General features: G+C 70.6%; 54 protein-coding genes, 3 tRNA genes and 1 pseudogene (2 of these 58 cut by a window edge). 34 read left to right on the top strand and 24 right to left on the bottom strand.

All coding sequences use genetic code 11. The features are described from left to right. Positions 1-1452, top strand: partial view of a multiple monosaccharide ABC transporter ATP-binding protein gene (gene mmsA, locus ACFWHU_RS29050; protein WP_385802240.1) — the 3' portion only. Its footprint begins 90 nt before the window's first position; 1452 of the gene's 1542 nt are visible here — the last part of the coding sequence; its start codon lies off the left edge, out of view; its stop codon occupies positions 1450-1452. Positions 1453-1457: 5 nt separating this feature from the next. After that, on the top strand, positions 1458-2702 hold the full coding sequence (gene mmsB / locus ACFWHU_RS29045) for a multiple monosaccharide ABC transporter permease (protein ID WP_385802242.1): 1245 nt from the start codon (positions 1458-1460) through the stop codon (positions 2700-2702). A gap of 37 nt (positions 2703-2739) precedes the next feature. Here the strand turns inward: mmsB and ACFWHU_RS29040 are convergent, their stop codons facing one another. From ACFWHU_RS29040 to ACFWHU_RS29025, 4 genes are all read right to left on the bottom strand, one after another. Further along, positions 2740-3057, bottom strand: a complete 318-nt coding sequence (locus tag ACFWHU_RS29040; RefSeq protein WP_385802244.1) for a DUF6510 family protein — start codon at positions 3055-3057, stop codon at positions 2740-2742. Between the two features lies 1 nt (position 3058). Beyond that, a complete protein-coding gene (locus tag ACFWHU_RS29035) occupies positions 3059-3823 on the bottom strand; it encodes a ferredoxin reductase (RefSeq protein ID WP_387228387.1) in 765 nt (254 codons plus the stop codon). Further along, the gene (locus ACFWHU_RS29030; protein WP_385802248.1) at positions 3793-4392 is read right to left on the bottom strand and encodes a sulfite oxidase-like oxidoreductase; all 600 of its coding nucleotides are present in this window, start codon (positions 4390-4392) and stop codon (positions 3793-3795) included. Before ACFWHU_RS29030 ends, ACFWHU_RS29035 begins: the two co-directional genes overlap by 31 nt. A 134-nt stretch (positions 4393-4526) precedes the next feature. Then, positions 4527-5147 (bottom strand): L-threonylcarbamoyladenylate synthase, encoded by a 621-nt coding sequence (locus ACFWHU_RS29025; RefSeq protein WP_385802249.1) that lies wholly within the window; start codon positions 5145-5147, stop codon positions 4527-4529. 154 nt (positions 5148-5301) lie between these two features. Between ACFWHU_RS29025 and ACFWHU_RS29020 the strand changes: the two genes are divergently transcribed. The 4 genes from ACFWHU_RS29020 to ACFWHU_RS29005 all read left to right on the top strand — a co-directional run bounded on the left by ACFWHU_RS29020 (position 5302) and on the right by ACFWHU_RS29005 (position 8903). Next, positions 5302-6447, top strand: a complete 1146-nt coding sequence (locus ACFWHU_RS29020; RefSeq protein ID WP_385802251.1) for a winged helix DNA-binding domain-containing protein — start codon at positions 5302-5304, stop codon at positions 6445-6447. A gap of 197 nt (positions 6448-6644) precedes the next feature. Continuing rightward, positions 6645-7385, top strand: a complete 741-nt coding sequence (locus ACFWHU_RS29015; RefSeq protein ID WP_385802283.1) for a chitinase — start codon at positions 6645-6647, stop codon at positions 7383-7385. Between the two features lie 144 nt (positions 7386-7529). Next, entirely contained in the window at positions 7530-8369 is an 840-nt protein-coding gene (locus ACFWHU_RS29010; RefSeq protein WP_387228384.1) for a serine hydrolase, read from the top strand. A gap of 99 nt (positions 8370-8468) precedes the next feature. Then, positions 8469-8903: a nuclear transport factor 2 family protein gene (locus ACFWHU_RS29005; protein ID WP_385802255.1), complete on the top strand. Its 435-nt coding sequence runs from the start codon at positions 8469-8471 to the stop codon at positions 8901-8903. Positions 8904-8922: 19 nt separating this feature from the next. Here ACFWHU_RS29005 and ACFWHU_RS29000 read toward each other — a convergent pair whose 3' ends face one another. The 5 genes from ACFWHU_RS29000 to fahA form a co-directional block, all read right to left on the bottom strand. After that, positions 8923-9201 carry a hypothetical protein gene (locus ACFWHU_RS29000; RefSeq protein ID WP_387228382.1) on the bottom strand — a complete coding sequence of 93 codons (279 nt, stop codon included), beginning with the start codon at positions 9199-9201 and terminating at the stop codon, positions 8923-8925. Between the two features lie 39 nt (positions 9202-9240). Continuing rightward, positions 9241-9597 carry a PRC-barrel domain-containing protein gene (locus ACFWHU_RS28995; protein ID WP_385802258.1) on the bottom strand — a complete coding sequence of 119 codons (357 nt, stop codon included), beginning with the start codon at positions 9595-9597 and terminating at the stop codon, positions 9241-9243. An 87-nt stretch (positions 9598-9684) separates the two neighbouring features. Then, positions 9685-10872 carry an ROK family protein gene (locus ACFWHU_RS28990; RefSeq protein ID WP_385802260.1) on the bottom strand — a complete coding sequence of 396 codons (1188 nt, stop codon included), beginning with the start codon at positions 10870-10872 and terminating at the stop codon, positions 9685-9687. A gap of 329 nt (positions 10873-11201) precedes the next feature. Beyond that, positions 11202-14480, bottom strand: a complete 3279-nt coding sequence (locus tag ACFWHU_RS28985) for a PQQ-dependent sugar dehydrogenase (protein WP_385802262.1) — start codon at positions 14478-14480, stop codon at positions 11202-11204. 318 nt (positions 14481-14798) lie between these two features. Next, the gene (fahA, locus tag ACFWHU_RS28980; protein WP_387228379.1) at positions 14799-16022 is read right to left on the bottom strand and encodes a fumarylacetoacetase; all 1224 of its coding nucleotides are present in this window, start codon (positions 16020-16022) and stop codon (positions 14799-14801) included. A gap of 318 nt (positions 16023-16340) precedes the next feature. On the opposite strand from fahA, the gene ACFWHU_RS28975 reads away from it, so the two are divergent. The 4 genes from ACFWHU_RS28975 to ACFWHU_RS28960 all read left to right on the top strand — a co-directional run bounded on the left by ACFWHU_RS28975 (position 16341) and on the right by ACFWHU_RS28960 (position 20932). Continuing rightward, positions 16341-17351 carry a polyprenyl synthetase family protein gene (locus tag ACFWHU_RS28975; RefSeq protein ID WP_359815083.1) on the top strand — a complete coding sequence of 337 codons (1011 nt, stop codon included), beginning with the start codon at positions 16341-16343 and terminating at the stop codon, positions 17349-17351. Positions 17352-17635: 284 nt separating this feature from the next. Continuing rightward, positions 17636-18895 (top strand): outer membrane lipoprotein carrier protein LolA, encoded by a 1260-nt coding sequence (locus tag ACFWHU_RS28970; RefSeq protein WP_385791713.1) that lies wholly within the window; start codon positions 17636-17638, stop codon positions 18893-18895. A gap of 140 nt (positions 18896-19035) precedes the next feature. Next, complete coding sequence (locus ACFWHU_RS28965) at positions 19036-19986, top strand: ATP-binding cassette domain-containing protein (RefSeq protein ID WP_385791711.1); 951 nt, start codon at positions 19036-19038, stop codon at positions 19984-19986. Further along, a complete protein-coding gene (locus tag ACFWHU_RS28960) occupies positions 19973-20932 on the top strand; it encodes an ABC transporter permease (protein WP_387228376.1) in 960 nt (319 codons plus the stop codon). The genes ACFWHU_RS28965 and ACFWHU_RS28960 overlap by 14 nt, the downstream gene beginning before the upstream one ends. A 33-nt stretch (positions 20933-20965) precedes the next feature. Here the strand turns inward: ACFWHU_RS28960 and ACFWHU_RS28955 are convergent. From ACFWHU_RS28955 to ACFWHU_RS28945, 3 genes and pseudogenes are all read right to left on the bottom strand, one after another. After that, positions 20966-21940, bottom strand: a pseudogene (locus ACFWHU_RS28955) (M28 family metallopeptidase); the annotation flags it as partial. A 154-nt stretch (positions 21941-22094) separates the two neighbouring features. Then, complete coding sequence (locus tag ACFWHU_RS28950) at positions 22095-22553, bottom strand: VOC family protein (protein ID WP_385791707.1); 459 nt, start codon at positions 22551-22553, stop codon at positions 22095-22097. A 98-nt stretch (positions 22554-22651) separates the two neighbouring features. Further along, entirely contained in the window at positions 22652-23176 is a 525-nt protein-coding gene (locus ACFWHU_RS28945; protein ID WP_387228374.1) for a winged helix-turn-helix transcriptional regulator, read from the bottom strand. Positions 23177-23299: 123 nt separating this feature from the next. On the opposite strand from ACFWHU_RS28945, the gene ACFWHU_RS28940 reads away from it, so the two are divergent. After that, positions 23300-24754 carry an MFS transporter gene (locus ACFWHU_RS28940; RefSeq protein WP_387228407.1) on the top strand — a complete coding sequence of 485 codons (1455 nt, stop codon included), beginning with the start codon at positions 23300-23302 and terminating at the stop codon, positions 24752-24754. On the opposite strand, the gene rarD is transcribed toward ACFWHU_RS28940, so the two are convergent. The 6 genes from rarD to ACFWHU_RS28910 form a co-directional block, all read right to left on the bottom strand. Then, on the bottom strand, positions 24691-25716 hold the full coding sequence (gene rarD / locus ACFWHU_RS28935) for an EamA family transporter RarD (protein WP_387228372.1): 1026 nt from the start codon (positions 25714-25716) through the stop codon (positions 24691-24693). The genes ACFWHU_RS28940 and rarD overlap by 64 nt on opposite strands. Positions 25717-25887: 171 nt before the next feature. After that, entirely contained in the window at positions 25888-26946 is a 1059-nt protein-coding gene (locus ACFWHU_RS28930; protein ID WP_385791701.1) for a 2-oxoacid:ferredoxin oxidoreductase subunit beta, read from the bottom strand. After that, positions 26939-28921 carry a 2-oxoacid:acceptor oxidoreductase subunit alpha gene (locus ACFWHU_RS28925; RefSeq protein ID WP_385791699.1) on the bottom strand — a complete coding sequence of 661 codons (1983 nt, stop codon included), beginning with the start codon at positions 28919-28921 and terminating at the stop codon, positions 26939-26941. Before ACFWHU_RS28925 ends, ACFWHU_RS28930 begins: the two co-directional genes overlap by 8 nt. A 295-nt stretch (positions 28922-29216) precedes the next feature. Beyond that, on the bottom strand, positions 29217-29888 hold the full coding sequence (locus ACFWHU_RS28920; protein ID WP_078075602.1) for a response regulator transcription factor: 672 nt from the start codon (positions 29886-29888) through the stop codon (positions 29217-29219). 190 nt (positions 29889-30078) lie between these two features. Further along, a complete protein-coding gene (locus tag ACFWHU_RS28915) occupies positions 30079-31395 on the bottom strand; it encodes a sensor histidine kinase (RefSeq protein ID WP_385791696.1) in 1317 nt (438 codons plus the stop codon). Between the two features lie 161 nt (positions 31396-31556). Beyond that, positions 31557-32765, bottom strand: a complete 1209-nt coding sequence (locus ACFWHU_RS28910) for a sensor histidine kinase (protein ID WP_385791695.1) — start codon at positions 32763-32765, stop codon at positions 31557-31559. A gap of 310 nt (positions 32766-33075) precedes the next feature. Here ACFWHU_RS28910 and ACFWHU_RS28905 point away from each other — a divergent pair, with 310 nt between their 5' ends. The 13 genes from ACFWHU_RS28905 (at position 33076) to ACFWHU_RS28845 (ending at position 44964) form a co-directional block, all read left to right on the top strand. After that, positions 33076-33477, top strand: coding sequence for an NADH-quinone oxidoreductase subunit A (locus ACFWHU_RS28905; RefSeq protein ID WP_023539403.1), 402 nt, complete (start codon positions 33076-33078; stop codon positions 33475-33477). Then, positions 33468-34115 carry an NADH-quinone oxidoreductase subunit B gene (locus ACFWHU_RS28900; RefSeq protein ID WP_385791693.1) on the top strand — a complete coding sequence of 216 codons (648 nt, stop codon included), beginning with the start codon at positions 33468-33470 and terminating at the stop codon, positions 34113-34115. Before ACFWHU_RS28905 ends, ACFWHU_RS28900 begins: the two co-directional genes overlap by 10 nt. Beyond that, the gene (locus ACFWHU_RS28895) at positions 34115-35275 is read left to right on the top strand and encodes an NADH-quinone oxidoreductase subunit C (protein ID WP_387228368.1); all 1161 of its coding nucleotides are present in this window, start codon (positions 34115-34117) and stop codon (positions 35273-35275) included. The genes ACFWHU_RS28900 and ACFWHU_RS28895 overlap by 1 nt, the downstream gene beginning before the upstream one ends. Then, positions 35272-36240, top strand: a complete 969-nt coding sequence (locus tag ACFWHU_RS28890) for an NADH-quinone oxidoreductase subunit H (RefSeq protein WP_387228366.1) — start codon at positions 35272-35274, stop codon at positions 36238-36240. Before ACFWHU_RS28895 ends, ACFWHU_RS28890 begins: the two co-directional genes overlap by 4 nt. Next, complete coding sequence (locus ACFWHU_RS28885) at positions 36241-36831, top strand: NuoI/complex I 23 kDa subunit family protein (protein WP_385791688.1); 591 nt, start codon at positions 36241-36243, stop codon at positions 36829-36831. Then, a complete protein-coding gene (locus ACFWHU_RS28880) occupies positions 36828-37388 on the top strand; it encodes an NADH-quinone oxidoreductase subunit J (RefSeq protein ID WP_387228363.1) in 561 nt (186 codons plus the stop codon). Before ACFWHU_RS28885 ends, ACFWHU_RS28880 begins: the two co-directional genes overlap by 4 nt. Then, positions 37388-37795 (top strand): NADH-quinone oxidoreductase subunit NuoK, encoded by a 408-nt coding sequence (nuoK, locus tag ACFWHU_RS28875; protein WP_385791684.1) that lies wholly within the window; start codon positions 37388-37390, stop codon positions 37793-37795. The genes ACFWHU_RS28880 and nuoK overlap by 1 nt, the downstream gene beginning before the upstream one ends. After that, the gene (locus tag ACFWHU_RS28870; protein ID WP_387228360.1) at positions 37792-39795 is read left to right on the top strand and encodes an NADH-quinone oxidoreductase subunit L; all 2004 of its coding nucleotides are present in this window, start codon (positions 37792-37794) and stop codon (positions 39793-39795) included. The genes nuoK and ACFWHU_RS28870 overlap by 4 nt, the downstream gene beginning before the upstream one ends. Positions 39796-39822: 27 nt before the next feature. Then, a complete protein-coding gene (locus ACFWHU_RS28865) occupies positions 39823-41403 on the top strand; it encodes a NuoM family protein (RefSeq protein ID WP_385791773.1) in 1581 nt (526 codons plus the stop codon). Continuing rightward, positions 41400-42995, top strand: coding sequence for an NADH-quinone oxidoreductase subunit N (locus tag ACFWHU_RS28860; RefSeq protein WP_387228358.1), 1596 nt, complete (start codon positions 41400-41402; stop codon positions 42993-42995). Before ACFWHU_RS28865 ends, ACFWHU_RS28860 begins: the two co-directional genes overlap by 4 nt. 188 nt (positions 42996-43183) lie before the next feature. Further along, positions 43184-44047, top strand: a complete 864-nt coding sequence (gene htpX / locus ACFWHU_RS28855) for a zinc metalloprotease HtpX (RefSeq protein ID WP_385791678.1) — start codon at positions 43184-43186, stop codon at positions 44045-44047. Beyond that, positions 44044-44436 (top strand): YccF domain-containing protein, encoded by a 393-nt coding sequence (locus tag ACFWHU_RS28850; protein WP_385791677.1) that lies wholly within the window; start codon positions 44044-44046, stop codon positions 44434-44436. Before htpX ends, ACFWHU_RS28850 begins: the two co-directional genes overlap by 4 nt. A 258-nt stretch (positions 44437-44694) precedes the next feature. Further along, on the top strand, positions 44695-44964 hold the full coding sequence (locus ACFWHU_RS28845) for a GlsB/YeaQ/YmgE family stress response membrane protein (RefSeq protein ID WP_385791676.1): 270 nt from the start codon (positions 44695-44697) through the stop codon (positions 44962-44964). Between the two features lie 42 nt (positions 44965-45006). Here the strand turns inward: ACFWHU_RS28845 and ACFWHU_RS28840 are convergent, their stop codons facing one another. Together ACFWHU_RS28840 and ACFWHU_RS28835 are read right to left on the bottom strand one after the other, a co-directional pair. Further along, positions 45007-45669, bottom strand: coding sequence for an alpha-ketoglutarate-dependent dioxygenase AlkB family protein (locus ACFWHU_RS28840; RefSeq protein ID WP_385791675.1), 663 nt, complete (start codon positions 45667-45669; stop codon positions 45007-45009). Between the two features lie 142 nt (positions 45670-45811). Next, the gene (locus tag ACFWHU_RS28835) at positions 45812-46300 is read right to left on the bottom strand and encodes a YajQ family cyclic di-GMP-binding protein (protein WP_355180748.1); all 489 of its coding nucleotides are present in this window, start codon (positions 46298-46300) and stop codon (positions 45812-45814) included. A gap of 226 nt (positions 46301-46526) precedes the next feature. Between ACFWHU_RS28835 and ACFWHU_RS28830 the strand changes: the two genes are divergently transcribed. After that, positions 46527-46608, top strand: a tRNA-Tyr gene (locus tag ACFWHU_RS28830). 59 nt (positions 46609-46667) lie between these two features. Here the strand turns inward: ACFWHU_RS28830 and ACFWHU_RS28825 are convergent. Continuing rightward, positions 46668-47327, bottom strand: coding sequence for an NAD(P)H-binding protein (locus tag ACFWHU_RS28825; RefSeq protein WP_387228355.1), 660 nt, complete (start codon positions 47325-47327; stop codon positions 46668-46670). Between the two features lie 95 nt (positions 47328-47422). Then, on the bottom strand, positions 47423-48667 hold the full coding sequence (locus ACFWHU_RS28820) for an amidohydrolase family protein (RefSeq protein ID WP_387228353.1): 1245 nt from the start codon (positions 48665-48667) through the stop codon (positions 47423-47425). Between the two features lie 327 nt (positions 48668-48994). Here ACFWHU_RS28820 and ACFWHU_RS28815 point away from each other — a divergent pair. From ACFWHU_RS28815 to ACFWHU_RS28780, 8 genes are all read left to right on the top strand, one after another. Next, a tRNA-Thr gene (locus ACFWHU_RS28815) sits at positions 48995-49067 on the top strand. Between the two features lie 47 nt (positions 49068-49114). Continuing rightward, a tRNA-Met gene (locus ACFWHU_RS28810) sits at positions 49115-49187 on the top strand. 89 nt (positions 49188-49276) lie between these two features. After that, entirely contained in the window at positions 49277-49441 is a 165-nt protein-coding gene (gene rpmG / locus ACFWHU_RS28805) for a 50S ribosomal protein L33 (RefSeq protein WP_003956487.1), read from the top strand. Between the two features lie 119 nt (positions 49442-49560). Continuing rightward, positions 49561-50013, top strand: a complete 453-nt coding sequence (locus ACFWHU_RS28800; RefSeq protein WP_385791669.1) for a MaoC family dehydratase N-terminal domain-containing protein — start codon at positions 49561-49563, stop codon at positions 50011-50013. Between the two features lie 5 nt (positions 50014-50018). Next, positions 50019-50447 carry a MaoC family dehydratase gene (locus ACFWHU_RS28795; protein WP_385791667.1) on the top strand — a complete coding sequence of 143 codons (429 nt, stop codon included), beginning with the start codon at positions 50019-50021 and terminating at the stop codon, positions 50445-50447. Positions 50448-50566: 119 nt separating this feature from the next. Continuing rightward, positions 50567-51190, top strand: a complete 624-nt coding sequence (locus ACFWHU_RS28790; protein WP_387228350.1) for a TetR/AcrR family transcriptional regulator — start codon at positions 50567-50569, stop codon at positions 51188-51190. A 91-nt stretch (positions 51191-51281) separates the two neighbouring features. Then, positions 51282-52760: a DHA2 family efflux MFS transporter permease subunit gene (locus ACFWHU_RS28785; RefSeq protein ID WP_387228348.1), complete on the top strand. Its 1479-nt coding sequence runs from the start codon at positions 51282-51284 to the stop codon at positions 52758-52760. Positions 52761-52827: 67 nt separating this feature from the next. Further along, positions 52828-53883: a UDP-N-acetylmuramate dehydrogenase gene (locus ACFWHU_RS28780; RefSeq protein WP_387228346.1), complete on the top strand. Its 1056-nt coding sequence runs from the start codon at positions 52828-52830 to the stop codon at positions 53881-53883. 34 nt (positions 53884-53917) lie between these two features. On the opposite strand, the gene ACFWHU_RS28775 is transcribed toward ACFWHU_RS28780, so the two are convergent. Beyond that, entirely contained in the window at positions 53918-54553 is a 636-nt protein-coding gene (locus ACFWHU_RS28775; RefSeq protein ID WP_387228343.1) for an NAD(P)-dependent oxidoreductase, read from the bottom strand. An 89-nt stretch (positions 54554-54642) separates the two neighbouring features. Between ACFWHU_RS28775 and ACFWHU_RS28770 the strand changes: the two genes are divergently transcribed. Next, positions 54643-55266: a TetR/AcrR family transcriptional regulator gene (locus ACFWHU_RS28770; protein ID WP_387228341.1), complete on the top strand. Its 624-nt coding sequence runs from the start codon at positions 54643-54645 to the stop codon at positions 55264-55266. Between the two features lie 16 nt (positions 55267-55282). Here the strand turns inward: ACFWHU_RS28770 and ACFWHU_RS28765 are convergent, their stop codons facing one another. Next, positions 55283-55568, bottom strand: partial view of an adenosine deaminase gene (locus ACFWHU_RS28765; protein ID WP_385791656.1) — the end only. Its footprint extends 767 nt past the window's final position; 286 of the gene's 1053 nt are visible here — the last part of the coding sequence; its start codon lies off the right edge, out of view — the gene reads right to left on this strand; it ends in the stop codon at positions 55283-55285.

Below are 55568 nucleotides of genomic sequence, written 5' to 3'. Positions count from 1 at the left end.
GGGGAGGTGCACGCCATCTGCGGCGAGAACGGCGCGGGCAAGTCCACGCTGATGAAAGTCCTCAGCGGGGTCCATCCGCACGGCAGTTACGGGGGCGAGATCCTCTTCCAGGGCTCCCCGTGCGCGTTCAAGGACATCGGCGCCAGCGAGGCGCGCGGCATCGTGATCATCCATCAGGAGCTGGCCCTGATCCCGTACTTGTCGATCGCGGAGAACATCTTCCTCGGCAACGAGCACGCGAGACACGGGATCATCAGCTGGAACGAGACGCTGAAGCACGCCGCCGCGCTGCTGAAGAGGGTGGGACTCGCCGAGCACCCACAGACCCGTGTCGCCGACATCGGCGTGGGCAAACAGCAGTTGGTGGAGATCGCGAAAGCACTCGCCAAGGAGGTGAAGCTGCTCATCCTCGACGAGCCGACCGCCGCGCTCAACGACGGGGACAGCGCCCAACTCCTGCTCCTCATAAGGGAATTGAAGGCACAGGGCATCACCTCCATCATCATCTCGCACAAGCTCAACGAGATCGCCGAGGTCGCCGACTCCGTCACCATCCTCCGTGACGGCCGCACCATCGAAACCCTGGACGTGCGTGCCGAGTCGACCACCGAGGACCGCATCATCCGCGGCATGGTGGGCCGCGACCTCGACCACCGCTTCCCCGAACGCACCCCGCACGACGGCGATCCCGAGGCGCGCCCCGCACTGGAGATCCGCGACTGGACCGTGCACCACCCGATCGACCAGCAGCGCAAGGTGGTCGACAACGTCTCGATCCATGTCCGCCGCGGCGAGATCGTCGGCATCGCCGGTCTGATGGGCGCCGGCCGCACCGAACTCGCCATGAGCGTCTTCGGACGCTCCTACGGCCGCAACATCAGCGGGACCGTCTTCAAGGACGGCCGGGAGATCGTCACGAAGACCGTGCCCCAGGCCGTGGAACACGGCATCGCGTACGTCACCGAGGACCGCAAGCAGTACGGGCTCAACCTCATCGACACCATCGGCCGCAACATCACCCTGAGCGCCCTGCCGAAGGTCGCGCGGCGCGGGATCGTGGACGAGCACGAGGAGACCCGCGTCGCCGAGTCCTACCGCACGAGCATGAACATCAAGGCACCGACGGTCTTCGAGCAGGCCGGCCGGCTCTCGGGCGGCAACCAGCAGAAGGTCGTCCTCAGCAAGTGGATCTTCGCCGGGCCCGATGTGCTCCTGCTCGACGAACCCACACGCGGGATCGACGTCGGCGCCAAGTACGAGATCTACACCGTCATCGACCGGCTCGCCGCACAGGGCAAGGCCGTCGTCTTCATCTCCTCCGAACTCCCGGAGCTGCTGGGGATGTGCGACCGCGTCTACACGATGGCCGCCGGCCGGCTCACCGGTGAGATCCAGCGCGCGGACGCCACCCAGGAAGTGCTGATGCGCCACATGACCAGGAACACGAGGTAGCAGACATGGGTCCGGCCACCACCGACCTCTCCAAGTCCCAGGGCGATCCGCCGAAGCCCGCCCGCCCGCGCTCCTCGGCGACCCGTGATCTGCTGCTGGACGCGGCGCGGCGCAACATGCGCCAGTACGGCATGCTCATCGCGCTCGCGCTGATCGTCGTGCTGTTCCAGATATGGACCGACGGCGTACTCCTCAAGCCCAACAACGTCACCAACCTGGTCCTCCAGAACAGCTACATCCTCGTGCTGGGCATCGGCATGATGATCGTCATCATCGCCGGCCACATCGACCTCTCCGTCGGCTCACTGGCCGCCTTCGTCTCGGCCGCCTGCGCCGTGATGATGGTCGAACACGACATCCCGTGGGTGCTCGCCCTCGTACTGGGCCTCGCCATCGGCGCGGTGGCCGGCGCCTGGCAGGGCTTCTGGATCGCGTACGTCGGCATCCCGTCGTTCATCGTCACCCTCGCAGGGATGCTGCTCTTCCGCGGCGGCACACAGATCTTCCTCGGCTCGCGCTCGCTCGGCCCGTTCCCCGAGGGCTTCCAGAAGATCTCCACCGGCTATCTCCCGGAGATCGGCCCGGTCACCAACTACCACAATCTGACACTCCTGTTGGGGCTGGCACTGCTCGCCTTCGCACTCATCCAGGAGGTCCGGGACCGCCGGCGGCAGAAGGAGTACGAGCTGGAGGTCCTGCCCCGCAATCTCTTCCTCACCAAGTGCGTGGCTCTCGCCGCGGCGGTCCTCGCCTTCACCATGACCCTCGCGAGCTACCGCGGCGTCCCGGTCGTCCTGCTGCTGCTCGCCGCGCTCCTCATCGGCTTCGGCTACGTCATGCGCAACGCGGTCGTCGGCCGCCATGTGTACGCGCTCGGCGGCAACCGCGCGGCGGCGAAACTCTCCGGCGTGAAGGACCGGCGCGTCACCTTCCTGGTCTTCGTCAACATGGGCGTGCTCGCCGCGCTGGCCGGAATCGTCTACGCGGCGCGCCTCAACGCGGGCGTCCCGCAGGCCGGCGTCAACTTCGAACTGGAGGCCATCGCGGCCGCGTTCATCGGCGGCGCGTCGATGAGCGGCGGTGTCGGCACGGTCTTCGGCGCGATCATCGGCGGACTCGTGCTCGGTGTCCTCAACAACGGCATGTCCCTGGTCGGCATCGGCACGGACTTCCAGCAGGTCATCAAGGGCCTGGTGCTGCTGGCCGCCGTGGGGTTCGACGTCTGGAACAAACGCAGGGTGGGTGCCTGACACAAGCGACTGACGTCAACTCCGGTCCGGGGCGGGGTCAGGACGGCGGGCCGAGGGGAATGGCGAGCGAGGACGCCCCCTGGAGATCGAGCCACGCCGTGTCCGGCCCCCGGACCAGCCGCAGCACCACCCGCCCGCAGTCCGGGCACCGGGCCACCAGACCCGGTGCCCGGTCGTAGACGCGCAGCCGGGCCATCGGACCCGTGGCGCCGCAACCGGCACAGCGGCCGACGGCGGCAGTCAGGTCGACCGCGAAGATCTCGGAGAGCGGGCCGCCCAGCGCGTTGCCGTCCGCGTACGTCTCGTCCCGCTCCTCCCTCTCGTATGCCTGATCGCGAGTCCCGTCGACGTTCATCTCAACCTCCACTGGGGCCGAAGCGTTCGGTCCTGATCCGGTCGGGGGAGTGGCCGAGGCCGATGAGCAGCGACGCGGCCGTCTCCACGAAGCCGGTCGGCCCGCACACGTAACACGTCGGCCGGACATCGGCCGGCCAGCCCGAACGCACCAGGTCGTCCGCGCTCAACCGGCCGACCGGCCTGGGGTGTTCGGGGGGAGCGGTACGTGTGTAGAGATACGCCGTGCCGAGGTCGGGCGCCCCGCGACGCAGTTCGGGCACATACAGCTGATCGTCCGGTTCGCGTACGGAGTAGAGCAGCCGGAACGGCGCCCGCCCGCCCACGGCGCCGCGCACCCGCACCATCGACATCAGCGGCACCAGCCCGGAGCCGCCGGCCACCAGCAGCACCGGCTCGCGCTGCTCCGGCCGCCAGACGAACCAGCCGCCGACCGGACCGCGCAGCTCCACGCGGTCGCCGGGCTCCAGGTCGTCCATCAGATACGGCGACACCTCGCCGTCCGGCACCCGCTGGACCGTCAGCTCGACGCGCTCACCGTCTGGAGCGGACGCCAGTGAGTAGCTGCGCTGTGTGCTGTAGCCGTCCTCGGCCGTCAGCCGTACGTCGACATGCTGGCCCGCCAGATGCCCCGGCCAGCCGGGCACGTCGAACACCAGCGTCCGGGCCGTCCGCGACTCGGTACGCCGGTCGACCAGCTCCGCCACCAGCCAGCGAAGCCGTCCGGGGACGGTGGCTAGTCGCCCTGGTACCGCTGCTCGCGCCACGGGTCACCGTAGGAGTGATAGCCCAGGCCCTCCCAGAACCCGGGCTCGTCGTCGAGCAGCAGATCGATCCCGCGCACCCACTTCGCCGACTTCCACAGATACAGGTGCGGCACCAGCAGCCTCGCGGGGCCGCCGTGCTCGGGGGCCAGCTCCTCACCGTCGTAGCGGTGGGCGATCCACGCCTTGCCGTCGAGAAGGTCCTCCAGCGGGAGGTTGGTCGTGTAGCCGCCGTAGGAGTGGACGAGGGCGAACTCGGCGGCCGTCTCGACATCCTCCATCAGGAGGTCGAGCGAGACGCCCTCCCACCGCGTGCCGAACTTCGACCACTTCGTCACACAGTGCAGATCCACCGTTGGTGTCTCGCCGGGCATCGCCATCAGCCGCGCCCAGTCCCAGGTGTGCTCGGTGCCCGTCTCGGTCGTGAGGGTGAACTCCCAGTCCTCGTGTGCCACGCGCGGCGTGGGACCGGCGGAGAGGACGGGGAAGTCGTGGACCTCGTACTGTCCGGGCGGCAGATCCCGGCCGGGAGCGGGCCGCCGGCCGTGGAATCCGCGCGAGATGATCGCCATGGCGGGACTTCCTTCCTCCGCCCGGACGGTCGGGAGCTACGGTCCGGACAGCCTCCGACCAGCGTAGGCGCGCGGGCCCGGGGCGGCGACGCGAGAGCCGCCCCGGCCGGTGGCGCGCGGCCGGACCGGGCCGCCTACTCGAACCGCGCGGGGTCGCCCGCCCCACGGCGCACGATCTCCGGCTCGCCGCCGGAGAAGTCGATGACCGTGGTCGGCTCGGTGCCGCAGTCGCCCGAGTCGACCACGACGTCCAGCACGTGGTCGAGGCGCTCCTTGATCTCCCAGCCCTGGGTCATCGGCTCGGCCTCGTCGGGCAGCAGCAGCGTGCTGGAGAGCAGCGGCTCCCCGAGCTCCGCGAGCAGGGCCTGGGCGACGACATGGTCGGGGATCCGGACCCCGACGGTCTTCTTCTTCGGGTGCAGCAGCTGACGCGGCACCTCCTTGGTCGCCGGCAGGATGAAGGTGTAACTGCCGGGCGTCGCCGCCTTGATCGCGCGGAACACGTCGTTGTCGATCTGCACCAGCTGACCGAGCTGCGAGAAGTTCTGGCAGACGAGCGTGAAGTGGTGACGGTCGTCGAGGTCCCTGATGGACCGGATCCGGCTGATGCCGTCCCGACTGCCGAGCTGGCAGCCCAACGCGTAACAGGAGTCCGTGGGGTACGCGATGAGCGCGCCGGACCGGATGCTCTCGGCCACACTCGCGATGGTGCGCCGCTGAGGGTTGTCGGGGTGTACGTCGAAATACTTGGCCATTGGCCGAGCTTAGGCCCTGTTCGGCGGCCGAGCGCCCCTGACGATCGCCCTGTCCGGCGTGGTCCGCGTGGTGGGTGCCGGGCGGCGGAGTGGCCGGTTGCCGCCGGCCGTCGAACGGTGGCGTTCGCGGGCCCGTCGGAGGCAGAATCCCGGCGTGAAGATCACCGCATCGGAGCTGAACCGCTCCACACTCGCCCGACAGCTTCTGCTGCGCCGGGAGCCGCTGGGTGTCGCCGACGCCGTCCGCCGTGTCGTCGCCCTCCAGGCCCAGCAGGCGGCCTCGCCGTACGTCGCGCTGTGGAACAGGACCGCCGACTTCGATCCGGCCGCCCTCGACGCCGCCTTCACCGGCTACGAGGTGGTGAAGGCGACGCTGATGCGGATCACGCTGCACGCCGTCCACGCCGACGACCACCGGACGTTCCGGGAGGCCGTGGAGCCGACACTGCGGGGCGGCAGGCTCGACAGCCGCTTCACGGCGACGGGACTCACCCTCGACGACGCCGATGTGCTCGTACCCGCTCTGCTGGGCCATGCCGACCGGCCGAGGACCGCCGCCGAGCTGGAGACGTGGCTGGGGGAGCGGCTGGGCGCCCCGCCCGGCCCCGGGGCGTGGCGCGGACTGCGGGGATACGCGCCGCTGCTGCACGTACCCACCGGGACACCGTGGTCGTTCGGCTCCCGGCCGTCGTACGTCGCGGCCGGCGCGTGGTCGGGGCTCCGGGACAAGGAGACGTCGGCGGCGGCGCTGTCGAGGCTGATAGTGCGCTATCTGGAGGGGTTCGGCCCTGCGTCGGTGGCGGACATGTCGCAGTTCGCGCTGGTTCAGCGGGCACGCGTCAGGGAGGCGCTGAGGACGCTCTCCGGCGGGCTCGACGTGCTGACGGGGCCGGACGGCGTGGAGCTGTACGACGTCCCGGGCGCGCCCCGTCCCGCGGGCGACACGCCGGCGCCGCCCCGGCTGATGGCGATGTGGGACAGCACGCTGCTGGCGTACTCCGACCGGAGCCGGGTCATTCCGCCCGACTACCGCCGCCTTGTCATCCGGATCAACGGCGACGTGCTGCCGACGCTCCTGGTCGACGGGTACGTCGCGGGGCTCTGGCGCCCGGTCGCCGGGGGGATCGAGGCGCGGGCCTTCCACCCGCTGCCGGAGGAGACCTGGGCGGGACTCGCGGGGGAGGCGCTGTCGCTGACGGCGTTCCTCGCGGGCCGGGAACCGGGGGTCTACAGCCGGTACGCGCACTGGTGGGACAAGCTGCCGCCGAGCGCCGAGGTGCGGTTGCTCCCCGGGAAATGAGCCGTCCCCGCTTTTCCCAAGAATTGGTATGGACCTATCCGGGGAGGGGTCCCTGCCCGTAGCCTCTGCGCGGCGGCGTCCGCGTAACTGCACCCTCCTGGAAGGCAGTTGTGGATGAGCGCTGTCCCATGAACGCCTGTCCCCACACACCGTTCAGGAGTGAACCAACAGTGTTGAGAAGAGGCACCACGGCCGTCATGGCCGCCCTGCTGCTGGTCTGCGGCCTGCTCGTCGCCGCACTGCCCGCGGCGGCCCAGTCCTCGCGGAGCGCGAGCGACCGGGGCGCGGCGGGCGAAGCGGGAGGCGCGCACCACAAGCCGCGTTTCGTCGTCGCCGAGTCCCAGTTCGAGCGGATGTTCCCGGACCGGGACCCGTTCTTCACGTACGACGGGCTCGTCGAGGCCACCGAGGCCTACCCGGCCTTCGCGCGCACCGGCAGCCGGACGACCCGCAAGCAGGAGGCGGCGGCCTTCCTCGCCAACGTCAGCCACGAGACCGGCGGGCTGTTCTACGTGGTGTCGCAGAACCCCGACATGTACCCGATCTTCTGCGACGACACCCAGCCCTACGGCTGCCCGGCCGGCCGGGACGCGTACTACGGGCGCGGCGCGATCATGCTCAGCTGGAACTTCAACTACAAGGCGGCCGGTGACGCGCTGGGCATCGACCTGCTCAACAATCCGTGGCTGGTCGAGACCGATCCGGCCGTCGCGTGGATGACGGCCCTCTGGTACTGGAACACCCAGTCCGGGCCGGGCACGATGACCGGGCACGACGCGATGGTGAACAAGAAGGGCTTCGGGCAGACGATCTGGAGCCTGAACGGATCCGCCGAGTGCGACGGCGGCAACCCCGCGCAGATGGAACACCGGGTCGAGCTGTACAAGCAGTTCACCCGCGTCCTGCGCACCGCGCCGGGCCGCGATCTGACCTGCTAGATCGACTGCTGTCCTTGCGCCCGGCCCGGTGGTCCGACGGGCCGGGCACAGGTATCCGTGTGACGATACGCACGTTGCCCGCTGGGACCCGCATTGCCTAATGTCCGGTTTGTGCTTAGTTTCCGTAAGCCCCAGCAATTGGCCGTGGCCGCGATCGTCCTCGCCGTGACGGTGCAGGCCCCCGTACTCGCCGCCGCCGGTACCGCCGGCGGGGCGCCCCACGCCGCCGCCACGTCGGCCGGTGTCGACAGGGCGATGAACAAGGCCCTGGACGCGCTGCCAGCCAGCGACGGCCGCTACACGGTCGCCGTGCGGGATCTCGACGGACGGTACGCGGCCGCCTACGGCGAGGGTGCCGGGGCCTTCGACACGGCCAGTGTCGTCAAGGTCGACATACTCGCCGCCCTCCTGCTCGACGCCCAGGACCGCGGGACGTCCCTCACGGCGCCGCAGAAGAAGCTGGCCGCCGAGATGATCCGCAAGAGCGACAACGACGCGACGAACGCGCTGTGGAAGGCCATCGGCAGGACCGACGGCCTGAACGCCGCCAACGAACGACTCGGTCTGAAGGCCACCCACACCGACAAGGACGGTCACTGGGGCCTGACCCGCACCACCGCGGCCGACCAGATGGTGCTCCTGGAGGCCGTTCTCGGCGACGCCCACTCGCCGCTCACCGCACCCTCCCGCGACTACCTGCGCTCCCTCATGAGCACGGTCGAGGCGAACCAGCGGTGGGGGATATCCGCCGCCGACGACGGCAAGCGGCCCGGGGCCACGCCGGCGCTGAAGAACGGCTGGCTGCCGCGCAGCGAGACGGAGCTGTGGGACGTCAACAGCATCGGACGCGTCGAGCACGGCGGCCGCACCCTGCTCGTCGCGGTGCTGTCCGACGGGCAGCCGTCCTACAAGAGCGGCGTGGCGCTGGTGGAGCGGGCCGCGACCACGGCGGTGAAGGCGTTCGTCGACGCGGAGAAGCGCTAGGGCCTGATCCGAACGACAGGCCCTGTCTCTGTGGGGCCCGGTCACGTCCATGTCCGATTGCCGCCAGCGCCGCCCCGGCGGACTGATCATGCTCGAGGCATGACGAACCCCAAGACCGTCCTCACCGGTATGTACGCGGCCGAGGCGCAGTACCTGGCGGCCGGCGGGCCCGGCGAGGCCTCGTTCGACGTGCTCGCGCCCTTCTTCTCGACCGATGTCGTACTGCACCAGGCCGACGGCCTGCCCTACGGCGGAATCTGGCGCGGCCACGAGGGCATGGAAAGGTTCTTCCTCGCGATGGGCGGTGTGTGGGAGTCCTTCGAGATGGTGGAGCAGGAATTCCTCGCCACCGGGGAGACCTCGGTGGTCCTCACCCGGGTCCACGCCCGCGCGCGGGCGACCGGCCGTGAGCTGGACTTCCCGATCCTTCAGACGATCAAGGTCGCCGACGGCCGCATCGCCGAGGTCCGGCCGTTCTACTGGGACACGGACGCGGTGGCCGCGGTGTGCGCGGTCCCGGCACCCGTACGGTAATCCGGCGCCACACGGGCGCTCATGCCGCGGAGCCGCCGCCGTCCGCGAGCTCGGTCAGCAGGGCGTCGAGGAAACCGCGGACCTCCCGCTCGCCGTGCGGCTGCCAGTCGCCATCGGTGATCAGCTCCGGCGACCTCAGGGCGTCCGCGAGCATCCGGGTCCGGTCGGCCGGCGGATCGTCGCCCAGCAGACCGTCGGCGATCAGAGCGCCGACGCGGGCGGCCTCGACGCCGTCAAGTTGGGCGCTGAACTGCACGCAGTAGAGCAGCTTGTTGGTGAAGCCACGCCATTCGTCCATCGACGGCAGCGTACGCGCACTCTGCCGGAAGTCCGCCGGTCAGCGGCGGGCGAGCTGACGTTCTCCGCTGGGGCCCGGCTGGTAGGCCAGGTCGTAGTGGGAGAAGACTTCCTTCTCGTCCTCGGCGGGCAGCACGTCGTCCGTACCCATCGACGGCGCGTCCTTCACGACGGACTTCGGGTAGTTGACCCTGACGTAGCCCGGTCCCACGACGGCTCCCGACAGCGGGACGAAGACCAGTCTGCGCCGGGTCGGGATGCCGGTCAGCACGGTCGCCACCGCCGGCTCGTCGGTACGCGTGTCGACGTACACCGCCTCCAGCGAACCGATCTTGCGCCCACCGGAGTCGACCACTTCGTGGGTGCGCCATTCACGGATGTCCGCAGCATCGATCATGTCGGCTCTCCTCCTCCGGCCATGGTCACGCAACCGTCGCCGGCGCGCCACTCGGGGAGCGCGGCACGGGGCGCGCCCGAGCGGGCCTCACGACTCCATGTCGTCGGACTCCTCGCCGTACGCGAGTTCGCTCGCCAGCAGCGCCGCGCCCACGACCCCCGCGCGGGGTCCGAGTTCGGACATGACGATCGGCAGATTGCCGGTGGCCAGGGGAAGCGAGCGCTTGTACACGACGCTGCGGATCTCGGCGAGCAGGGGATAGCCCAGCCCGGTCAGCCCGCCGCCGATCACGATCATCGACGGGTTCATGAAACTGACCAGTGTGGCGAGGACCTGGCCGACCCGGTGGCCGCCCGCCCGGACGAGGTTGACGCTCGTGTTGTCGCCGCCGTCCGCGCACTGCGCCACGTCCAGCGCGGTCAGCACCCCTCGCTCGGCGAGCCGTTCGGCGAGGGCGGGCGACTGGCCGGACTTCGCGGCCTCGGTGGCGTCCCTGGCCAGCGCCACCCCGCCGAAGTACGCCTCCAGACAGCCGGTGTTCCCGCAGGAGCAGACAGGACCCGCTGCCTCGGCCTCCACCTGGACGTGCCCGATGTCGCCGGCGCACCCCTCCGCGCCCCGGTAGATACGGCCGTGGTGCTGCATGCCGGAGCCGATACCGCTGCCTATCTTCACGAAGAGCAGATGGTCGACGGTCCGCGCGACACCGCTGTGCTGCTCGCCCAGGGACATCACGTTGACGTCGTTGTCGACCACGACCGGGCAGCCGTGCGCGCGGGCGAGGGTGTCGCGTACCGGGAAGCGGTTCCAGCCCACCATGATCGGCGGCGAGACCGGTACGCCCTCCCGGAAGCTGACCGGCCCCGGCAGGCCGATACCGATGGCGTCGAGCCGGGTGTAGTGTCCCTGTTCGGCCATCGCGCGCAGGAGTTCGCTGACGCGGCCGAGCACGGCGACCGGCCCCGAGCGGATGTCGGCGGGCTCGGAGCAGGAGGCAACGGGCGTCAGCGCGCCGTCGGTGATCTCGATGTCGACGGAGCTGGCGCCCAGATCGACGGCCGCGAACCGCAGACCGGGATCGAGCTGTACGAGGGTCGAGCGCCGCCCGCCGCGTGAGGCGGCGGGGCCCGCCTCGCTGACCCGCCCGGCGGCGACCATGCGGTCGAGCTCGCCGAGCAGCCGCGGGCGCGGAACCTCCAGCCGGTCCGCGAGTTGCGCGCGGGACAGCGGGCCGTTGTCACGCAGCAGACTCAACACGCGGTACTGGATGTTCACGGACGTAACTCCTCTGGACGCCTGCGGACAGCTTTCGGAAGATGTCGTGGGGGCGGTACGCGGGCGGTGCGGGGGCCGGGCACCGTAAGGCCCGGCAAGGCCCGTGCTCTTGAGGGCCCGGGGTCACGGGGTCGCGGTGGCGCGCGGGCGACGTCCGGCAACTTTTTCACAGATCGCCGAAAGTTGCCGCCTTGTTGACGGAACCCGCATTGACGGGCTTTCTGCGAACAGGTCTCCGCGAGCGGGTCCCCGTGAAGGAGTCCGGGCACAGGACCGCCCCGCCTGTGAGAGCGGGGCGTGGAGGCGGGGCAGCCCTGTCGGTCCCGTCGTCAGCCGGTGGCGCCTCCCTTCAGCGCCCGCGCGTCCCGTGCCAGGGCCGCGCCCGCCGCGCTGTCCGGTACGAGGGCGGTGTCGCCCGCGTATCCGGCGAACGACTCCAGTACGGCCGCGGCCTGACTGGTGCGTCCCGCGTCGGAGTGCGCCTCGGCCTGGCCGAGCCGTACGGTCAGCCGCTGCTGTCCCTGCGCCGTGATCAGGCCGTCGGCCCGCAGCTGGGTGATCAGCGCGCGGATGTCCGCGTAGGAGGTACGGGTGGTGAAGGCCACCGTCTTCGTGGTGGTGTTGCCGGCCTTGTCCCGGGCCCTGACCGTGAGGTCGTGGTTGCCCAGCGGCAGCCGCCACAGCTCCAGCGCCTGCCCGGAGGTGACGGCCTTGCCGTCCACCGTGGCCGTGACGGTCGCCCCGCCGGAGACCGCGTCCGTCGCCGAGAAGACCGGCGCCGGGCGCTTGGAGTCGCCGTAGACGCCGTCGGCGTCGATACCGGTGGCCGTCACCGTGGGACCGGTGCGGTCGATGCGTACGGTGAGCGAGCCCACCTCGGACACATTGCCGCCGTTGTCGGTCGCCCGGTAACGGACCGTCGTGGCGCCCTCGCGGGACAGCGTGACGGCCGCGTTGGCCGACTGCCAGGTGGCCCCGTCGTCGATCGAGTACTGACGGCTGGCGACCGTCCCGTTGTCGGTCGCCGCGACCGCGAGCGACACGTTGCTGGTGTACCAGCCGTCGTCACCGTTGGGCCTCGGCGGGTTGAGCGTGGCGGTGACCTTGGGCGCGGTCTTGTCCGCGACACCCGCTCCCTGGAAGGTCAGCGAGTCCAGCTCGACACCGCCGGAGGTGGTGACGAAGACCTCGCCGGTCCCCGAAGGGGCGTTCCCCAGCGCGGTGGTGACGGTCTGCCAGCCCTCACCGGCCGGGACCGGTACCGTCGCGAACGGCTCCGCGTCGGCCGACCCCCAGCGCAGCGCCAGCGTGCCGGCGCCGCTCGCGCGGGTCTTGACCCCGTTGATCCCGGCGAACGACACCGGGTCGTACGCGATCCAGTCGCCCGCGTCGAACGAGGTCAGCTTGCGCTGCCCGGACGCCGTGGTGTCGTCCGTGACCGTGACACCCTCCGCCGAGTCGTAGTGCTCGGCCTGCATCAGCGCCGGGTTGAGCACCACCTGGGCGTCACCGGTGGCCGGCGGAACGCCGCCCGCGCCCTTGTCGGTGTAGGTGATCCCGAGGACGCCGAAGACGTTCTCGGTGTCACCGTGTCCCGCGTCGGCCGGAGTCAGGACGCCGCCCGTGCAGCCGGTGCCGCTGTTGACCGGGTGGCCGTGCTGGTTGTGCCCGAGACCGAAGGTCCACGCCGCCTTGGCGCAGTCCGGCGTGGTGCCGTCCTCCGGGTCCTCGACGGCTATGCCGTACGGCACGGCGTCGCCCCAGTTGAAGAACCCGCCGTCGGGCGGCGAGGTGATCTTCACCGTCGGCGCCGTGTTGCCCACGGTGATTTGACGACTCGTCAGTCCGGACTTGCCCTGCGGGTCGGTGACCTTGAGCCGGGCCTGGAACTGCCCGTTGTCCGGGTACGTACGGTTGACCGTGGGCCCGGTGGCGTCGAACGTGCCGTCGCCGTCGAGGTCCCACTGGTAGGTGAGGTCGCCGTTCTCCGGGTCGCTGGAGCCGGTCGCGCTGAACGAGACCTGCAACGGGGCCTGACCGGACGTCTTGTCGGCCTTGATCACGGCGGTGGGCGCCTTGTTGCCCTCGGCGTAGTCGATCCGGTAGAGACCCGCGTCGGGGTTCTGCCGGAAGAAGCCGTCTCCGTAGTCGAGGACGTAGAGCGCGCCGTCCGGACCGAACTCCAGGTCCATCGGGTTGTCCCACTGCGGAATGCCGTTCTGCGAACGCTCACTGTTCGGCAGCACGTTCTCCAGCTTGCTCACCGGGCCGTCCGGCCCGTCGAGCGTGAACGCCGCGACGTAGTCCTGCGAGAACTCCGCGAAGAACGCCTTGCCGTCCCAGTACTCCGGGAACTTGCCCGGCGAGGGGTTGTCCGCGTCGTAGTGGTAGACCGGACCGCCCATCGGGGCCTGGCCACCCGGACCGCCAGGACCGCGGAAGGCGGTCAGCTCGGGCCACGGCTGGTCGCTGTCCCTGTCGCCGTACCAGAGCGTGGCCGGCGCGGACGGGGGCAGCTCGGTCAGACCGGTGTTCCAGCGGGAGTCGTTGACCGGCTTCGCGCAGTCGAAGGCGGGGCCGGGCGTGAGGGTGGCGAAGTCGAAGTCCCGGTAGGGTTTGGTGTTGTCACCCGTGCAGTACGGCCAGCCGCCGTTGAGCGGCTTGGTCGTGGTCTGCCACTCGACGTAACCCATCGGCCCGCGGTTCGGGTCGGCGGTACCGGCGTCGGGGCCGTAGTCGCCCCACATCACGGCGTCGGTCTTCTGGTCCACCGCGAGGCGGAACGGGTTGCGCAGACCCATCACGAAGATCTCTGGGCGCGTCTTGGCCGTGCCCGGCTCGAAGAGGTTGCCCTCCGGGATCTCGTAACTGCCGTCCTCCTGGACGTCGATCCGCAGGATCTTGCCCCGCAGGTCGTTCGTGCTGCCCGCGCCGCGGCGCTCGTCCAGACCCGGGTTGAAGCCGGCCGCGTCGTTGATCGGCGTGTAACCGTTGACGTTCGGGCCCGACGCCGGGGTGTTGCCGCCCGTCGCGAGGTAGAGATTGCCCTTGCTGTCGAAGTCCACGTCACCGGCGACATGGCAGCACTGGCCGCGGTTGGCGTCGACCCGGATGATCTCCTGGGCGGTGGAGAGGTCGAGCTTGTCGCCGGTCCACTTGAAGCGGGTCAGGGTGTCGTACCCCTCCCACTGCTTCCAGTACGCGTCGGTCTGCCCGGCGGGCAGCGTCTGCGGTGCGGAGCCCGCCGGGGTGTTCAGCGGCGGCGAGTAGTACAGATAGACCCACTTGTTGGTGGCGAAGTCCGGGTCGAGCGTGACCGTCTGCAACCCCATCTCGGAGTTCTGGTACACGTCGACGTGGTTGACGACCTTCGTGACACCCGTGCCGGGGTCGGTGAGCCGTACGTCGCCGTTGCGGGCGGTGTGCAGGACACGGCTGTCGGGCAGCACGGCGAGGTCGATCGGCTCGCCGGTGTCCTTGGTGAGGGTGACCTTCTCGTAGTTCGACCAGTCCAGGGCGTGTTCGTGGCCCGGGTGCGCCTGGGCGGCGGGCGCGACGGCCACACCACCCAGCGCGGGAAGTGCCACGAGCAGGACCCCTGTGATCATGCGTCTCAGGGTGCGGTGCACGGTGATGCGTCTCCTCGATCGCTGACGGTAAGGAGCGGAGTGACGGTCGGGGGCCCCCCCCGCGCGGGGGGGCCCCCCCCGACCGGGGGGGGCCCCCCGAGGCGTTCACAGGCTCCGGCTCACGGGCTTCAGGAGTCCGGGGGCGGGGCCTCGGGGAGGCGCAGCGCGCCGTCCACGCAGCCGGCCATCCAGGCGGCGTTAGTCTCCACGCCGTCGGTCTCCGCGTGCTCCCCGCACTCGGACTCGGCGGCCCCGCCGTCGGACGCGTCGGCGCCGCCCAGATGACCGGCCGGGCCCTCACCCGGCCGTGATGCGGCCCGTCACCTCGCCGAGGCCCACGCGCGTGCCGTCCGGGCCCGGGGCCCAGGCGGTCATCGTGATCTCGTCGCCGTCCTCCAGGAACGTCCGCTTGCCGTCGGGGAGTTCGAGGGGCTCGGTGCCGTTCCAGGTGAGTTCGAGGAAAGAGCCGCGCTCCTCGCGTCGGGCGCCGCTGACCGTGCCCGAGGCGAAGAGGTCGCCCGTACGGAGCGAGGCGCCGTTGACCGTCATATGGGCCAGCTGCTGCGCCGCCGTCCAGTACATGGTGGAGAACGGCGGCTCCGAGATCACGTGGCCGTTGAGGGATACGGAGATCCGCAGGTCGAAGCCGCCCGGCTCCTCCTCGTCCGCGTCGTCCAGATAGGGGAGCAGGCCGTCGGTACGGGCCGGGGGCGTCACGCGAGCCGCGTCCAGGGCCTCCAGAGGCGTCACCCAGGCCGACACGGACGTGGCGAAGGACTTGCCGAGGAAGGGGCCCAGCGGCACGTACTCCCAGGCCTGGATGTCCCGCGCCGACCAGTCGTTGAGCAGGGAGAGGCCGAAGACATGGTCGCGGAAGGAGGCCAGCTCCACCGGGCTGCCCTGCCGCGAGGGCGTGCCGACGACGAAGCCGACCTCCGCCTCGATGTCGAGCTTCACCGAGGGGCCGAAGACCGGAACGGGGTCCGCGGGGCCCTTGCGCTGCCCGGACGGGCGCGTCACGTCCGTCCCCGAGACGACGACCGTGCCCGCGCGGCCGTGGTAGCCGATCGGCAGATGCTTCCAGTTGGGGGTCAGCGCGTCGCCGTCGGGCCGGAAGATCCGGCCCACGTTGGTGGCGTGGTGCTCGCTCGCGTAGAAGTCGACGTAGTCGGCGACCTCGTACGGCAGATGCATCGTGACCGAACCGAGCGGGTGCAGCAGCGGTTCTATGTCCGGACGGTGGGCCGGGACCGTGACCCAGGCGGTGAGCGCCCGGCGCACATCGCGCCAGGCCGTGCGTCCGGCGGCCATCAGCGGGTTGAGGCCGGGCCGGTCCAGCAGCGCGGCGTACGGGGAGCCCAGCGCGTGCGCGGCGGCTCCCGCGTCGAGCACATGGCCGCCGACGCGGACCCCGAGACGGCGCCGTTCGGGCTGGTCGGCCGTGGTGAAGACGCCGTACGGGAGGTTGTGCGGGCCGAAGGGATCGCCCTCGGCCGGTTCGAGCGGGCTCTGCTCGGGCATCGGTGCTGCCTCGCTTTCCGGATCGATGCTGGACACGTTACGTCGGTGTTGCCCGGCGACGGCAGTGATAAAAAGCGCGCAATGACCGAAAGGGCCTGAGTGTGGTGGGGTGTTGGGGGCCCGTACCGCCGGTAGCCCGAACGGGCAGGGGGAGCGGACAAAGAGGGTCAGTCCCTGTCGTATTTACTGATCAAGAACATACGGGCGGAGCCGGGAAGGCGCCCACGGTGATCGAAACCCGACCGGATACGCTGACTTGAATGACAGCAGCGACACATCGACAATCCATGTGATCGTCAGCAGACAGGAGTACCCCTCGTGACCGTCGTCGGGCCGTTCGGGTTGAGCGTGCGGGACCCGGCTCTTGAAGCCGATGTCCTGAACGGATTGTCGGCCGTGGAGGCGGGTCTCCTCGAAGCCACCAAGAGCGAGGTCCCCTTCATCACGGAAGCCGCGCAGCATCTGGTGCGCGCCGGCGGCAAGCGGTTCCGGCCGCTGGTCGTGATGCTGGCGGCCCAGTTCGGCGACCCGTACGCCCCCGGGATCGTGCCGGCGGCCGTCGTCGTCGAGCTGACCCACCTGGCGACGCTCTACCACGACGACGTGATGGACGAGGCGGACGTACGCCGGGGTGTGGACAGCGCCAACAGCCGCTGGGGCAACTCCGTCGCGGTCCTCACCGGCGACTTCCTCTTCGCGCGCGCCTCGCATATCCTGGCGGACCTCGGGCCGGAGGCCGTACGGATCCAGGCCGAGGCGTTCGAGCGGCTGGTGACGGGTCAGATCCTGGAGACGGCCGGACCGCGCGACGGGCGCGACCCCGTCAGCCACTACCTCGACGTGCTCGCCGGCAAGACCGGCGCCCTGTTCGCCGTGTCGGGCCGCTTCGGCGCGCTGACGTCCGGCGCCGACGAGACGGTCACCGACATCCTCACCCAGTACGGGGAGCGGCTCGGCGTCGCCTTCCAGCTCGCCGACGACGTCCTGGACATCGCCAGCGACTCCCACGAGTCCGGCAAGACCCCCGGCACCGACCTGCGCGAGGGCATCCCCACGCTGCCGGTGCTGCTGCTGCGCGAGCAGGCGCTGGCGCACGGCCGTCCGGAGGACGTGGCGCTGGTCGAGCTGCTGGACGGCGACCTGACGGACGACGCCCGGCACGCGGAGGCGCTGGTCGGGCTGCGCGCCCACCCGGCGCTGGAGCAGGCACGGCGGGACACCGTCCGGTACGCGGAGGAGGCGCGTTCGGCGCTCGCCCCGCTGCCCGAGTGCTACGCGAAGTCCGCACTGCTGGAGCTCTGCGACGCGGTGGTCCACCGGGCGGGCTGAGTACGCCTCTTGACGCCCCGTCCGGCGCCTCGTCCGACGTCCCGTCACCCGACCGGGCCCCACCCCTGGCTTGTTCTTCCCCCGTCCCCTACTGGATGGGGGAGAAGGCCCATCTCCTTGTCATCCCGAAGCAGTACGCGAGGTTGCGCCCGCGGGTTGACGCTTCCTATTAGCTGATTTGGTCTTATGGAGAGCACCACCCCGGACCAATTCGAGTGAGAATGGCGGCAAGGGGTGGACGAGTGAAGAGGACGGAAGCCGCCGACCACGGAGGTAGGGCACACATGGCACCGAACGACAGCGCACAGATCACCGGCGAGAACGGCGAGACCGGGGAGCTTCCGGCGGGCCGTCGCAGAGCGGCGCGCTATGTGGTCCCGGTCGCGGTGGCCGGAGTGGCCGCGGCGACCATCGGCCTCGTCCCCGCGCTCGCCGCGGCGGGCGATCCGGAGCTGCCGAAGATCAGCGCGCAGGAACTGATCGAGAAGATCGCGGCGTCCGAGACCGAGCAGTTGTCCGGCACCGTCAAGGTCAAGACCGACCTCGGCATCCCGGCCATCGGCGGCCTCGGCGGCGCCGCCGGAGCGTTCGCGCCGAAGGGCGGCACCGAGGGCGGCGAGAAGGGCGGTTCGGCCGCCGAGCCGACCGGCCGGCTGATGGAGCTGGCCTCCGGCGAGCACACCCTGCGGATCGCCGCCGACGGACCCGGCAAGCAGCGGGTGTCGATCCTCGACAGTGCCGCCGAGTACAGCCTGATCCACAACAGCGGCGAGGTGTGGGCGTACGACAGCGCCTCCAACGAGGCCTACCACGCCAAGGCGCCCGCCGGTGCGAAGGGTTCGGCGAAGGGCGAGGACGGCAAGGACCAGGCCGTTCCGAAGGACCTGCCCGCCACGCCCCAGGACTTCGCGCGGGAGGCGCTGAAGGCCGCGGGTGACACCACCTCGGTCACCGTGGACGGCACGGCGCGGATCGCGGGCCGTGACGCCTACCAGCTGGTGATCAAGCCCAAGCAGGACGGCTCGACGGTCGGCTCCGTCAAGGTGGCGGTCGACTCCAAGACCGGTACGCCGCTGAAGTTCACCCTCCTGCCGAGCAGCGGTGGCAAGGCGGCGATCGACGTCGGCTTCACCAAGGTCGACTTCTCGAAGCCGGCCGCGTCCACCTTCGACTTCTCGCCCCCCAAGGGCGCGAAGGTGACGGAGGCGGACGAGTCGAAGGCCACCGGCAGGGACGAGGCCCACAAGGTTCCCAAGGGCGCCGAGGACCTCGGGACCGAGCCGAACGTCATCGGTGAGGGCTGGACCTCGGTGGTCCGGCTCGACACGGGCGGCAAGAGCCCGGCCGGTGCCGTGTCCAAGGACATGCCGGCCCAGGCGCAGCAGTTCATGGACGCCCTGGGCGACAAGGTCGAGGGGAAGTTCGGTACGGGCATGGTCTTCAAGACGCGCCTGGTGAACGCCCTGATGACGGACGACGGCAAGGTCTACGTCGGCGCGGTCGACAAGGACACGCTGGTGAAGGTCGCCAACGAGGCGAAGTAGCGCCAAGTGGCGCGAGGTGTCGCGGTACCGCGGTACCGCACACGAGTGGCCCGCCCCGTCGTACGCTCCGTACGGCGGGGCGGACCGCTGTCCGCCGTCGGCACCGGGGGCACGGGGCCGGGAGAAGGGATGGGCGTGGGATGACCGTCGTCATAGAGACACGCGGGCTCAGCAAGCGCTACCGGGGCGGGCAGCTCGCGGTCGACCGACTCGACCTCGCCGTGCCCGCCGGCAGCGTCTTCGGATTCCTCGGACCCAACGGCTCCGGCAAGACCACCACCATCCGCATGCTGATGGGCCTGATCGAACCGACAGCGGGCACCGCGTCGGTCCTCGGCCGCGCCATGCCGCGCGCCGCCGGGGCCGTACTGCCCCAGGTGGGCGCGCTGATCGAAGGGCCCGCGCTGTACGGGTACTTGAACGGCCGCGACAATCTCCTGCGGTACGACTCCGCCGACCCCACCGCCGACCCGCGCACCCGCCGGGCCCGGGTGGCCGGGGCCCTGGAGCGGGTCGGGCTGACGGCGGCGGGCGGCAAGAAGGCCAAGGCGTACTCGCTCGGCATGAAACAGCGTCTCGCGCTCGCCGCCGCGCTGCTCCAGCCCCGCAGACTCCTGGTGCTCGACGAGCCGACGAACGGGCTCGACCCGCAGGGCATGCGCGAGATCAGGGCGCTCGTGCGGGAGCTGGCGGGGGACGGGACGACGGTCTTCCTCTCCTCGCACCTGCTGGACGAGATCGAGCAGGTGTGTACGCACGCGGCCGTGATGGCGCGCGGGCGGCTGCTGACCCAGGGAACGGTCGCCGAGCTGGCGGCGGGCACCCGCGGCCGGCTGGCGGTCACGACGCCCGATCCGGGGGACGCGGCGCGGGTGCTGAAGGAGCTGGGGGTCACCGATGTGACCGTGGCCGGGGACAGGGTGACCGGGGAGCTGCCGGTGTCCGGCGAGGGGGAGCCGGCCGAACCGGCGGAGCTGAACGCGGGGCTGGTACGGGCGGGAGTGCGCGTACGGGCCTTCGGGGTCGAGCGGGCATCGCTGGAGGACGCGTTCGTGGCGCTGACCGGGGAGGGATTCGATGTCGCGGGTTGATGACGTGGGTACGGACGCCGGTACGGCCACAGGCACAGGCACAGGCACAGGCACAGGTACCGGCACGGACGCGGGCCCGCGCACCGTCGCCGCTCGCGCCGTATCGCCGCTCTGGACGTTCGGACTCCTCCGCTCCGAGCTGACCACCACCTTCCGCCGCTGGCGCACCCTCGCGCTGCTGGGCGTGCTGGCCGCCGTACCGGTCCTGATCGGCATCGCCATCAAGATCGAGACGGGCGACGGCGGTTCGGTCGGCGGCGGTGGGGGACAGGGAGGCCCGGCCTTCCTCACCCAGATCACCAACAACGGGCTGTTCCTCGTCTTCGCCGCGCTCGCCGCGACGCTGCCGGTCTTCCTCCCGATGGCGGTCGGCGTCGTCGCGGGTGACTCGGTCGCGGGCGAGGCGAACGCCGGCACCCTGCGCTATCTGCTGGTCGCACCGGCGGGCCGGACCCGGCTGCTGCTGGCCAAGTACGCGGCGACGCTGGTGTTCTGCCTGGCCGCGACCGTGGCGGTGGCGGTCTCCGCCCTGATCGTGGGCGCGCTGCTCTTCCCGCTCGGCGAGGTCACCACGATCTCGGGCACGCGCATCTCCTTCGGCGAAGGGCTGGTCAGGGCGCTGCTGATAGCGCTGGTGGTCGCCGCCTCACTGATCGGGCTCGCGGCGCTCGGCCTGTTCGTCTCCACCCTCACCAACAGCGGGATCGCGGCCATGGCGACGACGGTCGGGCTGGTCGTCACCGTGCAGATCCTGAACACGATCCCGCAGTTGCACGGCATTCACCCGTATCTCTTCCCGCACTACTGGCTGTCCTTCGCCGATCTGCTCCGCGAGCCGTTCTACTGGGACGACGTGCTGCGGAATCTCGGTCTGCAGGGCGTGTACGCGGCCGTGTTCGGCTCGGCGGCCTGGGCGCGTTTCACGGCGAAGGACATCAGTGCGTGAGGTCGGCCGGCGGGGGAGCGGCCGTCAGGTCCCCAGCTCCCAGATCGCGTAGGCGACGGCGTCGCTGTTGCGGTCCAGCGCCGTGTCGTTGATGTTCGCCGTCGTGTCGCAGGACGAGTGGTAGCAGCGGTCGAAGGCCTGGCCCGCCGTGCCGCCCCACTTCTGGGCCTGGGCGCTCGTCTTCGTACGTCCGGCGCCGGTGAACAGCCCGCCGACCGGTACGCCGATGCTCATGAAGGAGGCGTGGTCCGAACGGCCGTCGCCCTCGGTCTCGATCTCCGTCGGGACGCCGAGCCCGGCGAAGTACGTCTTGAAGGTCTGCTCGATGGCCGGGTCGTCGTCGTAGACGAAGTAGCCGGCGTTCGGCGAACCGATCATGTCGAAGTTGAGGTAGCCGTCGAGCTTCGCGCGCTCGGCGGACGGCAGGTTGTTCGCGTAGTAGCGGGAGCCGACCAGCCCCAGCTCCTCCGCGCCCCACCAGCCGAACCTCAGATGCTTCGTCGGCTGGAGCCCGGCTCTGGACACCGCGAGCGCGGTCTCCAGTACGGCGGCGGAGCCGGACCCGTTGTCGTTGATCCCGGCGCCCGATGTCACCGAGTCGAGGTGGGCACCGGCCATCACGACCTGGTTGGGGTCGCCGCCGGGCCAGTCGGCTATCAGGTTGTAGCCGACGCGCCCGCCGGAGGTGAACTGCTGTACGGAGGTGGTGAACCCGGCCGCGTCCAGCTTCCCCTTCACGTAGTTGACGGACGCCAGATAGCCGGGGCGGCCATGGGCGCGGTTGCCGCCGTTGGCGGCGGCTATCGAGGAGAACTGGGTGAGATGCGCCTTGACGTTGGCGAGGGATATGTCGGGGGCCGCGAGGACGGCGGCGGGCGCCGTGGCCGTTGTCTTCGTGGCGGCCGGTGACGCCGTCGCGGCGGGAGCGACGGACGCGAGCAGCCCGCCGATCGCGAGCGCGCTGACGAGGACGGAACGTGCGGGAACGGAGAGCGAGCAGAGCTTCATGTGTGGGGGCTCCGAATTCCGTACGGGGACTGACGGAAGGTGGTGCGCACGATGCGTGCTGATGGTCAACGCGCGCTCGACCCAGCGTCAAGAGCGGGAATCGGACACGGGTGTTCGCACTCCGGATACATGTACCGCTGTAGGGCACCCCTGGCTACTGCACGCAGAACTCGTTGCCCTCCGGGTCCGTCATCGTCACCCATACGCCGCCGGGCTCGTTCGCCTCGTACAGAGCCGTCGCGCCCAGCCCCTCCAGCCTCGCCACCTCCTCCGCCCGCCGGCCGTCCGCGGCGTGTACGTCGAGGTGGACGCGGTTCTTGCCGGCCTTCGTCTCCGGTACGCGCTGGAAGAGGATGCGCCTGCCCCTGCCCTCGCCCGTGTCCGGGTCGAAGGGGTCGTCCGGATGACGGACGGCGGTCAGATCGAGCCAGGCCCGGCGGCCGTGCGAATCGACCGTCTGCTCGATCGGTACGGCTCCGATGCCCAGCAGCCGCTCGATCAGAGGGCTGTTGTCCTCGACCTCGTAACCCAGGGCCTCGGCCCAGAAGTCGGCCTGGCTGTGCGGGTCGGTCGTGTCGAAGACGAGCTTCCAGTGGAGGGTGCGCGAGGTCATGGAGCCAGTCGTAACGCTCACTTCGCCTCGCGCGCCGTGAACACGCCGGAGTTCGGAGACTCGCGCCGTGAACACGCCGGAGCCGGAGCGGGCGACCGTCAGAGCGCCGCCGCCTCTGCCTCTGCCGCCGCCTCCGCCGCGCGCCTGTCGTAGTCCTCGCGTGCCGCCGCGATCTGGTTCTGGTGCTCCTCGGTCCAGATCACCAGCGCGTTGATCGTCGTGTGCAGCGTCCGGCCCATCGGGGTCAGCCGGTACTCCACGCGCGGCGGCACGACCGGATGCACCGTGCGCTTCACGAGGCCGTCGCGTTCGAGCTGTCGCAGGGTCACCGTCAGCATGCGCTGGCTGATGCCGTCGATCTCCCGGCGCAGTTCGGTGAAGCGCATCGTGCTCACATCGAGCAGGGCGATGACCAGCAGCGACCACTTGTCGCCGATCCGGTCGAGGATCTGCCGTACCTCGCAGTCCTCGCGGGTGTCCCACTGGAAGGGGTCCGCGTCTCCGTAGTCGCAGCGCGAGGTGGCGGTGACGGCGGCGGCGCTCACGGCGACGGCTCCGAGAGCGGTGGCCGCGGTGACGGTACCCGTGGGGTGCCTCGGTGACTTCGAAGTGCCTTCTTCCATGGCACCTGATCGTGCCGCAGGATCAGGTTGGTTACAAGAGGGAACCGACCCTCGAACGAGTAACCGATCCCTTCTTCCGTCGTGCCGTTCGAGGAGACACTCATGCCACCCGCCCTCCCAGCCATGTCCGCACGGGCCTGGGCACTGCTGCTGGTCCTCAGCGGGACGATCTTCCTCGAAGGGATCGACATCGCGATGCTCGCCGTCGCCATCCCCTCGATCCGGGCCGACCTCGGCCTGTCGACCGGCACCGCGGCCTGGGTGATCAGCTCGTACATCCTGGGCTACGCCGGATTCACCTTGCTCGGCGGGCGCGCCGCCGATCTGCTTGGACGGCGCCGGATGTTCCTCGTCTGGCTCACGGTCTTCCTGCTCTTCTCCGGCCTCGGCGGCTTCGCGACCGAGGGCTGGATGCTGCTCGTCGCCCGGTTCGTCACCGGCGTATCGGCGGCCTTCATGACCCCGGCGGCGATGTCGATCATCACCACCTCCTACGAGGAGGGCCCGCAGCGCAACCGCGCCCTGCTCGTCTTCGCCGGTACGGCGGCCGGCGGCTTCTCGCTCGGCATGGTCATCGGCGGTCTGCTGACGCAGATCGGCTGGCGCTGGGTGTTCTTCGCCCCCGTACTGCTCGCGGGTGCCATTCTGATCGCCGCGCTCAAGCTGCTGCCGCGTACCGAGGCCGCCGCGGCACCCGAGAAGACGCCGAGCGGCTTCGACCTGCCGGGGGCCGCCGCGGCGGCGGGCGCGATGCTGTTGCTGGCCGTCGGGGTCGTACGGCTGGAGCACGGTGGTGCCGGCTGGCCGCTGACGGTGGGGGCGTTCGCCGTCGGACTGCTGCTGGTGTACGTCTTCGTCACCGTCGAACGCCGCTCGCCCGTCCCGCTGGTGCGCCTCGCGATCTTCCGGAAGGCGTCGATGGTCCGCGCGGATCTGGGCGCGATGCTGTTCCTCGGGTCCTTCTTCGGCTTCCAGTTCATGGCGACGCTCTACCTCCAGGAGTTGCGCGGCTGGTCGTCGCTGGAGACCTCGCTCGCGCTGGCCCTGATGGGCCTCGACGCGATCCTCGCCCCGACCCTCACGCCCGTCCTGGTCAACCGGTTCGGCAACACACGGGTGGCGCTGGGCGGTTTCGCGGCGGCGACCGTGGCGTACGCGCTGTTCCTGCCGGTCGGCGCGGACTGGTCGTTCGCTCTGATGGCCCCCACACTGATCCTGACGGGCGTCGCGTTCGCGTTGGCGTACGGGCCGCTGTCGATCGCGGCGACGGACGGTGTCGCGCCGGAGGAGCAAGGTCTGGCGAGCGGGCTGCTGTACACGTCGACGCAGTTCGGTTCGGCGATCGGTATCTCGGCGGTGACGGCCGTGTACGGACTGGCCTCGACGACAGGCGCGGATGGGGAGTTGGGCGCCTTCCGGGCGGCGCTGGTGGTGCCGGTGGTGATGGTGGTGCTGGGACTGCTGGTCGTGGCGACGGGGCTACGGCCCCGGAGGCTCCCGAAGCCGCACGGTCCTCACTCCCCGGACGACGTCCCCGTCCCGGCCCGCCCCACGGCCTTCACCACGTCCGGCGACTGAGCGCGGATCACGGCCTCGGCTTCGGCCTTCGCCTTCGACCTCGCGTCCGCCCGCCGCAGCGCCTCCGCCGTCGCCCTCGTACGCCGGGCCGTCCGCAGCGCGTCCCACGTCAGGATCGTCAGCGCCGCCCACACCAGCGCGAAGCCGGCCCACCGCTCGGCCGGCATCGCCTCGTGGAAGTAGAGGACGCCCAGCAGGAACTGGAAGACGGGCGCCAGATACTGCAACAGCCCCAGCGTCGACAGCGGCACGCGTATCGCCGCCGCCCCGAAGCACACCAGCGGCACGGCGGTCACCACACCGGTGGCCGCCAGCAGCGCGGCGTGCCCCGCCCCCTCCGGTCCGAACGTGGCGTCCCCGGAGGCCCCGAGCCAGACCAGATAGCCGAGCGCGGGCACGAACAGGATCACGGTCTCGGCGGCCAGCGACTCCAGACCGCCGATGTTGACCTTCTTCTTCACCAGGCCGTACGTCGCGAACGAGAACGCCAGCGTGAGCGAGATCCAGGGCGGCTGCCCGTACCCGATCGCCAGCACCAGTACGGCGGTGAGGCCGACGCCGACCGCCGCCCACTGCGCGGGCCGCAGCCGCTCCTTGAGGAGCAGGACACCCATGGCGATGGTGACGAGGGGGTTGATGAAGTAGCCGAGGGACGCCTCCACGACATGGCCGGTGTTGACCGACCAGATGTACAGGCCCCAGTTGACGCTGATCACGGTGGCGGCGACCACGAGCAGGCCGAGCTTGCGCGGTTCGCCCAGCAACTCCCGTATCCACGCCCAGCGGCGCACCACGAGCAGCGCGATCACCACGACGGCCAGCGACCACACCATCCGGTGGGCCAGGATCTCGACCGCGCCGGAGGGCTTCAGCAGCGGCCAGAAGAGGGGGACCAGACCCCACATGCCGTAGGCACCGATCCCGTACAGCAATCCCGCGCGCTGCTCGCCTTCCGACTTCACTGGCCCTCCCGAACCGCACACATCAGTTCGACGAAGGTAGCGCCGGGCGGGCCGGGCTGTCATGTCCGTATCGCCATACGGTCATGACACCGGTTCACACGCGAAACGACGAGGCCCGGATCTCGTGGAGGACGAGATCCGGGCCCCGGGACGTACGGACGTGTGGGCGGGTCAGCCGACGACCGTCCACGTGTCGTTGCCGGCGAGCAGTTGCGACAGGTCGCCCTTGCCGTACCGCTCGACGGCCGTGTCGAGCTGCTCGTTCATCAGCGTGTCGTAGACCGGCCGCTGGACGCTGCGCAGGACACCGATCGGCGTCTGGTGCAGGGTGTCCGGGTCGGCGAGCCGCGAGAGCGCGAACGCCGTCGTGGGGCTGGCGGCGTGCGCGTCGTGCACCAGGATCTGGTGCTCGTTGTCCGCCGTCACCTGTACGACGACGAGATCGCCGGTCGCCGGGTCCCGTACGACGCCCTTGGAGTTGTCGATTCCGAACCGGATCGGCTCACCGTGCTCCAGGCGGATGACCGCCTCCTGAGCCCGCTCCTTGTCCTTCAGCGCCTCGAAGGCACCGTCGTTGAAGATGTTGCAGTTCTGGTAGATCTCGACGAGCGCCGTGCCCGGGTGGTCGGCCGCCTGGCGCAGCACGCTCGTGAGGTGCTTGCGGTCGGAGTCGACGGTCCGGGCCACGAAGGACGCCTCCGCGCCGATCGCGAGCGACACCGGGTTGAAGGGCGCGTCCAGCGAGCCCATCGGCGTCGACTTGGTGATCTTGCCGACCTCGGAGGTGGGCGAGTACTGGCCCTTCGTCAGCCCGTAGATCCGGTTGTTGAACAGCAGGATCTTGAGGTTGACGTTGCGCCGCAGCGCGTGGATGAGGTGGTTGCCGCCGATGGACAGCGCGTCGCCGTCACCGGTGACGACCCAGACGGAGAGATCGCGGCGCGAGGAGGCGAGCCCGGTGGCGATGGCCGGCGCGCGTCCGTGGATGGAGTGCATGCCGTAGGTGTTCATGTAGTACGGGAAGCGGCTGGAGCAGCCGATCCCGGACACGAACACGATGTTCTCCTTGGCCAGCCCGAGGTCCGGCATGAAGCCCTGGACGGCGGCCAGCACGGCGTAGTCACCGCAGCCGGGGCACCAGCGGACTTCCTGGTCGGACTTGAAGTCCTTCATGGACTGCTTGGCCTCGGCCTTGGGGACGAGGGAAAGCAGCTCGTTGACCTCAGGCATCGATGGCCTCCTTGAGAGCCGTGGCGAGCTGTTCGGCCTTGAACGGCATGCCGTTGACCTGGTTGTAGGAGTGCGCGTCGATGAGGTACTTCGCCCGCAGCAGTGTGGCGAGCTGACCCAGGTTCATCTCCGGCACCACGACCTTGTCGTAACGCTTCAGCACCTCGCCCAGATTCCTCGGGAAGGGGTTGATGTTGCCCAGATGCGCCTGCGCGATCGGGTGACCGTTGGTGCGCAGCCGGCGGACGGCCGCGGTGATCGGGCCGTACGTGGAGCCCCAGCCCAGCACCAGCGTGCGCGCGCCGTCCGGGTCGTCCACGACGAGGTCCGGCACCTCGATACCGTCGATCTTGGCCTGGCGGGTGCGGACCATGAAGTCGTGGTTGGCCGGGTCGTAGGAGATGTTGCCCGTGCCGTCCTGCTTCTCGATGCCGCCGATGCGGTGTTCGAGACCGGGCGTGCCGGGCACGGCCCACGGGCGGGCCAGGGTGTGCGGGTCACGCTTGTACGGCCAGAAGACGTCCGTGCCGTCGGCCAGCTGATGGTTGGGCCCCGACGCGAACTGCACGCCCAGGTCCGGCAGTTCGTCCGGCTCGGGGATCCGCCACGGCTCGGAGCCGTTGGCGAGGTAGCCGTCGGAGAGCAGGAAGACCGGTGTGCGGTAGGTGATCGCGATCCGGGCGGCCTCGATGGCCGCGTCGAAGCAGTCCGCCGGGGTGCGCGGGGCGACGATCGGCACCGGCGCCTCGCCGTTGCGCCCGTACATCGCCTGGAGCAGGTCGGCCTGTTCGGTCTTGGTCGGCAGACCGGTCGAGGGCCCGCCGCGCTGGATCGCCACCACCAGCAGGGGCAGCTCCAGCGACACCGCCAGACCGATCGTCTCCGACTTCAGGGCCACACCGGGCCCGGAGGTCGTCGTCACGGCGAGGGAGCCGCCGAAGGACGCGCCGAGCGCCGCGCCGATGGCGGCGATCTCGTCCTCCGCCTGGAAGGTGCGGACACCGAAGTTCTTGTGGCGGGACAGCTCGTGGAGGATGTCGGACGCCGGGGTGATCGGGTACGAACCGAGGTACAGCGGCAGATCCGCCTGGTGGGCGGCGGCGATCAGCCCGTACGACAGCGCCAGGTTCCCGGAGATGTTGCGGTACGTGCCGGTCGGGAACGCCTTGGTGGCGGGGGCGACCTCGTAGCTGACCGCGAAGTCCTCGGTCGTCTCGCCGAAGTTCCAGCCCGCGCGGAACGCGGCCACGTTGGCCTCGGCGATGTTCGGCTTCTTCGCGAACTTCGTCCGCAGGAAGCTCTCCGTGCCCTCGGTGGGCCGGTGGTACATCCACGACAGCAGACCCAGCGCGAACATGTTCTTCGAACGCTCGGCCTCCTTGCGGGAGAGCCCGAACTCCTTCAGCGCCTCGATCGTCAGCGTCGTCAGCGGGACGGGGTGGAGCTGGTACGCCTCCAGTGACCCGTCCTCCAGCGGCGAGGTCAGGTAGCCGACCTTCGCCATGGGGCGCTTGGTGAATTCGTCCGTGTTGACGATGATGTCGGCGCCGCGCGGCACGTCGCCGATGTTCGCCTTGAGCGCGGCCGGGTTCATCGCGACCAGCACGTTCGGCGCGTCACCGGGGGTGAGGATGTCGTGGTCGGCGAAGTGCAGCTGGAACGAGGACACGCCCGGCAGGGTGCCTGCGGGTGCGCGGATCTCGGCGGGGAAGTTCGGCAGAGTCGACAGGTCGTTTCCGAACGACGCGGTCTCCGAGGTGAACCTGTCACCCGTCAGCTGCATACCGTCACCGGAGTCACCCGCGAAACGGATGATCACCCGGTCCAGACGGCGGACTTCCTTCTCGGCGGGCACACCGGGCGCGCCCGGCACGTCTGACGCGTCGGACACGATGCGCTGTTCGCCGACGACGGATTCGCTCGCGTCGTCAGCCTCGTCGGCACGCTCGGCTGGGCTACTGACCTGGCTGGTCACTGAACTGGACCTCCTTCGAGGCGGCTGCTGTGGCTGACCGGCGCGACCGGAACACCCGGAAGCCACCCTACGTCGGTAAGGGTCGCCTTCCTTGGACCGCTCGCATACTGGACGTCGTTCTGAGACGCTTCGCTGTGGCAATTTGCCATGTTTTCTCCGCCCCCGGGCGCTCTGTGTTCATCCTGATCTGTGCCGATTCGAACTCAGTCTTTTGGACTAGGACCCTTTGCCTGTCCGATACATGACCGCAGCGCCGGGCGCCATGGCCGTGGCACCGGTCGTTCGGCCGGCTCCGTCAGGAGTTGAGATACGTCAGCACGGCCAGCACTCGGCGGTGATCTCCGTCACTAGGTGAGAGCCCCAGCTTCTGGAAGATGTTGCTGACGTGCTTCTCCACCGCGCCGTCGCTCACGACCAGCTGTCTGGCGATCGCCGAGTTCGTCCGGCCCTCCGCCATCAGACCCAGAACCTCGCGCTCCCGGGGGGTCAGACCGACCAGCACGTCCTGCTTACGGCTCCGGCCGAGCAGCTGCGCGACCACCTCGGGGTCCAGCGCGGTGCCGCCCCTGGCCACCCGTACGACCGCGTCCACGAACTCCCGGACCTCGGCCACCCGGTCCTTGAGCAGATAGCCCACGCCCCGGCTGCTGCCCGCGAGCAGTTCGGTCGCGTACTGCTCCTCCACGTACTGGGACAGCACGAGCACGCCGATCCCCGGATGGTCCTTCCGCAGCTGGACCGCGGCCCGGACACCTTCGTCGGTGTGGGTCGGCGGCATACGTACGTCGGCCACCACCACGTCCGGCGCCGCGCCCTCCCGGGCCAGGTCGCCGACGGTCTTGATCAGCGCCTCGCCGTCCCCGACACCGGCGACCACGTCATGCCCGAGATCGGTCAGCAGCCGGGTCAGGCCCTCCCGCAGGAGCACCGAATCCTCGGCGATGACCACTCGTACTCTGTCCTCCACGACCGTGTCGCCCCCATGTCGAATATGCGTACGCGCTCCGCGCCCGCGCTGCGGCTCCAGCATCCCAGTATTCGTATCGGCGCGGGGCGCACTGACCCGGAACTGATCAAACTGGAAGACACGACTTCGGCGCACCGGACGATGTCCGGTGCGCCGCAGCCGCATATGCGTCTGTTATCCGTTCGGGGCGTCACTTCCGCCAGGGCAGCTCCGCCGTCACCGTCGTGGGACCGCCGGCCGGCGAGTCGACCACCAGGATCCCGTCCACCGCGTCGAGCCGCTCCGCGAGCCCCGCCAGGCCACTGCCCGACGAGGTGTTGGCGCCGCCCCGGCCGTCGTCCGAGACCTGGAGCATCAGCCGGTCCTCCATCCGCCACACGTCCACCGAGGCGCGGCTCGCGCGGGCGTGCTTGCTGACGTTCTGGAGGAGCTCCGAGACGGTGAAGTACGCGATGCCCTCGATGGCGGCCGCCGGGCGGGACTCCAGGTCGACCTCCACCTGGACCGGAACCGTGCAGCGGGAGGCGACGGAGGAGAGCGCCGCGTCCAGGCCACGGTCGGTGAGGACCGCCGGGTGGATGCCCCGCGCCAGGTCGCGCAGCTCCTGAAGCGCGACCTTGACCTCGCCGTGGGCCTCGTCGACCATCCGCGCCGCCGCCTCCGGGTCCGCCAGCAGCTTCTCCTTCGCCAGCCCCAGGTCCATGGCCAGGGCCACCAGCCGGGCCTGCGCCCCGTCGTGCAGGTCACGCTCGATCCGGCGCAGATCGGCGGCGGCCGTGTCCACCACGACGCCCCGGTCCGACTCCAGCTCGGAGACGCGCGTCGCCAGCTTGGACGGGCCGAGCAGCCCGGCGACCATCAGCCGGTCCACACCGGTCATCCCACGGATCAGCCACGGCGACGCGAGGACGAAGACGAGACCGACCACGCTGGTCGCGGCTATCTCGAACGGGGTGTCCAGATAGAAGTCGTTCGTGCCGTCACTGAAGAGCGCGATGCCGTCCTGATTCGTGTGCTCGGGGAAGACCCACTGCCACAGCGGGTAGAGGAAGAGGCTCCAGCCGGTGACCGTGAAGGTCACGGACACGATGAAGGAGAACAGCGCCCACGGGAAGTGCAGGATCCCGTAGAGCAGATGCCGCCAGGACACCCCGCTTTTCAGGACCGCGCCGACCCACGACATCAGACCGGACTTCTCCCCGCGCACGGGCAGCGGGCTCGCGACGTCCAGACCGAGCAGGGCCCGCGCCCTCGTCCGCTCGACGGCTCCCAGGGCCCGGCAGCCGATGAGCGCGGCGGCCAGCAGCGGAATGCCGAGGAAGGTCACGAGGAGCCCCGCACTGACCGAGATCGTCGTGACCGTGTAGACGAAGAAGAGGATGCCCATCGGAAGGTTGAGAAGGAGATAGACGAACTCCTTCCAGGTGCGGCCCGTGAACGGAGCGCGCAGTGCCGGAGGAAGGGTGTGGCGCTGTGGCTGTGTCCGCATGCCGTAATCCGTGGCCATCGAGTCGTCCGTTCTGCGAGCGGGGGCGGTCGTGCTTCATGTCGTATCTCTATGCTCGTCCGCCGGCAGCGCCCGCACCATGAGGGGTGTATCCGTCTTCACCCTGGGGTTTTCCCCACCCCCATGGTGCGGTTTTACGTCCCGCACACGGGGGTTGGGCGTCAGGACGCCTCGCGCTCGCGCTCCCGCTTCCGCCACGGAAGTTCGGCCGTGACGACCGTCGGACCGCCGACCGGCGAGTCGAGCACGAAGAGCCCGTCGACCGCGCCCAGGCGCTCGGCCAGCCCCGACATACCGGTCCCGCCGTCCAGCCGCGCACCCCCGCGCCCGTCGTCCTGGACCTGGATCAGCAGCCTGTCCTTCGTCCGCCACACCTCGACACCGGCCATCCGCGCACCGCTGTGCTTGCTGACGTTCTGGAGGAGTTCCGAGACGGTGAAGTACGCGATGCCCTCGATGGCCGCCGCCGGCCGCTCGTCCAGCTCGACGTCGACCTTGACCGGGACGGTGCAGCGGGAGGCGACGGAGGAGAGCGCCGCGTCCAGGCCACGGTCGGTGAGGACGGCAGGGTGGATCCCGCGCGCCAGGTCGCGCAGCTCCTGAAGGGCCAGCTTCACCTCGCCGTGCGCCTCGTCCACCATGCTCGCCGCCGCCTCCGGGTCCGCCAGCAGCTTCTCCTTGGCGAGGCCGAGACCCATGGCGAGAGCGACCAGACGGGCCTGCGCCCCGTCGTGCAGGTCACGCTCGATACGGCGCAGATCGGCGGCGGCCGTGTCCACCACGACGCCCCGGTCCGACTCCAGTTCCGCGATCCGGCTCTCCAACTCGTCGGACGGTGAGAGCAGCCCGCGCACCATGGCCCGGTCGGCGTTCGTGAGCCCGCGCACGATGTGCGGCAGCACCGGCCAGAGAAGGAAGAAGCTCACCGTGGTGATCGTGAAGGTCAGGATCCCCCAGGGCAGCCGGATGAACTCGTACAGCGCGGTGCGCCAGCCCACCGGGTCCTTCAGGCTCGTCCACAACCAGGAGAAGAACCCGTCGGTACCGCGTGCGCGCCGCTCCTCGCGGCTCCGGCCGCGCAGCGGGCTCGGCTCGTCGATCCTGACCCCCAGCAGGGCGCGCGCCCGTGCCCGTTCGGCCCTGCCGAGCAGCCGGGCACCGGCCAGGCCCCCGGCCAGCCAGGGCAGACCGATCACGGTGACGGACAGGACGACGCCGGTGGGCACGACGAACACGACATAGACGAAACCGGCGATCGACACCGGGAGATTGGCGAGGAGATGGGCGATCTCCTTCCAGGTGTACCGGTCGAGGGCGAGACGGGCCGGCGGCGGCCGGTCGTCGTCGGTGAAGCTGTTGCGGGCGGTCATAAGGTCCAAGCCTGCACGGCCGCGGGGGCGCACGCCATGGGGTGGCTGGGGGAGCGTCGGTAGGGATAACCCCACCACCCCCCTATGACCGGTGCGACCAGCGGGTGTGCCGCTCGGCGCGGCGTCCGTGCGCGGGCCGCGTGCCGACGCGTACGCCGACCCGTACGCGGACCGGTGTGGGACCCACGCATGACCCCGCCATGACTGATGCGCGACCGACTGCTTACGGTCCCTTTAGCAGGGCCTAGACTCCCGTGCGTACAGATCACGGACCAGATCCAGGAACACCGATCGGCGGAGCGAGGGGCGGGTGACGGACGTGCCGGAACCGACCGTTCTCGCGTCGGAGTACTTCCAGAGCTATTCGGTGGTCGGACTTCTCGCGGTCGTCGGCGTGCTCTTCGTCGCCGTGGCCTTCGGGGCGGGCCGACTGCTGCGGCCGGTGGTACCGACGCCCGAGAAGCTGCTTACGTACGAATGCGGCGTCGACCCGGTGGGCGAGGGCTGGGCACACACCCAGGTCCGCTACTACGTCTACGCCTTCCTGTACGTCATCTTCGCCGTCGACTCGATCTTCCTCTTCCCGTGGGCGACGGTCTTCGCGGCTCCGGGGTACGGCGCGACGACGCTCGTCGAGATGTTCATCTTCCTCGGCTTCCTGGCCGTAGGACTGCTCTACGCATGGAAGAAGGGCGTCCTGGAATGGACGTGACCCCCGCCGCTCCGGCAGCCGCCGCCTCGACGGCCGCGCCGGTCGCACTGCCCGACCCGCAACGCCTGGGCGTGCTCTCCCGCCTGGCGCCCGAGCCGATGAAGGTGGTCCTCAACTGGGGCCGCCGCTACAGCCTCTGGGTCTTCAACTTCGGACTCGCCTGCTGCGCCATCGAGTTCATCGCCGCGTCGATGGCCCGTCACGACTTCATCCGGCTCGGAGTCATCCCCCTCGCGCCGGGCCCGCGCCAGGCCGACCTGATGGTCGTGTCCGGCACGGTGACGGACAAGATGGCGCCGGCGGTGAAGCGGCTGTTCGAGCAGATGCCCGAGCCCAAGTACGTGATCTCCTTCGGCGCCTGCTCCAACTGCGGCGGCCCGTACTGGGACTCGTACTCCGTCACGAAGGGCGTCGACCAGATCATCCCGGTCGACGTCTACGTACCGGGCTGCCCGCCGCGGCCCGAGGCGCTGCTCCAGGGAATCCTCAAGCTCCAGGAGAAGATCTCCCGCGAGTCGCTGGGCGAGCGTTACGGCTCGAAGGGCCACCGGCCCAGCACGGCCGCGCTGCGCAGCGGGCTGGTCGCGGCGCCCCCGACGCCGGATTCGGCGCCGCCGACGCCGGGGGAGAACGCCTGATGACTTCGGCGACTTCGGACGCGTACGACCGGCTTCCCGACGGCGTCGCCGAGATCTTCGGCGCGGACGCCACGGCGGAGCGCGCGTACGACCTCCTGACGGTCGACGTGCCGGCCGCCTCCTGGCTGACCGCGCTCGAAACGGCCCGTGACGCGCTGGGGTGCACGTACTTCGACTGGCTGAGCGCCGTCGACGAACCGGGCACCGGCTTCCGCGTCAGCGCGCACGTCGCGTCGGTCGAACCCCGTGCCGTACGGCGCCTGTTGGTCCGTACGACGGTCCCGCACGAGGCCGCGGTGCTGCCGACGGCCCTCGGGGTCTACGCGGGCGCGGGCTGGCACGAGCGTGAGACGTACGAAATGTTCGGCATCTCCTTCACCGACCATCCCAACCTGGTGCACCTGCTGCTGCCCGAGACCTTCGAAGGCCACCCGCTGCGCAAGGACTTCGTCCTCGCGGCCCGGGTCGCGAAGGCCTGGCCGGGCGCGAAGGAGCCGGGCGAGTCCGCGCCGGGCCACACGGGCCCCAAACGCCGCCAGATGCTGCCGCCGGGCGTACCGGACCCCAACGAATGGGGCCCGCTCAAGGGCCAACTGCCCCCGGCCCCCGCCCGCCCGGCCCGCACCCCCCGCACACCGTCGGACCGCCCGCCCCGGCGCACCCGCAGCGTCACGGAAGGCTCCGCGACCCAGCAACCCCCGCCCCCGAAGCCCGCGTCGGCCCCTTGGCACGACCCCCGCCCGGCATTCGAAGACCCGTCGCAGGGCCCTTCGTCACCGGAACCGAAGGACGTGACGGACTCACCGCCCGCAGGCGAATCCGGGCCGAGGCCCAAGTCGCCGCCTGCGCAGGAGGGCGAGCCGACGGCTGCGCCGACGCCGGACGCGACGTCGAAGCCTGCGGCGGCGCCGGGTGTCCGGCCCGAGCGAACGCCGGAAGCCGAGCCGAAGGCCCCGCCAGGGGCGGCTTCGGAAGCCGGACCGGATCCCGAGCGCGCGCCTGCGCCGGAGGCGGAGCCGGAGCCCGCGCCGGACACCGGGGCGAAGCCCGAACCCGAGCCCGAGGCGGCACCGGACGCCGGAGCTGAGCCCCCGCCGGAAGGCGGGCCGGCCGAGTCCGGCGACAGGTCCGGCACCGATCGACCCGGAGGAGACGCGTGAACGACGTGCTCGACGTCGCCATTCGGTTGGTCATCGTCTTCGCCGCATTCCTCGTCCTTCCCCTCGTCGTCGGGCAGACCGAGCACAAGGTCATGGCCCATATGCAGGGCCGTCTCGGACCCATGTACGTCGGCGGGTTCCACGGATGGGCCCAACTCGTCGCCGACGGTGTGAAGTTCGCGCAGAAGGAAGACATCGTCCCGGCCGCCGCCGACCGGCGGATCTTTCAGCTCGCCCCGGCCGTCGCCCTGTTGCCCTACCTCCTCGTACTGGTCGTGATCCCGATCGGCCCCCAGGAGGGCGCGGTCGGCGAGGTCGTCGACGCGGGAATCTTCTTCGTACTCGCCGTGATGGGCGTCGGTGTTCTCGGCTCGCTCATGGCCGGCTGGGCTTCGGCCAACAAGTTCTCCCTGCTCGGCGGTCTGCGTACCGCCGCGCAACTGCTCGCGTACGAACTGCCGATGCTGCTCACCGCCGCCTCCGTCGCGATGGCGGCCGGCACCGTCTCCCTGCCCGGCATCCTCAACGCCTTCGAGTGGTGGTGGGTGCCCTGGCAGATCGTCGGCGCCCTCGTCTTCTTCGTCGCCGGTCTCGCCGAACTCCAGCGCCCTCCCTTCGACATGCCGGTCGCCGACTCCGAGATCATCTTCGGCGCCTACACCGAGTACACGGGGCTGCGCTTCGCGCTGTTCCTGCTCGCCGAGTACGCGGGCATCGTCGTCCTGTGCGGACTGACCACCGTCCTGTTCCTCGGCGGCTGGCACAGCCCCTTCGGCGGCGACGACCTCGGCTGGCTCTGGACGCTCCTCAAGACGTTCCTCCTCGCCTTCGTCGTCATCTGGCTGCGCGTCAGCTATCCACGACTCCGTGAGGACCAGCTCCAGAAGCTCGCCTGGACCGTGCTCATCCCGCTCGCCCTCGCCCAGATCGCCCTCACCGGCATCGTCAAGGTGGTGATCCAGTAAGTGCCTCCGATCCCCGGCAGCGGCCTGGCCAAGGGGCTGGCCGTCACGCTTCGTACGATGACCAGGAAGTCGGTCACCGCGCGGTACCCGGACACCCAGCCCGAACTCCCGCCCCGCAGCCGGGGCGTGATCGGACTGTTCGAGGAGAACTGCACGGTCTGCATGCTCTGCGCCCGTGAGTGCCCCGACTGGTGCATCTACATCGACTCCCACAAGGAGACCCTCCCCGCCACCGCCCCCGGCGGCCGTGAGCGCAGCCGGAACGTCCTCGACCGGTTCGCCATCGACTTCTCGCTCTGCATGTACTGCGGTATCTGCATCGAGGTCTGCCCCTTCGACGCGCTCTTCTGGTCACCGGAGTTCGAGTACGCCGAGACGGACATCCTCGAACTCACCCATGAGCGCGACAAACTCCGCGAATGGATGTGGACCGTGCCGGCCCCGCCCGCCCTCGACCCCCGTGCCGAGGAGCCGAAGGAGATCGGCGCCGCCCGCAAGACGGCCGACAAACTCGCGGCGGCGGAAGCAGCGGCAGCGGCGGAAGCCCCAGAGGCCGCCGCGGCCCCCCAGGAGCGGGAGGCCGACGAGTGACCCCCCTCGCGGCCGGCCACGGCTTCCTGTCCCCGACCGGCGTCGAGATCGCCTTTCTCCTCGTCGGTCTCGTCACCCTCGGCGCGGCCGTCATCACCGTCACCACCAAGCAGCTGGTGCACGCCGCGCTCTGGCTCGTCGTGACACTCGGCGGCCTGGCCGTCGAATACCTGCTGCTGACGGCCGAGTTCATCGCCTGGGTGCAGGTCCTGATCTACGTCGGTTCCGTCGTCGTCCTCCTTCTGTTCGGGCTGATGCTGACGAAGGCGCCCATCGGCCGTTCCCCCGACGCGGACTCGGAGAACCGGTGGGTCGCGCTCGCGGTGGCGCTCACCGCCGCCGTCGCGCTGGTGTGGGTGGTCGTGGACGCGTTCCGTACGACCTGGATCGATCTCGACGGCCCCGCCCAGGGGTCCACCGGGGTGACCGGCCAGTTCCTCTTCCGGCACTGGGTCCTGCCCTTCGAAGCACTCTCCGTCCTGCTGCTCGCCGCGCTCATCGGCGCGATCGTCCTGTCCCGCAAGAGCGAGGCCGCTCGCGGCAAGGAGCAGCGCTGATGCATCTCGCCTATCCCGCCGTCCTCGCGGCGCTGCTCTTCTGCACCGGTCTGTACGGGGTGCTCGCCCGCCGCAACGCGATCCTCGTGCTCATGTCCGTCGAGCTGATGCTCAACGCCGTCAATCTCAACCTCGTCGCCTTCGACGTATGGCTGCGCGACACCCTGCACGCGGGCCAGGCCCTCACCCTCTTCGTGATCGCCATCGCCGCCGCCGAGATCGGCATCGGCCTGGCGATCGTCCTGATGGTCTACCGCAACCGCGGCACCTCGGACGTCGACCGGCTCCGCGACAGCGTCGAGAGCGACGCGACCGACGAGGCCGCGGCCCGGTCCGTCGCGGCCGGGTCCGCCGAAGCCCGAGCCGAAGCCGGCGCCCCGGCAAAGAATGCTGAGGCCACCGCGTGACCACGACCACCCTCGCCGTCCTCGTCCCGCTGCTGCCGTTCCTCGGCGCGGTCGCCGGACTGCTCCTCGGCCGCAAGGCCCCCGGATTCGTCCGGCCCCTGGCCGTGCTGCCGCCGCTCGCCGCCGCCGTGCTCGCCGCGATCGTCGCCGTACGCCAGAGCGACGGACACGGCACCGGCGCACCGATCGACGCAGCGACCCAGCTCACCCCGACCGGCTCGGTCCCGATCGACCTCGCTCTGTACATCGACGGCTTCGCCGCCCTCGTGGCGATCCTCGTCGCGGTCGTCGCGACATGCGTGCAGATCTACTCGACGGGCTATCTGCGCGCCGACCCGCGCTACCCCTCGTACGCCGCTCTCGTCTCCCTCTTCACCTCCGCGATGCTGCTCGTCGTCTACTCCGGCGACCTGATGGTGCTGCTGGTCGGCTGGGAGATCATGGGCATCTGCTCGTACTTCCTCGTCGGCCACTACTGGGAGACGCCCGAGGCCCGCGCCGCCTCCCTGAAGGCCTTCCTCGTCACCAAGCTCGGCGATGTCCCCTTCCTGCTCGGCCTGTTCGCGCTCGCCGTCGACACCGGCACGTTCCGGATCACCGGCGTTCTTCAGTCCGTCGCGGACAACGGGCTCGACCACCCCACCCTGATCGCCCTGCTGCTGATCGCCGGTGTCGCGGGCAAGTCGGCCCAATTCCCGCTGCACACCTGGCTGCCCGACGCGATGGCCGGCCCCACCCCCGTCTCCGCGCTGATCCACGCGGCGACGATGGTCGCCGCCGGTATCTACTTCGTGGCCCGTCTCCTCCCCGTCTTCGCCGCCTCCGCGGCTGCCCTCGTGGTGCTCGCCGTGCTGGCCGCGATCACCATGGTCGGCTCGGCGCTCGCCGCCCTCGCGCAGGACGACATCAAACGCGTCCTCGCCTACTCGACCATCGGCCAACTCGGCTACATGTCGGGCGCGCTGGCCGTCGGCGACCGGGGCGCGGCCGTCTTCCACCTCATCTCGCACGGCGCCTTCAAGGCGCTCCTGTTCCTCGGTGCCGGCGTGATCATCCACGCCGCCGGCACCAACTCGCTCGCCGCCATGTCCCGGATGGGCGGCCTCGCCAAACGCGTCCCCGACGCCTACTGGACGATGACGATCGCGCTCCTCGCGCTCGCCGCCATCCCCCCGTTCGCCGGCTTCTTCTCCAAGGAAGCCGTCCTCGTCGCCGCCGAGCACACCGCGCTCGGCAAGTCGGACATCGCCCCGGACATCGCCGGCTGGACCGTGCTGGTCGCCGGCCTGCTCACCGCACTCCTCACCGCCGCCTACGCGACGCGCCTGTGGCTCCTCGCCTTCCGGGGCCGGGGCGTCGAGGCCGCCGACCACGGCAAGCAGCCCCTCTCGATGAACGCCGTCCTGTGGGTCCTCGCCGTCCCCTCGCTCGCCTTCGGCCTGACCGTCGGCGTCATCGCCCCCTGGCTGGACGCCCACAGCCTCACCCCGACGCTCACCACCTCCGTACTCGGCACCGGCGTCGCGCTCGTCGGCGGACTGATCACCTACGGCAGCTGGAGCCACACCACGGCGCTCGCCGCCCGCACCCCGATGGGCGCCGTCGCCGCGCACCCGGACGCCGAACCCGCCCTCTCCGAGGTCGAGGCCATGGCCAGCCACACCGCCGCCTACGGCAACATCGCCTCGGCCCCCGACCCCGCCGACCCCGGCCGGCTTCTGCTCGGCAGGCTCCACCCGCACGCCGCCGCCGGCTTCCACCTGGACGCCGTCTACCGCACCCTCTTCCAACGCCCGGTCCAGGGCGCGGCCCGGCTGGTCCGCTTCCTCGACCGCGAGGTCGTCGACACCTACGTACGCGGGGCGGGCACCGGCACACGCTGGCTCGGCGCCGCAGTACGCGGCGCGCAGACCGGCAATGTGCAGACCTACCTGGGCGCCCTGCTCGCCGGAACGGTCGTCCTGGCGATCGCCGCCGTACTCGTCGCCGCCGGAGCGTGAGCCGTGATCGATATCAGCCCGTCCGTGATGCAGTTCCTTCTCGCGTTCATCGTCGCCGCCCCCCTTCTGGGCGCGGCGGCGGCGCTGCTCCCCGCCCCGCCCGGACTCCGCGGCACCGGCCCCGACCAGGCCGTACTGCGCCACGGCGTGACCGTGACCGGCGCGATCCTCATCGCCGCGATCGTCCTGGCGCTCGGCTTCGACCACGACCAGCCGTCGAGGATGCAGGCCACGACGGACATCAGCTGGATCGCCGCACTCGACGTGCGGATCCATCTCGGCGTCGACGGCATCTCTCTCCCCCTTCTGGTCCTGACCGCGCTGCTGACCTTCCTCTGCGCCCTCTACAGCTACTTCAAGCCCCCGACGGGCCCCTCCCCGAAGGCCTTCGTCGCCCTGCTGCTCGTCCTCGAATCCGGCACCCTCGCGACCTTCGCCGTCCTCGACCTGCTGCTGTTCTTCCTGGCCTTCGAGATGGTGCTCATCCCCATGTACTTCCTCATCGCCCGCTGGGGCGGTGACGCGCGGCAGGCCGCCGCCTGGAAGTTCATCCTCTACACGCTGCTCGGCTCCGTGGTCATGCTGCTCGGCCTGCTGCTCGTCGGTCTGCACGCGGGCACATTCGACATGGTGGCACTCGCCACTGACAACGGCCGTGGGCTGAGTTCGTTCGTGCAGGTCACCGCCGTTCTGGCGATCGGGATCGGACTCGCGGTCAAGACCCCGATGTGGCCGTTCCACAGCTGGCTCCCGGACGCCCACACCGCCGCCCCGACCGTCGGATCCGTCCTCCTCGCCGGGGTCCTGCTCAAGATGGGTACGTACGGGTTCGTCCGTATCGTCCTGCCGATCGCGCCCGACGGGATGCGGACCTTCGCGCCGTACCTCGCCGCCCTCGCCGTCGTCGGCATCATCTACGGCTCCCTGGCCTGTCTCGCGCTCGCCCGGCAGGGCGCGGGCGGCGACCTCAAGCGCCTCATCGCGTACTCCTCCGTCGGCCACATGGGCTTCGTGCTCCTGGGCATCGCGTCCATGACCCCCACCGGCGTCAACGGCGCGCTCTTCGCCAACGTCGCCCACGGCCTCATCACCGGCCTGCTCTTCTTCCTGGTGGGAGCGCTCAAGGACCGCTACGGCACCGCCGACCTCGACACCCTCGCCGGCGCCACCGGCGCGGCGCTGTACGGCCGCGCCCCGCGCCTCGGCGGCCTCCTCGCCTTCGCCGCCGTCGCCTCGCTAGGCCTGCCCGGCCTCGCCGGATTCTGGGGCGAGATGCTCGCGATGTTCGGCGCCTTCGACCCCGCCGACGGCCTCAGCCGCCCCGCCTTCGTCACCTTCACGGCGATCGCCTGCTTCGGCACGCTGCTCACCGCCGCGTACCTGCTGATCGTCGTCCGCCGCGTCTGCATGGGCGCGCACCCCCAGCAGATCACCGAGCCGAAGGAACAGCGCGACCCGCTGCCCGAACTCGCCGACGTCCAGGGCTACGAACTCGCCGCCTGGACCCCGCTCGTCGCCCTCACCGTCCTCGCCGGCCTCTGGCCCGCCGTCCTCCTCGGCCTCACCGACCCGGCCGTGCAGAAGCTTCTCGCAGGAGGCAAGTCGTGACCGTGGCCGCTGCCCAGGGCGCCGCCGACAGCGCCGCCAGCCTCGTCCAGTCCGTCGACTGGCTCGCGATCGCGCCCCCGGCCCTCACCGCCGTCGTCGCGCTCGTCGTCCTGATCGCCGACCTGTTCGTCCCGGAACGCCGCAAGCCGCTCCTCGGCGTCCTCTCCGTCGCCGGCCTCGCCGCCGCGCTCCTCCTGCTGATCCCCATCCGCGCGGGCGACCGGTCCACCTTCTGCCTGACGTCGGACGCCGACGTGTGCAGCTACACCGCCGACCACTTCACCCTCGTCATCCAGCTCCTGGTGCTCGGCGGCGCACTGCTCACCGCGTTGCTCTCCGTCACCGAACTCAGCGGCGCCAAGAAGCTCCCGGCGGGCGAGTTCTGGTTCCTGCTGCTCTCCTCGGCGGCCGGCGCCGCCCTCCTGCCCGCCGCGCGCGACCTCGCGACCCTCGTCGTCGCCCTCGAAGTCGCCACCCTCCCCGCCTTCGCGCTGGTCGGCCTCAAGCGCGGCGACCGGCTGTCCTCCGAGGCGGCGCTCAAGTTCTTCCTCTCCTCCGTGGCGGCCACCGCCGTCATGCTGCTGGGCGTCAGCTTCGTGTACGCCACCACCGGCACCCTGCACCTCACCGAGATCGCCACCCGGCTCGACGACGTCCCCGGGACGCTCGAAACCCTCGCCTCGGCCGGAGTCGCCCTCACCCTCGTCGGCTTCGCCTTCAAGGCCGCCGCCGCGCCCTTCCACTTCTGGGTCCCCGACACCTACGTCGGCGCGCCCCTGCCCATCGCCGCGTACCTGTCCGTCGTCAGCAAGGCCGTCGGATTCTCCGGCCTGATCCTGGTGACGGTCATCGCCTTCCCGAGCCACTCCGACGTATGGGGCCCGGTCGTCGCGGTACTCGCCGCGCTCACCATGACCGTCGGCAACGTCGCCGCCCTGCGCCAGTCGGCCACGCGCGCGTGGAGCGCGGTACGCCTCCTCGCATGGTCGTCCGTCGCCCAGGCCGGCTATCTCCTGGTGCCGATCGCGGCGGCAGCGTACGCGGGCACGGACCAGATCGGCTCCACCGTCGCGTACGCCCTGATGTACGCCGTCGTGAACCTCGGCGCCTTCGCCGTCGCCGCCCTGGTGGCCCGTACGAAGCCCCTGAACCGTCTCGCGGACTACCGCGGCCTCGCCTCCGAGCGCCCGCTCGTCGCCCTCGCCATGGGCTTCTTCCTGCTCTGCCTGGCCGGACTGCCGCCCGGTGTCGTCGGCCTCTTCGCGAAGGTCACGGTCTTCTCCTCGGCCGTGGACGCGGGACTCGGCTGGCTGGCCGTCGTGATGAGCGTCAATGTCGTCATCGCGCTCTACTACTACCTTCAGTGGACGGCCGTCCTCTTCCGCGCCCCGGAGACGGCCGAGGAGGGCGCCTCCGAGGCCGGTCCGACGCCCCCGGCCGCCGGACCCGCCCCCCAGCCAGTCGGCCCCCTGGCGGGCCACCGCGCCCCCGCCCCGATACTCGCCGCGATCGGCCTGACCACCGCCGTGGGCATCGCCCTGTCGGGAGCGCCCCAGCTGGTCCTGCGCTTCGCGGCCGTAAGCCTCTTCTGAGGCACGCGCCCCGCGAGGAGCCCGCCTCACCCGCCCCCCACCGCCACCCGTACGGCGTACGGCCCCGTGCGGGCGCGCCAGGGAACCCGTGACCCTCGCCTGGCGTTGACCAGTGAGTAAGGGTCCACTGGAGAGTGGAGCGACGTCACGTAGAGGGTTCCCCTGCCGCATGATTTGGAGGGCGTTCCGTGCACCGCCGGCACAACGGGTTGAGGACCGCCGCACTCCTCGGGGGACTGTCCGCACTCATCATCGTCATCGGCAGCGTCTTCGGCCGGACGGGGCTGATCGTCGCGGTCGTCGTCGCCCTGGGCACCAACGCGTACGCGTACTGGAACAGCGACAAGCTGGCGCTGCGCGCCATGCGCGCCCGCCCGGTCAGCGAGTTCGAGGCGCCGAAGCTCTACCGCATCGTGCGCGAACTCTCCACGACCGCGCGCCAGCCGATGCCACGGCTCTACATCTCGCCGACGCAGGCCCCCAACGCGTTCGCCACGGGCCGCAACCCCCGTAACGCGGCCGTCTGTTGTACGGACGGCATCCTCCAGATCCTGGACGAGCAGGAGCTGCGCGGAGTCCTCGGCCACGAGCTGAGCCATGTCTACAACCGCGACATCCTGATCTCGTCGGTCGCCGGCGCCCTCGCCTCGGTCGTGATGTTCCTGGTGAACTTCGCCTGGCTCATCCCCATCGGCCGCTCGGACGACGACGAGGGCCCCGGCCTCGTCGGCATGCTGCTGGTGATGATCCTCGGCCCGCTGGCCGCCTCGGTGATCCAGCTCGCGGTGAGCCGTTCCCGGGAGTACGAGGCGGACGCGGCGGGCGCCCAGCTCACCGGTGATCCGTTGGCCCTCGCCAGCGCCTTGCGTAAGCTTGAAGCAGGTACGAAACAGCTGCCGTTGCCGCCAGAGCCACGAATCGAGACGGCGAGCCATCTGATGATCGCCAATCCGTTCCGGCCCGGGCAGGGTGTGTCGAAACTGTTTTCCACGCATCCGCCGATGGCGGAGCGCATCGCCCGACTAGAGCAGATGGCAGGTCGACGCCCATGAAGACAATCCTCAACATCATCTGGCTCGTTTTCAGTGGCTTCTGGCTGTTCCTCGGTTACATGTTCGCGGGACTGCTCCTGTGCATCACGGTCATCGGCATCCCCTTCGGCATCGCCGCGTTCCGGATCGCGATCTACGCGCTGTGGCCGTTCGGCTACACGACGGTGGAGCGCCGCGACGCCGGATCACCCTCGTTCGTCGCGAATGTGCTGTGGCTGGTTCTCGCGGGCTGGTGGCTCGCCCTCGGCCACATCTTCACCGGGATCGCCCTGTGCGTGACGATCATCGGCATCCCGCTCGGCCTCGCGAACTTCAAGCTGATCCCCGTCTCCCTGCTGCCCTTCGGCCGCGAGATCGTCCGGACGGACCAGACGTTCGCGGGCTGGTGACCCCAGCCGTGCCGTACGGCACGTCGTAGGACCCCGGCGGCAGGCCCGGCAACGCTGTGGCCTGCCGGCCTTCACGTATGTCCGGCCCGAAGCGGGGTAGTTGACCCGTCGGGCCGCTCATGGCTGTCCAGCCGCCCACCGTGAGACGTGCTCCGCAACCGCGCCGCGCCCTCCGGGCGTCTTCCCGTACAGATCACGGCACTACCCGCACCGAACACCGCAGGTCGCGGAGCACCGCACGAAAGGCAGGCCCACGGCATGACCATCATCGGCTGGCTCGTCCTCGGACTCCTCGCCGGAGCCGTCGCCAAGATCCTGCTGCCCGGCCGGGACCCGGGCGGTCTGGTCGGCACGACCCTCATCGGCATCGCCGGTGCCTTCATCGGCGGCTGGATATCGTCCCGCTGGCTGGACCGCGAGATCACCACCGACTTCTACGACGGTGCCACCTGGGCGGCGGCGATCGGCGGCTCACTGGTGCTGCTGATCCTCTACCGCCTCCTCTTCGGCCACTCCCGCTCCCGCTGAAAGCCCGCCGCCCGATGACCGCCCGCCGCCCGCCGGCGCGCGTCATTCCCCGACGAGCCCGGTCTCGCGCAATGTGATGTTCAGCCGCCCGGCGCGCATCCCGCTCGCCGGGTCGGCCGTCCCCGGATACACCTTGGGGACGGCGTGGAACGCGAGCCGGGACGGCCCGCCGAAGACGAAGAGATCACCGGACGCCAACTCGACATCCGTATAAGGACGCGTCCGCGTCCGCGTGTTGCCGAAGCGGAAGACACAGGTGTCACCGATGCTCAGCGACACCACGGGCGCCCGGGACTTCTCGTCCTTGTCCTGGTGCATGCCCATCCTGGCCGCGCCTTCGTAGAAGTTGATGAGCGCGGTGTCCGGCGCGTAGTGAGCCCCGGCTCCTTCGCCGTACGCCTCGTCGACCGCCGCGCGCCCCAACTCCGCGAGCCACTCGGGAAACGGCGCGACCCGCGCGCCGTTCACATCCCCGGCGGCACGGGTGTAGCGGTACGGCTGCCAGTGCCACCCCAGACAGACCGTCCGCACGGACATCACGCCCCCGCTGGGCAGCGTGGTGTGCCGCATCGGCACCGGACCCCGCGCCCACTCCCGGCAGGCCTCCACCAACTCCCGCTGCCGCCCGGGATCCAGCCACCCCGGCACATGCACGGCCCCGTCCCCGACGACGGCCCGCCCCCGCGGAAACAACGCCCCGCTCACGCCCGCACCTCCGCTCCCGCCGCCTCGTCGCCGTCGACGGACGTCATGGACACCCGTCCCGCTCGCACGGCCGTCCCCGCGCCCGCGCGAGCGGGCGCGACGACGGCCGTGCGGGTCCGCCGCGCCGACCGGAGGCCGACGGTCAGCGGTAATTCACGTACTGCAGCGCGAAGTCGAAGTCCTGCCCCTTCAACAGCGCCTGTACGGCCTGGAGATCGTCCCGGCTCTTCGAGCTGACCCGCAGCTCGTCGCCCTGCACGAGCGCCTTGACGCCCTTGGGGCCCTCATCGCGGATGATCTTGGCGACCTTCTTCGCGTTCTCCTGGGAGATGCCCTCCTCGATGGAGGCGAAGATCTTGTACTCCCTGCCGGACTGCTGAGGCTCGCCCGCGTCCAGCGCCTTCAGCGAGATGCCCCGCTTGATCAGCTTGGACTGGAAGACGTCGAGGATCGCGTTGACCCGCTCCTCGGTGTTGGCCTGCATAAGGATCTTCTCGCCGGACCAGGCGATCGAGGCTCCGACGTTCTTGAAGTCGTACCGCTGCGAGACCTCCTTCGCGGTCTGGTTGAGGGCGTTGTCGACCTCCTGCCGCTCGACCTTCGAGACGATGTCGAAACTGGAGTCGGCCATGTCCTGTGGCTCCTTGTATCGGGTGCTGGAAAGGGTGCCGCGACTCAGGCCGCGGCTGATGCCGAAAGTACGGGCGGGCTCCCGGCCCGCTCCGGCAAAGCCTAGTCATCTCCACCCCCTCCCGGCCTGATCAATCCGGTGGCGGAGCACCCCCGGGCATCGGGTATCGTTTACGTCGTTGCCACGGAGCAGCGCACACAGCGCCCGTCCCGCGACGACATCCCATGGCGGTGTGCCCGAGTGGCCAATGGGAGCGGACTGTAAATCCGCCGGCTTAGCCTTCCCAGGTTCGAATCCTGGCGCCGCCACACGGAAATGATGGCCCCCGGCCCGCGGAGACGCGGACCGGGGGCCATCTTCGTGTCCGTCAGGCGGAGGAGCCGGCGCCCTTCACCGCTTCCGCCACCGGCACCGTGCCGCTGATCAGTTCCAGCGTCAGGCCCACCGTCGCCGGTGTCTCCACCAACTCGGCGAGTGTGGCGGCCACATCGTCGCGTGGCACCGGACCGCGTCCTGTTGACGGCGCGAGGTTCACCAGGCCCGTGCCCGCGTCGTTGGTGAGCATTCCCGGGCGCAGGACCGTCGCGTCGAGACCCTCCTTGGACAGCACGTACACGTCCGCCGCGCCCTTGGCCCGCAGGTAGTGGTCGAAGATGTCGTCGCCCTCGTGGTCCGCGTCGGCGCCCATGGACGAGACGATCACATAGCGCCGTACGCCCGCCCGTTCCGCGGCGTCGGCGAAGAGGACCGCCGCGCCCCGGTCGACTGTGTCCTTGCGCTCCGTGGTGCTGCCCGGTCCCGCCCCGGCCGCGAAGACGGCCGCGTCCGCGCCCTCCAGCGCCGCCGCGGCCTCCTCCAACGAGGCCGACTCCAGGTCGAGCGCAACCGCTTCGGCGCCCGCCTTCCGCAGATCCTCCGCCTGTTCGGGTTTGCGGATGATGCCCGCGACCTCGTGGTCGCGCGCGGCGAGCAGCCGCTCAAGCCGCAGCGCGATCTGACCGTGTCCTCCGGCAATGACAATTCGCATGCTCACGACCGTACGTCCGACAGGCCGTCAGCGCCCACGCACCGCCTCCGTAGGAGGAGCGATTCCCACCCGACCGCCCGCCCGGGGACGGCTGCTCACGCCCCCGTCTCCGGCCGTACCTGCCGACCCTGTCGCGGCAGGTCCAGCGCCGCGGCCCCGGCCGGGTCGCAGTACTCCCTCACGGCGTTCGTCCGGGCCACCACCCGGCCCCGGTGGATGACGATCCTGCTGTACGCCAGCGACAGCACCCCCTCCAGCCGCTCCCCGCGCACCGCGAGCAACTCGGCGGGAAAGCCCGCCTCCACCCGTACCTCCGGCAGCCGCATGGCCTCACGCGCGCCCGCGCTCACCGCGTCGTACGCCTCCGCCGCCCGCAGCCCTCCTTGGGAGGCCAGCAGATACGCGGCCTCCAGCGGATCCCCGCGTCCCACCGGATTCGCCACGTCCCGCACGGCGCCGCTGCCGGCCGCCACCCGTACACCGGCGGCACGCAGCAGCCGTACGGGGGCGACTCCCCGCTGCTCCGCACCGCCGCAGCGGCCCTGGGGCAGACAGACGACGGTCACGCCCGCCGCCGCCAACTGGTCGGCGGCCCGGCCCGCCATGTCCGCCGGCAGCCGGGACAGCCCGGCGCAGGGCCCGACCGAGACGCCGGGCCGCAGCCCGCCGGCCATCGCCGCGAGACGCGCCAGACGCGCCGGGTCGCCGGCATCCGTATGGAGGTCGACGGGGCACCCGTGCTCGGCGGCGACGGTCAGCACCGCTTCCACGTATCCGGCCGGATCGGGGTCGAGGTCCGGGCAGCCGCCCACCACACCCGCGCCCAGCTTCACCGCGTCCCGCAGTATCGCGAGCCCGTCGGCGCCCGCGACCCCGGTCAGCAGACGCGGCACGGCCACGACCGTCAGATCGCCGAGCCCGCGCAGCGAACGCCGTGCCTGGAGCACCGCCTCCAGGGGCGCCAGCTCCTGCGCGTCACCGATCCGCACATGCGTACGCAGCGTCGTCGCCCCGTGCCCGACCTGGAGCAGCGCGGCCTCGGTGGCGCGGCGCTGGACGTCCTCGGGGTCGTACGAGACGGGCCTGTCCGGTGCGACGGCGCTCAGCGCGGTGTCGCTGTGCGCGTGCGGCTCGGCGGGGGCGGGCAGCAGCAGATGCCCGTCGAGGTCCACGCACGCGCCCGGCGCGGCGAGACTGCCGGCCGTGCCGACGGCTTCGATACGGCCGCCGCTCAGCCGTACGTCGACGGCGCGGCCGTCGGTGAGCCGGGCCCCGCGCAGCAGCAGCGCGGTGGCGTTCGCCGTGGCGCCGTCCGGCGGCTGCGGCTGGCTGTCGGGCATCGCGCTCCTGGGTGGGCTCCTGGCGGGGGGTGTAGGGCTCCGGCGTGCAAGATCACGCGGCGTGGGTCGAGCCTAGAGGCGCCCCGGGCACCCTTCGAGGAGGAAGGAAATAGTCATACCGGCGTGGCTCTGCCTGGTGTGCGGAACCTCTCTCGCGCCCCGCCCCACCGGGCCTCCCGCCCCGATCGGGACCTCTGACGGGGGCGTCCCGAGCCGCCGCCAACCCCCGCCTGCGGCCCGCCCCGAGACGGAAGGGACAGGTGGGACGAGAAGCCGGGAAACGGATTTGGGCGAACGGCGACGGACCGTGTAATGTCTTCATCGCTCGCCCCAATAGCTCAGTCGGTAGAGCGTCTCCATGGTAAGGAGAAGGTCTACGGTTCGATTCCGTATTGGGGCTCTGGTGTTCGGCGCTCCTCGCCCTCGGGCGAGGGGATCCGACATCACAGCGGTGTAGCTCAGTCGGTAGAGCAAGCGGCTCATAATCGCTGTGTCACCGGTTCAAGTCCGGTCACCGCTACACACGGTAGCCGATGGTGGGGGCGATCCTTCGATCGGCTACTCTTTTATGCGTTAACCCGTCAATCTGTCCGTCCAAGGAGCACTCACGTGGCTGCCACCGACGTCCGCCCGAAGATCACGCTGGCCTGCGTGGAGTGCAAGGAGCGGAACTACATCACCAAGAAGAACCGGCGCAACAACCCGGACCGTCTTGAGATGAAGAAGCACTGCCCTCGTTGCAACTCGCACACGGCTCACCGCGAAACGCGCTGACCCAGGCTCGTACCCGAGGCCGTCCCCTTAACGGGGGGCGGCCTCGTGTCGTTTGCCGGGCCCCGTACATAGTTGTGCACCAATTCATCAGGGCAGTCTCATCAGGAGGTAACGAGTCCATGGCGCTCGACCAGTCCTTCGTCGGGCGGACCTATCCGCCCACCGAGCCGTACGAGGTGGGCCGGGAGAAGATCCGCGAGTTCGCCGAGGCGGTGGGTGACGGCAATCCGGCGTACGCAGACCCGGACGCGGCGAAGGCGCTCGGCCACCTCGATGTGATCGCCCCGCCGACCTTCGTCTTCGCGATCACCTTCAAGGCCGCGCGGGAGGTCATCGCGGATCCGCAGCTCGGTCTCGACTACAGCCGGGTCGTGCACGGTGACCAGAAGTTCGCGTACACCCGGCCCGTGCGGGCGGGCGACCGGCTGACCGTCACCTCGACCATCGAGGGGATCAAGTCCATGGCGGGCAACGACATCCTCGACGTCCGCGGCGAGGTGCACGACGAGGCGGGCGCGCACGTCGTGACCGCGTGGACGAAGCTGGTGGCGCGCGCCGCCGAGGGGGAGTGACACAGATGGCCACGCAGATCGCCTACAAGGACGTCGAGGTCGGTACGGAACTGCCGGCCGCGGTCTTCCCGGTGACCCGGGACACCCTGGTGCGGTACGCCGGCGCGTCCGGTGACTTCAACCCGATCCACTGGAACGAGAAGTTCGCGCTGGAGGTCGGTCTGCCCGACGTCATCGCGCACGGCATGTTCACCATGGCGGAGGCCGTTCGGGTGGTGACCGACTGGGTGGGGGACCCGGGGGCCGTCGTCGAGTACGGCGTCCGCTTCACCAGGCCCGTCGTGGTGCCCAACGACGGGACGGGCGCGGTCATCGAGGTGAGCGCCAAGATCGGCGACAAGCTCGACGACAACCGCGTGCGGGTGGATCTGACGGCGATCAGCGAGGGCAAGAAGGTGCTGGGCATGTCCCGCGCCGTCGTCCAACTGGCCTGAGCCGCCGACTCACCGTCGCCGGACGGGCCGATCGAGCCCGTCCGGCGACGGAAGTATCCGGATGAGATTCGGGGTTGACAGGTTAGTGAGTGACCAATAACTTTCTCCCCATGGTCAGGATGAGCGCAGAACAGCGACGCGAGAGCGTCATCCGCGCGGCGATCGTCGAGTTCGCCCGCGCCGGGTACCACGGCACCTCCACCGAGGCGATCGCCCGTCGCGTCGGTGTCTCGCAGCCGTACCTCTTCCGGCTCTTCCCGAACAAGCAGGCCATCTTCCTCGCGGCGGCGGAGCGCTGCCTCGCCGACACCCGGCGCCTCTTCGAGGATGCGTCCGAGGGTCTGGAGGGCGAGGAGGCCGTCCACGCGATGGGCAGGGCCTACCAGCGGCTCATCGCGGACGACCCGGAGAAGCTGATGATGCAGATGCAGACGTACGTCGCGGTCGCGGCGGCCGAGGCGGCGGGGGACCACGAGTTCGGCCGTACCCTCCGGGCCGCGTGGGAGGCGCTCTGGGACTCCTCGCACCTGGCGCTGGGTGCGGACGAGAACGAGACCACGACGTTCCTGGCGTACGGAATGCTGGTCAACACGCTGGTCTCGATGGGGTTTCCGGCCGGCCACCGCGTCTGGTCCGGCTTCTACGACTCCGCGCGGCCGGCGGCCACCACCGGTCCGGCGACCACCGGCCCGGCCACCACCGGCCCGGCGGCCGATGAGTCCGGCGGCCCTTCCCCCGGCTGAGTCACCCGCCGAATCGAGCGGCACGCCCGCTCGCCCTCTCTTCATGTCCAGAGAAGTTAGTCATCAATAACTAACCAGATCGGGGAGCACGATGAACCAGCCAGCAGCCCGCGGCGGCACGAACGCCACCTGGGCCCTCGTCATCACCGGCGCCGCGGGCTTCATGGCGGCCCTCGACAACCTCGTCGTCACCACCGCCCTGCCGTCCATCCGCGAGGACCTCGGCGGCGAACTGGCCGACCTGGAGTGGACGGTCAACGCCTACACCCTCACCTTCGCGGTGCTGCTCATGTTCGGCGCGGCCCTCGGCGACCGGTTCGGCCGCCGCCGCCTCTTCGTCGGCGGGCTCTCGATCTTCACCGCGGCGTCCGCCGCCGCGGCCCTCGCCCCCGGCATCAACAGCCTGATCGCCGCACGCGCCGTCCAGGGCGTCGGCGCGGCGATCATGATGCCGCTCGCGCTCACCCTGCTCACGGCGGCGGTACCGGCCGCCAGACGCGGCGCCGCCCTCGGCATCTTCGGCGCCGTCACCGGCATCGCCGTCGCCGCGGGGCCGCTCGTCGGCGGCAGCCTCACCGAGCACATCTCCTGGGAGTGGATCTTCTGGCTGAACGTGCCGATCGGCCTCATGCTGCTCCCGCCGGCCAGGACGCGCCTCAAGGAGTCGTACGCCCCGAACGCCCGCATCGACGTCCCCGGCACCCTGCTCATCAGCGGCGGCCTCTTCGGCATCGTCTACGCCCTGGTCAACGCCAACGCCGAGGGCTGGACCAGCCCGCTCGTCCTCACCGGGCTGATCGTCGGCACGCTCCTGATCGCCGGCTTCGTGCGCCACGGCATCCGCCGGCCCGACTCGATGCTGCCGATGCGGCTGTTCAAGGACCGCACCTTCGCCGGGATCAACGCCGCGAGCCTGCTGATGTTCCTCGGCATGTTCGGCTCGATCTTCCTGCTCAGCCAGTTCATGCAGGGCGTGGCGGGCTACTCGCCCACCGAGGCCGGCCTGCGGATGCTCCCGTGGACCGCGATGCCGCTGCTCGTCGCGCCGTTCGCCGGGATCCTCTCCGACCGCATCGGCGGCCGGCCCGTGGTCACCGCGGGCCTCGCCCTCCAGGCCGTCGGACTGGCCCTGTTCGCGGCGGCCGTGGAGCCCGGCGTGTCGTACGCGGCGCTGCTTCCCGCGCTGATCGTCAGCGGGATCGGCATGGCGCTGTACTTCGCCCCGGCCACCAGCCTGGTCATGTCCAGCGTCCGGCCCGCCGAGCAGGGGATCGCGTCCGGCGCGAACAGCGCGCTCCGTGAGGTCGGCGGCGCTCTCGGCGTCGCGATACTCGGGGCGGTGTTCTCCGCTCGGGGCGGTTACGAGACACCGCAGGTCTTCGTGGACGGCACCGTCCCCGCCCTGTGGATCGGCTCGGGCGTCGTGGGGCTGGCCGCCCTGACGGCCCTGGCCATGCCCGGCCGCCGGCCCCTGAGCAGGACCACGCCGGTGCGGGAGCCGGCGGCGGAGGGTGGCGCTGCGGAGCGTGACACGACGCCGGCGGAGAAGCGCCGGACGGTGGCCGTCTGACGCCTCCCGCCCCCTAAGTTCGGATCCGGAGACGAGCCGTCTCCGGATCCGAACGTACTCTTGTGCCGTGCAGGAACTCCACGACGCCCCCCTCGCCCCCCTGACCACCTTCCGCCTCGGCGGCCCCGCCACCCGGCTGATCACCGCGACCACCGACGCCGAGGTCGTGGCGGCCGTGCGCGAGGCGGACGACGCGGGCACACCGCTCCTGATCATCGGCGGCGGCAGCAATCTGGTCATCGGCGACAAGGGCTTCGAGGGCACCGCCCTGCGGATCGCGACACGTGGCTTCGACCTCTCGGGCACTGCGCTGGAACTGGCCGCCGGCGAGACCTGGACCGACGCCGTCGCCCGTACCGTCGAGGCCGGGCTCGCGGGCATCGAGTGCCTGGCCGGTATCCCCGGCTCGGCCGGCGCCACGCCGATCCAGAACGTGGGCGCGTACGGCCAGGAGGTGTCCAGCACCATCACCGAGGTCGTCGCCTACGACCGGACCACCCGCGAGACCCTGACCCTCACCAACGCCGAGTGCGCGTTCTCCTACCGCCACAGCCGCTTCAAGGAGCACCCCGAGCGCTATGTCGTCCTGCGCGTGCGGTTCGCGCTGGAGGACGCGGACGGGCTCTCGGCCCCGCTCAAGTACGCCGAGACGGCTCGCGCCCTCGGTGTCGAGCCCGGCGACCGGGTCCCGGCGGCCACCGCCCGTAGGACCGTCCTCGCGCTGCGCGCGGGAAAGGGCATGGTGCTCGACCCGGCGGACCACGACACCTGGTCGGCGGGCTCCTTCTTCACCAACCCGATCCTCGACGACGCCCAGTACGCGGCGTTCCTCGCCCGCGCATCGGAGCGGCTCGGCCCGGACGTCGCACCGCCCGCGTTCCCGGCGGGGGACGGCCGGACGAAGACCTCGGCGGCATGGCTGATCGACCGCGCGGGCTTCACCAAGGGGTACGGCGCGGGCCCGGCGCGTATCTCCACCAAGCACACGCTCGCCCTGACCAACCGGGGCGACGCCACCACCGAGGACCTGCTCGCGCTCGCCCGGGAGGTCGTCGCGGGGGTGCGTGAGGCCTTCGGAATCACCCTGGTCAACGAGCCGGTGACGGTGGGCGTCAGCCTCTGAGGCGCCGGTCCCGTCGTAGAGCCAACCCCCGGCCTCAGTACGCGACCCCCACCGCCCGCTTCACCAGCGCCGGGTCGTCCACCATCGCCAGCATCGCGTGCGCCACGTCGCCCCGGCCGATCCTTCTCCCCGCCCGCGGGTTCCCGTCGACCACCGTCCGGTAGACGCCGGTCACCGGCGCGTCCACGAGCTGGGGCGGCCGGACGGACGTCCAGTCCGCCCCGCTGCGCGCCAACTCCGCCTCCATACGGGCGAGATCGTCGTAGACGGGCCTGAGCACGGCCTTCACCACGCCCAGGGCGAGCTTTCCGACCAGGGGTTCGTCGCGCGGTACGGGACCGAGCGGGGCCGCGCTCACCACGACGACGCGCCGCACCCCCTCCGCGTCCATCGCCGCCAGGATCGAGCGCGCCACCGGCCCCGCGAAGCCCGCGAGCTTGCGGCTGCTCGGCCCGATCCCCGACAGCACGGCGTCCCGGCCCTTCACGGCGGGCCGCAGCTTCTCCGGGTTGTCGAACGTCGCCGCCGTGAACACCTCCAGCCCGGCACCGGTGACGGTGAAGCGTGCGGGGTCACGCACCACGGCCGTGACCTGATGTCCCGCCGCCAGCCCCTGCCGGACGATCTCCTGGCCGATTCCGCCGGTCGCACCGAAAACGGTGAGCCTCATAGCAGTAGCCTCTCCTGGTGGGTGAGTATTCACTCACCCCTATGGTGAGTAGGTACTCACCCCGTCGTCAAGCCGTGAACGGACCACATATGAAGCCCGCGCGGGCCCGCATCCTCGACGCCGCCGCCGAGCTGATGGCCACCATCGGCCTGGCCCGCGCCACCACCAAGGAGATCGCCCGAGCGGCCGGCTGCTCGGAGGCCGCGCTCTACAAGTACTTCGCCGGCAAGGAAGACCTCTTCCTGCACGTACTGGACGAGCGGCTGCCCCGGCTCGGCCCCCTCCTCAGCGAACTCGCGAAGCGCCCCGACGAGGGAGGAGCCGCCGGGGGAGGGGACGGACGGAGCGTCGAGGAGAACCTCGTCGAGGTCGTCGGCCAGGCCGCCCTCTTCTACGAGGCCACCTTCGCGATCGCCGCCTCACTCTTCGCCGAACCGGCTCTGCTGCGCCGCCACGCCGAGGGCGTACGCGCACTGGGCGCCGGCCCGCACATCCCGCTGCGCGCCCTCGCCGCCTATCTGCGCAACGAGCGCGACGCGGGCCGGATCCGCCCCGACGCCGATCCCGACGCCGCGGCCACGCTGCTGCTCGGCGCGTGCCAGCAGCGGGCATTCCTGCGCAGCTTCCCCGACGGCGAACCGGTCGCCCCCGTCGAGGAGTTCGCCCCCACGCTGGTCCGCGCGGCGCTCCTGGGCCTCGCCCCCGGGGCCTGACGGGCGGGCCGCGCCCTCAGCCGTCCAGCAGCCAGCTGTCGATCCCCGCCAGCAGTTTCTCCTGTGTCCCGGCCGGCGCCGCCGAGCCCCGTACCGACTGACGGGCCAGCTCGGCCAGCTCGACGTCCGTGAACCCGTGGTGCTTGCGCACCAGTTCGTACTGCGCCGCGAGCCGCGAGCCGAACAGCAGCGGGTCGTCGGCGCCCAGCGCCATCGGCACCCCGGCGTCGAACAGGGTCCGCAGGGGTACGTCGGCGGGCTTCTCGTAGACGCCCAGCGCCACGTTCGACGCCGGGCACACC

The sequence above is a fragment of the Streptomyces sp. NPDC060366 genome, assembly GCF_042725135.1.
Classification (GTDB): Bacteria; Actinomycetota; Actinomycetes; order Streptomycetales; family Streptomycetaceae; genus Streptomyces.
Note: the sequence above shows the minus strand (reverse complement) of the source record. Positions and strands in the feature narration are given on the sequence as shown.

Excerpts from the sequence above, each read along its gene's own strand:
- mmsB (WP_385802242.1), top strand. The coding sequence starts at position 1,458 with ATGGGTCCGGCCACCACCGACCTCTCCAAGTCCCAGGGCGATCCGCCG.
- ACFWHU_RS29040 (WP_385802244.1), bottom strand. The coding sequence starts at position 3,057 with ATGAACGTCGACGGGACTCGCGATCAGGCATACGAGAGGGAGGAGCGG.
- ACFWHU_RS29030 (WP_385802248.1), bottom strand. The coding sequence starts at position 4,392 with ATGGCGATCATCTCGCGCGGATTCCACGGCCGGCGGCCCGCTCCCGGC.
- ACFWHU_RS29025 (WP_385802249.1), bottom strand. The coding sequence starts at position 5,147 with ATGGCCAAGTATTTCGACGTACACCCCGACAACCCTCAGCGGCGCACC.
- ACFWHU_RS29015 (WP_385802283.1), top strand. The coding sequence starts at position 6,645 with ATGGCCGCCCTGCTGCTGGTCTGCGGCCTGCTCGTCGCCGCACTGCCC.
- ACFWHU_RS29005 (WP_385802255.1), top strand. The coding sequence starts at position 8,469 with ATGACGAACCCCAAGACCGTCCTCACCGGTATGTACGCGGCCGAGGCG.
- ACFWHU_RS29000 (WP_387228382.1), bottom strand. The coding sequence starts at position 9,201 with ATGGACGAATGGCGTGGCTTCACCAACAAGCTGCTCTACTGCGTGCAG.
- ACFWHU_RS28995 (WP_385802258.1), bottom strand. The coding sequence starts at position 9,597 with ATGATCGATGCTGCGGACATCCGTGAATGGCGCACCCACGAAGTGGTC.
- ACFWHU_RS28985 (WP_385802262.1), bottom strand. The coding sequence starts at position 14,480 with ATGATCACAGGGGTCCTGCTCGTGGCACTTCCCGCGCTGGGTGGTGTG.
- fahA (WP_387228379.1), bottom strand. The coding sequence starts at position 16,022 with ATGCCCGAGCAGAGCCCGCTCGAACCGGCCGAGGGCGATCCCTTCGGC.
- ACFWHU_RS28970 (WP_385791713.1), top strand. The coding sequence starts at position 17,636 with ATGGCACCGAACGACAGCGCACAGATCACCGGCGAGAACGGCGAGACC.
- ACFWHU_RS28965 (WP_385791711.1), top strand. The coding sequence starts at position 19,036 with ATGACCGTCGTCATAGAGACACGCGGGCTCAGCAAGCGCTACCGGGGC.
- ACFWHU_RS28960 (WP_387228376.1), top strand. The coding sequence starts at position 19,973 with ATGTCGCGGGTTGATGACGTGGGTACGGACGCCGGTACGGCCACAGGC.
- ACFWHU_RS28950 (WP_385791707.1), bottom strand. The coding sequence starts at position 22,553 with ATGACCTCGCGCACCCTCCACTGGAAGCTCGTCTTCGACACGACCGAC.
- ACFWHU_RS28945 (WP_387228374.1), bottom strand. The coding sequence starts at position 23,176 with ATGGAAGAAGGCACTTCGAAGTCACCGAGGCACCCCACGGGTACCGTC.
- ACFWHU_RS28940 (WP_387228407.1), top strand. The coding sequence starts at position 23,300 with ATGTCCGCACGGGCCTGGGCACTGCTGCTGGTCCTCAGCGGGACGATC.
- ACFWHU_RS28930 (WP_385791701.1), bottom strand. The coding sequence starts at position 26,946 with ATGCCTGAGGTCAACGAGCTGCTTTCCCTCGTCCCCAAGGCCGAGGCC.
- ACFWHU_RS28915 (WP_385791696.1), bottom strand. The coding sequence starts at position 31,395 with ATGGCCACGGATTACGGCATGCGGACACAGCCACAGCGCCACACCCTT.
- ACFWHU_RS28910 (WP_385791695.1), bottom strand. The coding sequence starts at position 32,765 with ATGACCGCCCGCAACAGCTTCACCGACGACGACCGGCCGCCGCCGGCC.
- ACFWHU_RS28900 (WP_385791693.1), top strand. The coding sequence starts at position 33,468 with ATGGACGTGACCCCCGCCGCTCCGGCAGCCGCCGCCTCGACGGCCGCG.
- ACFWHU_RS28895 (WP_387228368.1), top strand. The coding sequence starts at position 34,115 with ATGACTTCGGCGACTTCGGACGCGTACGACCGGCTTCCCGACGGCGTC.
- nuoK (WP_385791684.1), top strand. The coding sequence starts at position 37,388 with ATGCATCTCGCCTATCCCGCCGTCCTCGCGGCGCTGCTCTTCTGCACC.
- ACFWHU_RS28865 (WP_385791773.1), top strand. The coding sequence starts at position 39,823 with ATGCAGTTCCTTCTCGCGTTCATCGTCGCCGCCCCCCTTCTGGGCGCG.
- ACFWHU_RS28850 (WP_385791677.1), top strand. The coding sequence starts at position 44,044 with ATGAAGACAATCCTCAACATCATCTGGCTCGTTTTCAGTGGCTTCTGG.
- ACFWHU_RS28845 (WP_385791676.1), top strand. The coding sequence starts at position 44,695 with ATGACCATCATCGGCTGGCTCGTCCTCGGACTCCTCGCCGGAGCCGTC.
- ACFWHU_RS28835 (WP_355180748.1), bottom strand. The coding sequence starts at position 46,300 with ATGGCCGACTCCAGTTTCGACATCGTCTCGAAGGTCGAGCGGCAGGAG.
- ACFWHU_RS28825 (WP_387228355.1), bottom strand. The coding sequence starts at position 47,327 with ATGCGAATTGTCATTGCCGGAGGACACGGTCAGATCGCGCTGCGGCTT.
- ACFWHU_RS28820 (WP_387228353.1), bottom strand. The coding sequence starts at position 48,667 with ATGCCCGACAGCCAGCCGCAGCCGCCGGACGGCGCCACGGCGAACGCC.
- ACFWHU_RS28800 (WP_385791669.1), top strand. The coding sequence starts at position 49,561 with ATGGCGCTCGACCAGTCCTTCGTCGGGCGGACCTATCCGCCCACCGAG.
- ACFWHU_RS28795 (WP_385791667.1), top strand. The coding sequence starts at position 50,019 with ATGGCCACGCAGATCGCCTACAAGGACGTCGAGGTCGGTACGGAACTG.
- ACFWHU_RS28790 (WP_387228350.1), top strand. The coding sequence starts at position 50,567 with ATGAGCGCAGAACAGCGACGCGAGAGCGTCATCCGCGCGGCGATCGTC.
- ACFWHU_RS28785 (WP_387228348.1), top strand. The coding sequence starts at position 51,282 with ATGAACCAGCCAGCAGCCCGCGGCGGCACGAACGCCACCTGGGCCCTC.
- ACFWHU_RS28775 (WP_387228343.1), bottom strand. The coding sequence starts at position 54,553 with ATGAGGCTCACCGTTTTCGGTGCGACCGGCGGAATCGGCCAGGAGATC.
- ACFWHU_RS28770 (WP_387228341.1), top strand. The coding sequence starts at position 54,643 with ATGAAGCCCGCGCGGGCCCGCATCCTCGACGCCGCCGCCGAGCTGATG.